A 43563-nucleotide genomic window follows, 5' to 3' on the forward strand; every position below is an offset into this window, starting at 1 on the left:
TACGCCATCGGCGGCGTGAGCGTGGGCGAGCCGAAAGAGCAGATGCTGCAGATCATGGCGCACACGCCGCACCGCCTGCCCGCGCACAAGCCGCGTTACCTCATGGGCGTGGGCACGCCCGAAGACCTGGTGCAGGGCGTGGCCGATGGTGTGGACATGTTCGACTGCGTCATGCCCACGCGCAACGCGCGCAACGGCACGCTGTTCACGCGCTTTGGCGACCTGAAGATCCGCAACGCGCGCCACAAGACCGACCACCAGCCGCTGGACACCACCTGCACCTGCCACGCCTGTGCGGGCAAAAGTGGCGTGAGCTGGGACGACGGCGGGCGCGACGGCTTCAGCCGCGCCTACCTGCACCACCTGGACCGCTGCGGCGAAATGCTCGGCCCCATGCTGTCCACCATCCACAACCTGCATTACTACCTGAACCTCATGCGCGAGGTGCGCGAGGCGCTGGACGCGGGAACATTCAGCGCGTTCCGGGCGCAGTTCAAGGCCGACCGCTCGCGCGGCGTCTAGGGACAGCCTCTAGACAACCGACACCGAGGCGCCGTCGTTGGGCAGGTGGGCGAAGGCGTCGTCCGGCGGCGCGGTCACGATGGAGTGCAGCGGCGGATGGGCCATCTGCAAGGAGGCGGCATCGGGGCGCGGGCGGCGCAGCGCGGCGTTGCCACCAAAGGCCTGCTCCATCGCGCGCGCCGCGGCGAGCACACGCCGATCGCCCCGGAACGGCCCCACCACCTGCAGCCCGAACGGCATGCCCTTCGCATCGGTGCCACAGGGCAGCGAGATCGCCGGGTGCGTGGTGAGCGTGACCACATAGGTCAGCGCGAGCCAGCGGTAGTAGTTCTCCTGCTGGCGACCATCGATCACGTCGACATGGGATTGGGTCCATGGGAACGGCGAAACGGGTGTGGTCGGCGAGAGCACCAGGTCGTAGCCGGCAAAGACGGGCTGGAAGCGGCCCACGATGCGGGTCTGCTCGGACTGCGCCCACGCGCAATCGAGCAGGCTCATGCGCGTGCCCATCTCGTAGTTGGCGCGCGGGTTGGGGCCCAGGCTGCCGGGGTCGCGCTCGTAGGTCGCCCGCATGCCGGCCACGAAGGCCTCGGCGCGCAGCACGTCGAAACAACGGTGCACGTCCCCGAGATCGAAGCTCACCTCGTCGCAGGCCGCGAACAGGTGCCGCATGGCCGCGATCTTTTCGCGGAACGCGGCGCGGATGGCCGGGTCCACGTCGCAGGCACCGAAGTCTTCGGTGTAGGCCACGCGCAGGCGCGAGAGGTCGCAGGCGCCCGGATCGAGGAAGGACAGCGCGTCCAGCGGATGGCTCAGCGGGTCGCCCGGGTGCATGCCGGCGCAGGCCGCCATCTGCAGGCAGGCGTCGTCCACGCTGCGGCCCATCGGTCCCACCACCGAGATCGGCGACCAACCCAGCGTCTTGCGCACGCTGGGAATCACCCCGGGCGAGGGCCGAAAGCCCACGACCCCGCAACAGGCGGCGGGAATGCGCAGCGAGCCCCCGGTGTCCGAGCCGGTGCAGATCGGCAGCATGTCCAGCGCCAGCGCTGCCGCGGAACCGCCCGAGGAACCGCCCGCATTCAGATCGGGGTTGAACGGGTTGCCGGTGGCGCCCCAGACGGGGTTGCGGCTGTTCGCGCCGGCGCCCATCTCGGGCACGTTGGTCTTGCCCACCACGATGGCGCCGGCGCGGCGCAGGCGCGCCACCAGCTCGATGTCTCCGGACGGCACATGGTTGCGAAGCGGCGGTGACCCTGAGGTCGACAGCAGGCCGGCGGTGGGCTCCAGATCCTTCACCCCCAACGGCAGGCCGTGCAACAGGCCCAGCGCATCGCCCCGCATGACCGCCTGCTCGGCGGCGCGTGCTTCCTCGCGTGCCCGCTCGAAGCAGGTGGCCGTGACCGCGTTGACGAACGGGTTGACGGCTTCGATGCGCGCGATGCAGGCATCGAGCAGCTCGACCGGCGAGAGCTGCCGGGTGCCGATCAGGCGCCGCAAGCCGACGGCCGAGGTTTCCAGCAAGGAAGAGGAGGACGCGGAAGAGGACATGCGGGTCGATGGGTGGTCGGGTGGGTTCAGTCGGCCTGGATGTTGGCGCGGCGGGCCACGGCGCGCATCAGCGGCAGTTCCTTCTCGATCTGCCCGATCGCAGCCGCGCGGTTCGCCACGGTCGGCTCCGCACCCTGCTCCAACAGCGACTTCTGGAACGCCGGCTCGCTGCTCACGGCGGCCAGCGCTTTTTCCAGCTGGGCCAGCACGGCGGGCGGCATACCCCTGGGACCGACCACCATGATCCAGGTGTCGGCGTTGACGTCCTTGTAGCCGGCTTCAGCGAAGGTGGGCACGTCCGGAAGCTGCGACGAACGTGCGGCCGTGGTGACGGCGATCGCCTTGACCTTGCCGGCCTTGATCTGCGGGATGGCGGCGGTGACGGTGTCCACCGAGAACGGCACCTGGCCGCCCATGAGATCCGTCATGGCCGGCGCGCTGCCCTTGTAGGGCACGTGCATCAGACGGGCACCGATGGCCTGCAGGATGATCTCGGCGGTGAAGTGCGAGGTCGTGCCGGCACCGAAGGACGCGTAGGAATATTTGTCGGGTGAGGCCTTCGCTGCAGCCACGAACTCCTTGACGTTGTTGACGGGTACGTCCTTGTTGGCCAGCAGGATCAGCGGAATGCGGCCGACGATGCCGATCGGGTCAAAGCTCTTGACCGGGTCGTAGGGCAGGTTCGGGCGGATGGCCGGGTTCACGGTGAAGGTGGAGCCCGAGCTCAGCAGCAACGTGTAGCCATCGGCCGGCGCCTTGGCCACCAGGCCTGCACCCACGACGGTGCCGGCGCCAGCGCGGTTGTCGATGACCACGGGCTGCCCGAGCTTGTCCGACAGGCGCTTGCTGACCAGGCGGCCGATCGTGTCGGCGCTGCCCCCCGGCGGGAACGGAATCACCAGCGTGATCGGGCGGCTGGGGTAGACACCCTGTGCCACCGCGGGCTTGGCGCCCAGCGTGGCGGCCAGGGCAGCGGTCGCCATCAACAGGACGGCGGCGCGGCGGTGGGCGGGTGAAGCGGTGCGGGGCGTGTAGATCATGGTGGGCTCCGGTGGTGGTGAGCTCATCGTAAAAAAAGTGTCACCGTGCAGCAATAGCAATGTTCAGAACTTTTCTTTGCGATAAACGCAACGCTGAAGTAGGCTGTCGTGATGAACACCCGTCAGCCACCGACCCGCTCAAACACCACCCGCAAGGCCACCCGCAAGCCCGTCAACCAGCGCGTGCTGCAGGAGGTGGCGCTGCGCTACTTCGTGGAGGTGGTCCGCGCGGGCTCGGTGACCGAGGCGGCCAGCCGCCTCGACGTGGCGCCGTCGGCCGTGAGCCGGCAGATCGGCCGCCTGGAACGGGAACTCGACACACTGCTCTTCGAACGCAAGGCGCGCGGCATGACGCCCAACGCCGCTGGTGAATTGCTCGCCGCCCATGCGCGCCGGGCCTGGCAGGACGTCGAGCGCGTGACCGAAGAAATCCTCGCACTGCGCGGGCTGCGCACCGGCGAGGTCCGCATCGCGGCAACGGAAGGCTTCGCCTACGAGTTCCTGCCCTCGATGGTCCTGGAGTTCCAGAAGACATGGCCCGGCATCCATTTCGCGCTCGACATGGTCGCGCAGGCCGAGGTGGCCCGCCGCGTGCGGGACGGCGAGGTGGACATCGGCGTCACCGTCAGCCTGTCGTCCGAACGCGGCCTGACCGTGGAACACCGTCACCCTTCGCCCATCATGGCCGTGATGGCCATCGACCACCCCATGGCCGCGCGGCGCCTGCTCTCACTTGCTCAGGTGACGGCCTACCCGCTGGCGCTGCCATCCAGGACATCGACGCTGCGGCAACTGCTGGACATCAGCTGCAGCCGCCAGGGGCTGCAGTGCGACGCGGTCATCACCAGCAACCAGCTCTACCCTCTCATCAACTACGTGTCGGAGTGTCAGGCCATCACCTTCTGTGGCGAGGCGGCCCTGCGCCGGCGGCTGGTGGAAGGCCGCATCACCGCGGTGCCGCTGCGCGACCGCGAGATGAACGAACGGCACTTTGAAGTGCAGACCCTGGCCGGCCGGCATCTCCCCGAGGCGGTGCGCACCTTCGTGGCGTTCCTGCGTGAACAGATCGTGGAAGAGGAACGGCTCGGGCACCGCTCCCCACCCAGGTAAAGATTGCGTTTTCGCAACCGACCTTTCAGATGGCGGCGATGACTGAAACGGTGATGCTTCCGACAATCCAGCTTTCGGAACCACCACCATGACGCAAACCATCTCTGATCAGCCGAACTGCAGGCAGCGCATGCTCAGCGTGCCGCTGTGGAACGCCTCGAAGACGTGCTTGGGCATCTGGCCCGCATCGGCGGCACCCAGCGCATAGAGGAATGGCCAGTAGTGATCGGGCGTGGGCACCGCCATGCGCGCGGACATGTCCAGTCCGATGTAGTCCTGCAATGCCTTGTCTTCTCGCTGGTCCAGCGCGCGCTTGACGCGGTCGTCGAACGCCTGCGCCCACGGGCGGCTGGCCAGCGCCTGCTCGGGCGTGCCACGGTCGGTGGCGCTCAGGTTGTGCACGATGTTGCCGCTGCCGATGATCAGCACGCCCTGCTCGCGCAAGGCCTGCAGTTCGCGGCCCAGCGCGTAGTGGAAGGCGGCCGGTTTGTCGTAGTCGATCGAGACCTGGAACACCGGCACGTTCGCCTTGGGGAACATGTGGTGCAGCACCGTCCAGGTGCCGTGATCCAGTCCCCACTCGGTGGTCGGCACGCTGGGGTTGCTGCGAATCAACCTGGCGGCGGCACGCGCCAGGTCGGGGTGGCCCTTGGCCGGGTACTGCATCTCGTGCAGCTGGCGCGGGAAGCCGCCGAAGTCGTGGATCGTCGGCGGCGTCTCGTTCACCGTCACGCCCGTGGCACCGCTGGTGAGCCAGTGGGCCGACACCACCAGGATCGCGCGCGGCGCGGGCAGGCGCTTGCCCCAGGCCGCGAGTTCGCGCGTGAACCGGTTGTCCGAGATCGCGTTCATCGGGCTGCCGTGGCCGATGAACAGCACCGGCTGGCGCTGCGGCTTGCCGGTGGCGTGGGCGGCGGGCACCGTGGTGCTCAGCGAGAGCAGCGCGGCGGACACCGCGCTCAGGGACGTGGATTCGAGGAAGAGGCGGCGGGAAAACATGGGGGTGGCGGCAGGTGGGAAATGGTCTGCCTTCTCTGCGGAAGGCAGATCGTAGAGCGGGGCATCCCCGGCTTGGTTCCCGCCCGCCGCGGAGAAAGTGGCGCTCAGACCGCTGGCGCTCCGGTAGCGTCCGTTCGTGCCGCTGGCTCGCCGCACGCGTAGCAGTAACGGGCAAACGCGCTCTTGCGCGCCTGGCAGGCGCCGCAGTGGTTGTGCAGGCCCATGCCGCAGTGCGGGCAGAAGTCGTTCTTCGGGTCCTTCAGGTCGACCGCGCGCTCGCAGCCCGGGCACACGCCCTTGGCCAGGCGGGTCTGCGCCAGGTCATAGTCCAGTTCCTGGCGGCGTTGCCGGTCGGGCAAGGCCTCGGCCTGCTGCTGCCGCTCCAGGTAGCGCTGCAGCGCCTGGATCGCATAGCGCCCGCCGATCACCGTGAGCACGATGCCCACGATGTAGCGCACGTAGCCACCGTAGCTCGGCAGGTAGGGCACGAGCTCGACGAAGAACGCGAACAGCGCGAAGAAGATGAAGCCCCACACGAAGGGCCAGTACGTGCTCTTGCGCTGCTTCGCGAACAGCCAGCCCGCCGCCACCAGCAAAGGCAGCGTGAGCGCCAGGCGGTAGAGGAACACGCGCAGTTCCTGCGCGCGCCGGGCCGACTCGTAGGACTGGCGCGCGGCCTCCTGCATCTGCTGCAGTTCAGCCTGGGCACGTTGCTGTGCCTGCCGCGCGTCGAGCGCCGCCTGCTGCTGCGCCTCCACCGCCGCAAGCGCGTCGCGCTCGGTCTGGCGGTAGCCATCGAGCTGGCGTGTGCGTTCGATCAGCTCCGGGTCCTGTTCGGGCCTCTGCGTGGCGTTGCGCGTGTTCAGCCAGTTGCCGAAGGTGTCGCGCGCCGCGCGGTGGTTGGCCTGCGCGGCCTGGTGCCTCAGCTGCGCCTGGTCGAGCGCGCCCTGCGCGTCGCGCGCCGCGCGCTCGGCAGTCTCGATGGCCTGCCGCACCTGCGGCGCGCGCTGCGGGTCCAGGAAATCGTCCAGCGTGCGCTGCTGCTCCACCTGCGGCAGATCGCCCACGACGGTGCTGCCCAGCCCCACCAGGAACCAGGCAAACACGAACGCCACCAACCAGAGGCCACGGTGAAACCATTTTTCCGACCAACGCAACGCCTTGCTCATCGCCCTCTCCTCCACATGAAAGCCGAGGGGGAGTGGTCCGGCGGGCCACCCATCCATCGCCCGCGCATTCTGCCGTACAGTCCCAGCGAGCCCGACCACCCTATGACGCACGCCATCCCGCGCCACATCCTGCCGATCCTGGTGCTGGCCCAGTTCATGGGCACCTCGCTGTGGTTCGCGGTCAACGCCGTCATGCCCGACCTGCAGCGCGAACTGGGCTGGCCCACGAGCGCGGTGGGCACGCTCACCTCGGCACTGCAGTTCGGCTTCATCGCCGGCACGCTGGTGTTCGCGCTGCTGGCCATTGCCGACCGCTTTGCGCCGCGTCGCGTGTTCCTGGTGTGCGCGCTGGCCGGCGCGGCCTGCACCGTGGGCGCCTGGTGGATGGTGCGCGACTACACCGCCCTGCTGGGTTGGCGTTTTGCCACCGGCTTCTTTCTCGCGGGCATCTATCCCGTGGGCATGAAGATCGCCGCGCAGTGGTACACGCGCGGCCTCGGTGGCGCGCTCGGCTTGCTCATTGGTGCGCTGGTGCTGGGCTCGGCCAGCGCGCACGCGCTGCGCGCGCTCAGCGGCGCACTGCCCTGGCCCACCCTCATGCTGGGCGTGGCCGCGCTGGCCGCGGCCGGTGGCCTGCTGCTGTTCTTCGGCACCGGCGATCCACCGGGCGCACACGCTCGCGTGACGGTGCTGCAGTGGCGCGCGCTGGCCACGCTGTGGACCGATGCGCGCGTGCGCAGCTCGGTGCTGGGTTACTTCGGCCACATGTGGGAGCTCTACACCATGTGGGTGATGGTGCCGCTGGTGCTGGCCACGCGGCTGCAGGGCACCGCGCTGTCGTGGGCAGCGTTCTTTGTGCTGGGTGCTGGCGTGATCGGCTGCGCCGGGGGCGGTTGGGTGGCGCAGCGCTGGGGCAGCGCGCGCGTGGCGGGCAGCCAGCTCGCCACCAGTGGCCTGTGTTGCCTGGCCGCGCCATGGGTGATCGGCGCGCCCACCGCGCTGTTCTTTGCGTGGCTGGTGCTGTGGGGCATCACCGTCTCGGGCGACTCGCCGCAGTTCTCCACCCTCACCGCGCGCAACGCGCCACCCCAAGCCGTGGGCAGCGTGCTCACGCTGACCAACAGCATCGGCTTTGCGATCTCCATCGTGAGCATCCTGCTGTTCGTCTCGCTGGCCGAGCGCGTGGCGCTGGGCACGTTGCTCCCCTGGCTGGCGCTCGGCCCGGCGCTGGGACTGTGGGCGCTGCTGCCGCTGTTGCGCGAAGAACGCAACTAGGGTGTCAGCCGCTGCTGCGGGCCAGCGAGCCCCGCGCGCTCCAGCCACGCAAAAGCCGAGTCCACCGTCACGGTCTCGATGCGGTCGGCAAAACGCTTGTCGTTGGGGTGGTCGTCAAACGCGATGTGGGCCGAACTCACGCGCGCGCCCAGGCGGGTGAGCGCGCCCAGCTGCAAGGTGGTGGGCTGGTAGCCCTTGAAGCGCAACCAGGCCTGGGCCTGTTCACGGGTGCCCACAGCCGGTTCAGCGGCCGAGGCCAGGGTTTCCAGTGCCCACTGGTTGGACTGCTGGTAGCGCGTGGCCCACGGGTAACTCAGCATGTTGTAGGCCCGGGTGTGCAGGGCGGCGCTGCGCACCGGGTCGGTGAGCAGGGCGTGCAGCGGCGCCTGCAGCGTGGGCGCGGGCACCATCCACGCGGCTTCGTGTCGCCAGAGATCGTCCAGAAAGAACTCGCCCAGTCCTTGGCGGTACAGCGCGCCCTCGGCCGAGCCGCAACTGTTGAGCTTGTGCAGCACGCGCCAGGGGCCCTCGGCGGTCTTGTAGGCCCAGCCCAGGTGCGAATATCGCAACCGGTATTTGCTCAGGTCCTGCCCGGCGCGGGCCAGCACCACCACCCTCGCGCCGCTGCGCGCGTGTTCAGCGTCCAGCGCCTGCGAGGTGCGCAACGCCAGGTTCATGCCCAGCTCGATGGAGTGCGCCGCCAGGGGTTTGGCTTCGCAGGAGCGGCCGGCGTGCGCGGCGGGTGTCGTCATCAAGGCCATGGTGACGGCGAACCCCGCCAGCCAGCGCCAGGCAAAAGAATGCGCCATGGTGGGTTCCTCAGTGGGTGATGCGTTCGTTGTGCAACAGGGCGCGACCCAGCTCGTTCGGAATGAAGGCCAGCACCTCGCCAGCGGCCGAGAGCAGCACGCCGGTGCCGATCACACTGACCACCACCACCGCGCCCACACCCGTGGAAACCGCCGAGACCGCGCGGCCCGAGACCTCGACGCTCGCGCGTGCGCCGTCCGACACCCGCTCCAGCACATACACGGTGCCGCTGGCCGTGACTTCCACCGCCTTGACCACCAGCGTGGCACCGGCCACCGAGAACGCCACCGGCACAACGCTCACCGCCGCCGCGCCGACCGAGGCGGCGCCCACCACCGAAGCCACCGGCAAGGCCGACAGCGCCACCGACACCTCGCTCTGTGCGCGGGCAGGACTCGCCAACAGGGCGAAGGCCATCGCGGTCATTGCAGCGATCGAGCGCCAGGAAAAATGCACTGGGTTCATGTTCAAGCTCCTCAAAAAAGGTTGTGACAGTGATTCATTCGCCGACGCTGGCACGCTCGCCCAGCGCCTGCTGACGACCCGCCATCTCGCCGCGCACACGGGCTTCGGCCAGGTCGGCCTCGTGGCGGTCGCGCAGCGTCTTGGCCAGCGTGAAGGCCGAGGTCACGAGGTACAGCCAGCTCACGCCCAGGTAGGCGCGGTAGGTGTCGTTGATCTCCATGCGCAAGAGGCCCCAACCGGTCAGGCCCATGGCCACCGCAAAGCCGCCCCACACCACCAGGCGCCACATCGGCGTCTCGGCCTCGCCGGCTTGCGCGGCCTGCTGGCTGTCGCGCACCGCCTTGGACAGCACGAACACGGTGGACAGACAGAACACATAACCCATCACCATGAACGCCCGGTCCAGCGCCTGACCCGGCAAATACGCCAGACCGGTGGCGCAGAGGAACACCGCCACGCCGAACGAAACCCAGACCTGGAGCTGCCAGGCCCGGGTGTCACGCATCACGATGAGGGGAGATCGGTTCGAAGCCATGAAAAACCTTTGTGGTGGTTGAAGGTGGCGCGATGGTGGTGTGAGGCCTCTCAAAAGGATGCAACATCCTGACCCGGTAGACAAAATTCTGACAATCGGCATCGAATACCGATACTTTCCAAGCCTTGTGAAGTTGCTCCCAGCTTTGGTCTACTCACCAGACACAACTTTTGCCGTCCGCCGTGCATCTCACCTCTCTATGAAAAACATCCTGCTCTGCGTCATCTGGTTGCTGGTCTGCGGGGGCGCATCGGCGCAGACGCTGTGGCAAGGTGTGCCGGCGGGCGCCACGCCGGCCGAGGTGCAGGCCTTGATGCCCGAGGCACGGGTCGCGCCAGGCGATCCGCTGTCCAACGATGAGAGCGTGCGGCTGGAGATCCCGGTCCACGAGCTCGCGGGCGCTCGCTTCAAGGTCTCGTTCGTGTTCAAGGCCGACCAGCTGCAACGCATCACGCTGCTGGCCGACGCAGGTTCTGCGGACGAAGCACGCGCGCTGGGCCAGCGCCTCACCACCTCGCTGCGCGCGCGCTACGGTCTCGAGATGAGCACCCGAAGCCGCGGCGCCACCTCGTCGCTGACCATCGACCGCCAATGGTCCTTCCGGCGCACCAGCGTGCATCTGCAAGTGGTGGATGAGACCTTCGTCCGCCTGGAGTACAGCGGCCAGGCACCGCCCCGCACCAACCGGCTGTGAGTCCGCACGGATGTCCCGGGCATGTAACCGGTTTCACAGATAATTGAAACCAAATTACACCCAGGCACATTCAAGCCCGGCCATTCATCGACAGGAGACACCCCCAATGCCCATGCGCGCCACCAAGATCGTTGCCACCCTCGGCCCTGCTTCCAGCGACCCGGCTTTGCTCGAAGCCATGATCCGCGCGGGCGTGAACGTGGTCCGTCTCAACTTCTCGCACGGCACCGCGCAGGACCACATCGACCGCGCCACGCTGGTGCGCGCAGCGGCCCAGCGCGCCGGGCGCGAGGTCGGCATCATGGCCGACCTGCAGGGTCCCAAGATCCGCGTGGGCAAGTTTGCCGAGGGCAAGGTGATGCTGGTGCCGGGTGAAAAATTCGTGCTCGATGCCTCACGCACCGAGCCGGGCAACCTGGAAGGCGTGGGCCTGGACTACAAGGAACTCCCCCGCGATGTGAAGGCCGGCGACACGCTGCTGCTCAATGACGGCCTGATCGTGCTGATCATCGACAAGGTGGTGGGGCCAGCGGTGCACACCACGGTGTATCTCGGCGGCGAGTTGTCGAACAACAAGGGCATCAACAAGCAGGGTGGCGGCCTGACCGCGCCGGCGCTCACCGCCAAGGACATGGACGATATCAAGACCGCCATGGGCCTGAAGGCCGACTACGTGGCGGTGAGCTTTCCCAAGAACGCGACCGACATGGAGCTGGCACGCCAGCTGTGCAACGTGGCCGGCGCGGCCGAGGGCCACAAACCGGCCTTGATTGCGAAGATCGAGCGCGCCGAGGCGATCCCCGAGCTGGTCAACATCCTGAAGGTGTCCGACGGCATCATGGTCGCGCGCGGCGATCTGGCGGTGGAGGTGGGCAACGCGGCCGTGCCCGGTCTGCAGAAACACATGATCCGCCTGGCCCGCGAGATGGACAAGGTCGTGATCACCGCCACCCAGATGATGGAGTCGATGATCGTCAACCCGGTGCCCACACGCGCCGAGGTGAGCGACGTGGCCAACGCGGTGCTCGACGGCACCGACGCCGTGATGCTGAGCGCCGAAACGGCCGCCGGCCGGTACCCGCTGGAGACCGTGAAGGAGATGGCCAACATCTGCTCGGAGGCCGAGAAGGCCGAGTACAGCGAGCTCTCGGCCGACTTCAAGGGCAAGACTTTCAAGCGCATCGACCAGTCGATCGCCATGGGCGCGCTGTTCACCGCGCACCACCTGGGCGCCAAGGCCATCGTGGCACTGACCGACTCGGGTTCGACCGCCCTGTGGATGAGCCGGCACAACGTGCGCATGCCGATCTACGCCATGACGCCCAACCTCTCGACCCAGCGCCGCATGACGCTCTACCGCAACGTGCGTCCACTGCTGATGGACAACAGCGCCGACCGCGACGCCGCATTGGCCGACGCCGAGGCGCACCTGAAGAAGCGCGGCATCGTGCAGACCGGCGACGTGTACGCCATCACCGTGGGCGAGCCCATGGGCCAGGCCGGCGGCACCAACACGCTCAAGATCTGCCGGGCTGGATAAGGAAGCACCCCCCTGCGCCGCTGCGCGGCTTCCCCCCTCTCTTGCGCGCCTTCGGCGCTTGGAGGGGGGACGGCATCTTGGGCCGGCGTAGCCGGACCCTTGATGCCCCTGGATGGGAACCTCCGCGGACCTCGCGCAGCGGGGGAGCGTGGGGGCCCGTCAATCGAACCGCATCGACACCCCCGTCACGAACGTCGCGTCGCCCTTTTCCAGGTTGGTTCCCGGGTCGCTGTCATACCGGTAGCTCAGGCCTGCCGACAGGTTGATCGTCGGCGTCATCGCGACGGTGAGTCCCGTGTCCAGCGCCGCGCGGTACTTGCCTGAATCGCGAAGATTCGGATACAGCGTGAACTTCTGACGCAGACTGGTGGTGGCGGTCAACCGGTGGCTGGACTCCTCCGCCAGCACCAACTCGACGCGGCCATATTTGTCTCGCATCGTGCCCGCGACGTCGGTGGGCTCGACGAAGCGGTCGTGCGAATAGCCCACACCGGCGGACAGGTCGAAAAACCCACCGCCTTCACGCCACATGTGGCGCCCGACGCCGCTGGCCACCGAATACCGGGCCGCGATGTTGGCCAGCTTGTCGCGCAGCGTCTCGCCCGAACCGAAGCCGAACCAGTCGGGCGAGATGTCGCGGTTGTATTGGGTGCGCAGGCCGTAGCGATCGGTGGTGGCCACGCCAGCGCTGCGCGCATGGTCGGCCTTGGCACCCCAGGTCCATTTGTCGTAGGGGGTCTGTTGTGCGCCCTCGACCGCCAGATTCAGCGAGCCGGCGTCGTTGTTGCCCGACGACACGTTGGCGCCGGCCGTCAGCAGGTAGCGCCACCGGCCGTCGGGCTCGAGTGTCACCTGCGCCTGCGAGAGCGCTGGCGCGAACAAGGCAGCGGCGGAGGTCAGCGTCACGATCAGGGAGCGACAAGGCATGGCAGTTCCGTTCTTTTTCAGATCAGGAGGTGTTCTTCACCCCGGGGAGCTTTTGCAAAGCGTTCCTGAAGGGTGCCATGTTGCAGCGCCGCAGTTCCCCACGGTTGTGTGACGATTGGTATCCGGACGTGCGTTCCCGCGTCCGTCATTTCCCACCCACCGCAATCCAGCGGCCGATGGCCCACTACAGCTGGCTCACCCTGCCGGGCCTGGCTCCCCTGTTGCCGGTGGAAGTGGAACTGTTCAACTGCGTCAACCACGTCACGCTGATCGGCGCCATGGCCCCGCCGCGGCGCGGCCTGGCGCCTGTGCTGGACCGCTTCAGCGCATTCCTGCGGCAGCGCCCGACCTGACGCCTTTGCGCTGGGCCCGGCACGCGCCGTAAAATCGCGGGTTACCGACCGGTTACCAACAGACTTAGGGGATTCTCATGGCGCTCGTTTCCATGCGCGAACTGCTCGACCACGCGGCCGTCCACGGCTACGGCATTCCAGCGTTCAACGTCAACAACCTCGAACAGGTGCAGGCCGTCATGGCCGCCGCCCACGAAGCCGGCGCACCGGTGATCCTGCAGGCCAGCGCGGGTGCCCGCAAATACGCCGGCGAACCCTTCATCAAGCACCTGATCCAGGCCGCCGTGGAGTCCTACCCGCACATCCCGCTGGTGATGCACCAGGACCATGGCCAGAACCCGGACGTGTGCCGCGGCGCGATCGACCTGGGCTTCAGCTCGGTGATGATGGACGGCAGCCTGGAAGGCGACGGCAAGACGATCGCCAGCTACGAATACAACGTGGACGTCACCCGCAAGGTGGTGGACATGGCCCACAAGCTGGGTGTGACCGTCGAGGGTGAACTGGGCTGCCTGGGCAGCCTGGAAACCATGCAGGGCGACAAGGAAGACGGCCACGGCACCGACGCGACCATGACGCGCGAACAGCTGCTGACCGACCCCGAGCAGGCGGCCGACTTCGTCAAGCGCACCCAGCTCGACGCGCTGGCCATTGCCATCGGCACCAGCCACGGCGCCTACAAGTTCACCCGCAAGCCCACCGGCGACATTCTGGCGATCGACCGCATCCAGGAAATCAACCGCCGCCTGCCCAACACCCACCTGGTGATGCACGGCTCCAGCTCCGTGCCGCAAGACCTGCTGGCCGTGATCAACCAGTACGGCGGCAAGATCAAGGAAACCTACGGCGTGCCGGTCGAGGAAATCCAGAAGGCCATCCAGTTCGGTGTGCGCAAGATCAACATCGACACCGACATCCGACTGGCCATGACCGCCGCGGTGCGCAAGTTCCTGGCCGAGAACCCCGAGAAGTTCGACGCCCGCGAATGGCTCAAACCCGCACGCGAAGCCGCCAAAGCGATCTGCAAGCAGCGCTACATCGAGTTCGGCTGCGAAGGCCAGGCCAGCAAGATCAAGGGTGAAACGCTCCAGGTGGTGGCAGCCAAGTACGCCAACGGCGAACTGGCCCAAGTCGTGCACTGACCGGCTTCCGGCTCAAACGCCCTTCAAAACGCCACCCTCGCGGTGGCGTTTTTCATTCAATCTTCCCAACCCGCCGCCTGGATCGCCGCCACGATCTCGCGGCCGGTTTTCACCAGTGCCGGGCCAAAGTCTTCATGCAACAAGGCGCCCTGAAGCCGCGAGGCCGGACCGCCCACGGTGAGCGCCAGCGGTTCACGACCATCACCCAGATCCAGCCCCACGCCGATGGCTGCGATCTCGCTCTCCCACTCCGACTCGGACACCGCGTAGCCACGCTCGGCCCAGTCGATTTCGGCGCGCTTGAGCCCGGCCTCGCGCAGGGACCAGCGCTCAGGGTCTTGCGCCTGCAGCCGCCGCGCCACCAAGGCCTGCATGCCGGCCGAGGCGGAACACCAGATCGCGCGGCCCATGGCCGTTTCAGCGAACGGCAGGCGCGTGCCCACGTCCAGCCCCAGGATGAGGCGCGCCGTGCTGCGGCAGTGCGCCACATAGACCACCGAGGTGTCGTGCCGCACCCCGAGTGAAATGGCGGCCTGGGTGTGCTCGGCCAGCGTTTCCATGAAAGGCCGCGCAATGCGCCCGACCTGGAAGTTGGACAACACGCTGAAGCCCAACGACAACACCGCCGGGCTCAGCGCGTACTCGCCGGTGGCCGCGCGATGGCGCAGGTAGCCCAGGCTGGTGAGCGTGAACGTGAGGCGCGAGACGGTGGCTTGCGGCAGGCCGGTGCGGCGCGCCAGCTCCTGGTGCGCCAGCCAGCGGTCGGCCGGGCTGAAACAGCGCAGCACGGTGAGCCCGCGCGCCAGCGCGGTGACAAACCGGCGGTCGTCGGCCGGGTCCGCTTCGGCGAGCGGCGTGGGTGGCGTGTGGCGATGACGGCCCATGGTCGGTTTCCTTGTTTTCTGCAGATCGGAATATGAAATGGCTTGCACACTTCGTATTCCGCAGAACGGAATTCTCACGCAGCTTTTGTCACCGGCCCATGCTCGGTTTCCCTGAGTTGCATTTACAGCGGCAGAGGGTCCTCGTATATTGGATCGTGATTCATTCATTTTCCGCTTAGCGGAATGATCTTCCCACACTGTTTGCCTGCATGACGTCTCCCGAACCGGCCCACTGGCCACCCGGCCTGCCGCGGCACCTCGCGCTGCCGCAGACGCACGTCTTCTTCAACCTGGAGGTGTCGGCCCGGCGCTATCCGGACAAGCCCTTCATCGTGTTCTACGACACGCCGCTCACCTACGCGGCGTTTCTGCGCGAGACCGAGCACATTGCCGGTCACCTGCAGCAGGTCTGCGGCGTGCAGCCGGGGGACCGCGTGCTGCTGTGCATGCAGAACAGCCCGCAGTGGGCGCTGGCTTTCTACGGCATCTTGCGGGCGGGCGCGGTGGTGGTCCCGGTGAACCCGATGAACCGCGTGGAAGAGTTGCGCCACTGTCTCACCGACAGCGGCGCGCAGGTGGCCTTCGTGGCGCAGGACCTGCTGCCGCAGGTGCGCCCGCTGCTTGCGCCGGATGGCGAAGGACTGCGCCACGTGGTCGTGGCCACCTACAGCGACCACCTGCGCGTGCCCACCGATCTGCGGATACCCGACTTCGTGGCCGCCCCGCGCGAGCCACTGGTCGGGCCGGGCCTGGTGGCCTGGGCCGACGTGGTGGCCAGCGCCCTGGCGCCCGGCCCGCTGACCACCGGCCCCGACGACCTCTGCGCCATGCCCTACACCTCGGGCACCACCGGCCTGCCCAAGGGCTGCATGCACACCCACCGGGGCGTGATGAGCACGCTGGTGGGCGGGGTGCGCTGGTTCGGCACGTCGCAAGACGCGGTCTGCCTCTCGGTGCTGCCCTTCTTTCACGTCACTGGCCTCACGGGCAGCCTGAACGGGCCGCTCTACATGGGCGCGACCATCGTGGTGCTCGCGCGCTGGGACCGCGAAGTCGCCGCGGTGTGCATGCAGCGCTACCGCGTCACCATGTGGCAGGCCATCTCCACCATGGTGATCGACTTCCTCGCGCACCCTCAGCTCGACCGCTTCGACCTCTCCAGCCTGAGCTGCGTGCGCGGTGGCGGCGCTGCCATGCCCGAGGCCCTGGCTGCGCGCCTCAAGGCGCTCACCGGGCAGGACTACATCGAGGGCTACGGCATGTCCGAGACCATGGCCGCCACCCACATCAACCCCACGCACCGACCCAAGCGCCAGTGCCTGGGCCTGCCGGTGTTCGACGTGGACGCGCGCGTGGTCGACCCCGACACCCTGGCCCGGCTGCCCCCTGGCGAGACCGGCGAGATCGTGGTGCACGGGCCGCAGGTCATGCAGGGCTACTGGCGCAATCCGCAGGCCACGCAGGAGGCCTTCGTCGACATCGACGGCCGGCGCTTCCTGCGCACCGGCGACCTCGGCCACGTGGACGAGGACGGTTACTTCTTCATGACCGACCGCTTGAAACGCATGATCAATGCGAGCGGCTTCAAGGTCTGGCCGGCCGAGGTGGAAGCGCTGATGTACCACCACCCCGCCATCCAGGAAGCCTGCGTGATCGGCGTGCGCGACGCCAAACGCGGCGAGTCGGTCAAGGCCCTGGTGGTGCTGCGGCCCGAACACCGCGGGCAGGTCAGCGAGCAGGACGTGATCGACTGGGCGCACGGCCACATGGCCGCCTACAAAAGCCCGCGCACCGTGGAATTCGTGGAGGCGCTGCCCCGCTCGGGCAGCGGCAAGGTGATGTGGCGCGAACTGCAGGAACAGCAGGCCGCGCGCGACGCCACCGCCCCTCCCCCTTGAGCACCCGCGCGGCGCACAGCGCGCCGCAACCACCGCCAGACCGGCACTTCCCCCAGAAGGAGACAAGCATGAAGAACACATCCCCATCGCAGCGCCGCCGCGCGCTGCTGCTGGCCGTCGCCACGGCCACCGCCGGCGTGGCCCCCTGGAGCGTGGCCCAGGCGCAAACCCAGGCCTACCCGAGCCGCCCGGTCACACTCATCATTCCGTGGCCCGCTGGTGGTTCGACCGACCGACACCTGCGCACCCTGGCCGAGCTTGCCAGCAAGCACCTGGGCCAGCCCATCGTGATCGAAAACCGCCCGGGCGCCGGCGGTACCCTGGGCCCCAGCACCATGGCGCAGATGGCCAAGCCCGACGGCTACACCATCTCGCAGTTCCCGCTGGGCATGTTGCGCCTGCCGCACATGCAGAAGAGCAACTGGAATCCGCTGACCGACTTCAGCTACATCATCGGCGTGTCGGGCTACACCTTCGGCCTGACCGTCAAGGCCGACTCGCCCTACAAGAGCTTCAAGGACTACATCGAAGCCGCACGCAAGCAACCCAAGCAGATCAACTACGGCTCCACCGGCACCGGCAGCAGCCCGCACCTGATCATGGAAGAGCTGGCCGGCAACGCCAAGGTGGAACTCACGCATGTGCCGTTCAAGGGCAATGCCGATCTGGTGTCGGCCCTGCTCGGTGGCCACGTGATGGCGCAGAGCGACGCCAGCGGTTGGGACAAGTTCGTCGACAGCGGCCAGATGCGCTTGCTGGTGACCTTCGGCGAACAACGCACCAAGCGTTGGCCCGACGTGCCCACCGCGCAGGAACTGGGCTATGGCGTGGTGTCGAGCTCGCCTTACGGCCTGGCCGGCCCCAAGGGCATGGACCCGGCCATCATGAAAACGCTGCACGACGCCTTCAAGAAGGCCATGGACGACCCCAAGCACCTCGAGGTGCTGGCCCAGCTCAACCAGGACATGTGGTACCGCAGCGGTGACGACTACCGCCAGTGGGCCGCCGACACCTACGCCAAGGACAAGGCCCTGATCGAGCGGCTGGGTTTGGCCGCGAAATAAGGGATAGTCCGGGGGCTCGCCAACTTGCGATAATCGCCCGGAATGGTTCAAAGCCCGTTGGCTGTTCAACGGGCTTTTTTCTTGTCCCGCTTTTCCCCGATCCGAACATGACCTCTGCCCTGCACACCTCGGCCCTCACCTCCCTGCCCCTGCTGGCGCGCGGCAAGGTGCGCGACAACTACGCCGTGGGCGACGACCGCATCCTGATGGTGGCCAGCGACCGCATCAGCGCCTTTGACGTGATCATGGGCGAGCCGATTCCCGGCAAGGGTGAGCTGCTCACCAGGCTCTCGCTGTTCTGGTTCGACAAGCTCGGCCCCAACGGCCTGAACATCTGTCCCATCCACCTCACCGGCGACGCGCCCGAGAGCGTGGTCTCCGCGGCCGAGGCGCCGCAGGTCACCGGTCGCTCGATGCTGGTCCAACGCCTGAAGCCGATCCCCGTGGAAGCCGTGGTGCGTGGGTATCTCGCCGGCAGCGGCTGGAAGGAATACCAGGACAACCAGGCCGTGTGCGGCGTGAAGTTGCCCGCGGGTTTGCAGAACGCCTCCAAGCTGCCCGAGCCGATCTACACGCCCGCGGCCAAGGCCGAGATGGGCGAGCACGACGAGAACATCACCTTCGAACAGACCGTGGCCATGATCGGCCCCGAACTCGCCGCGCAGATCCGCGACGTGTCGATCGCGCTCTACAAGGCCGCGGCCGAGATGGCGCTTCAGAAGGGCATCATCATTGCCGACACCAAGTTCGAGTTCGGCCTGGACAAGGCCGGCAAACTGGTGCTCATGGACGAGGTGCTCACGCCCGACAGCTCGCGCTACTGGCCGGCCGAGAGTTATGTGGTGGGCCAGAACCCGCCGAGCTACGACAAGCAGTTCCTGCGCGACTGGCTGGAGACCGCGCAGGTGGGCGGCAAGCCCTGGGACAAGACACCGCCGGCGCCGCGTTTGCCCAAGGACGTGATCGAGAAGACCGCTGCCAAATACCAGGAAGCGCTGACGCGCCTCATGGGCTGAACGTCGCCGCTGCGCGGGTCGCTGCCCCCCAAGGGGGCTGGGTCTGCCTTGCTCCGGATTCAGCTCAGCACAACGCTGGACAACCGGCGCCGGTACGTCGCCACCGTCGGGTCTTCCGGCGGCACCTGGCCTTCGGCCACCTTGGGCTTGGGTGGCTCGATGATGTCGAGGATGGCAATGAAGGTCTTGCGCGCAAGGTCTTCGTTCCAGGCCTTGTCGCGCATCAGGATCTCCAGCAGCTCGTCCATGGCGGGCACCCACTGGCCGTGCGCCATGAGCAATCTGGCGAGCGCGAAGCGCGATTCAAAGTCACGCTTGTTGGTCGCAATGGCGGCCTGCAACTCGGCAGCGCGCGCTTGCGGGTCGGCCACCCCGGCCTGTGCGTCGCGCGCGGCCATCCAGCGCTGCAGCGAATCGAGCCGGCGCACACCGGCGGCCTTGGCGATCACGGGCGCAAACGCCACCTTGGCGTCGTCGTCCAGACCCAGCTCCAGCTGCAGCTTCACCAGATCGAAGCGTGCATCGTCGTTGTTCGGGTCGGTCTTCACCGCTTCCTGCAGCTTCTCCAACGCGCCTTCGAGGTCGCCTTCTTCAATGGCGTCCAGCGCCTCTTCTTCCACCGCCACGGCTTCGAGCTCGTTGGCCGCAGGCAGGTGCTTGTCGAGGAACTCCTTGATCTGGCCTTCGGGCAGCGCGCCCATGAAACCGTCGACCGGCTGGCCGTTCATGAGCAGCACGCAGGTGGGAATGCTGCGGATACCGAAGGCCGCGGCGAGTTGCTGCTCCTGGTCGGAGTCGATCTTGACCAGCTTGAAGCGCCCGGCGTAGGCGGCTTCGACTTTTTCCAGCAGCGGGCCGATCACCTTGCACGGGCCGCACCACGGAGCCCAGAAGTCGACCAGCACGGGCGTGTGGTGCGAAGCCTCGATGACCTCGGCTTCAAAATTGGCGATGGTGACGTTGATCATGGGGGGAGACCTGAAGAGGGAGCGGTGCAGGACGGCCGACGCCGAAGGGGCGAACCGTAAAATCGACACTTTACCGGAGAGCGCCATGCCTGTTCATGCGCCACCGGGCTTCGCCCCCGCCGGGGGCGCATCGGCCAGAGGCAACACATGAACCCCATCCAAGTGGGCGTGGTCATGGGCTCCAGCAGCGACTGGGACACCATGCAGCACGCCGTGCAGATCCTGCAGGATTTCGGCATTTCGTTCGACGCCCGCGTGGTCTCGGCGCACCGCATGCCCGACGACATGTTCACCTATGCCGAGAGCGCGGCCGGGCTGGGCATGAAATGCATCATCGCCGGCGCAGGCGGCGCGGCCCACCTGCCGGGCATGCTGGCGGCCAAGACGGTGGTACCGGTGCTCGGCGTGCCGGTGGCCAGCAAGCACCTCAGCGGTGTGGATTCGCTGCACAGCATCGTGCAGATGCCCAAGGGTGTGCCGGTGGCCACCTTCGCCATCGGCGCCGCCGGTGCCGCCAACGCGGCGCTGTTCGCCGTGGCCATGCTGGCCAACGAAGATCCTTCCCTGCGCGAGAAGCTCGAGGCCTTCCGCGCACAGCAGACCGCCGCCGCGCGCGGCATGACCCTTCCCCTGTGACACCACGCCCATGAGCCTCAAGACCATCCTCCCTGGCAGCACCTCGCCCACCGGCCAGCAGATGACGCTCGGCGTCATGGGCGGCGGCCAGCTCGGGCGCATGTTCGTTCAGGCGGCGCAGGCCATGGGCTATTTCACGGCGGTGCTGGATCCCGATCCGGCCAGCCCCGCCGGCCTGATCAGCCATTTCCACATCCAGACGCCGTTCGATGACGAGCAAGGCCTGGCTCAGTTGATGCAGCGCTGCGAAGCCATCACCACCGAATTCGAGAACGTGCCGGCGCCGGCGCTGGTCACGCTCGGCGCCCACCGCCCGGTGGCGCCCTCGGCGAGTTGCGTGGCGGTGGCGCAGGACCGCATCAAGGAGAAAGCACATTTCGTGCAGTGCGCCCCGGTCAGCGGCGTGTTCCCCGCGCCCTATGCGGCCATCACGACCGACGCGCTGCTGGCCGCCGTGCCGGCGGATCTGCTGCCCGGCATCCTGAAGACCGCGCGCCTGGGCTACGACGGCAAGGGCCAGGTGCGCGTGAGCACGCGCGAAGAACTGGCCTCCGCGTGGGAAGACCTGAACAAGGTGCCCTGCGTGCTGGAGAAGCTCATGCCGCTGCGCGGCGAGTGCTCGGTGATCGTGGCGCGCGGCGCCGATGGCCAGACGGTGAGCTTCCCGGTGCAGAAGAACACGCACCACGACGGCGTCCTGGCCATCACCGAGGTGTTCGAGGGCGCGCTGGACCCGACGCTGGCCGCGCGCGCGCAGGCCAGCACGGCAGCGCTCGCCCAGCACCTCAACTACGTGGGCGTGTTGTGCGTGGAGTACTTCCTGGTCGACACGCCCGACGGTGGCGTGGACCTGATCGTCAACGAGATGGCGCCCCGCCCGCACAACAGCGGCCACTACACACAGAACGCTTGCGACATCTCGCAGTTTGAAGCGCAGGTGCGCGCGCTGGCCGGCCTGCCCCTGACCACGCCGCGCCAGCACAGCCCCGCCATCATGGTCAACCTGCTGGGCGACCTCTGGTTCGCGCCCAATGCCGTGCGCGAAAAGGCGAGCGAGCGCGGGGTGTCACCGCCCTGGGCCCAGGTGCTCGCGCTGCCGGGCACCCACCTGCACCTCTACGGCAAGTTGAGCGCACGCCCAGGTCGCAAGATGGGCCACCTCAACATCACCGCGCCCACGGTGGCGCAGGTGCGCGAAACCACAGTGCAGGTGCTCGCGCTGCTGGGTCTGCCCCCGCTCGACGCCTGATCACCCATGCCACTGCTGCTGAACGCCGCCGATGCGTCTGCCGTGGAGCAGGCGGCACAGCGATTGGCCGCGGGTTCGCTGGTCGGCATACCGACCGAAACGGTGTATGGCCTGGCCGCCGACGCCGACAACGCCACAGCGGTGCACCGCATCTTCGCGGCCAAGGGCCGACCGGCCGACCATCCGTTGATCGTGCACCTGGCCCCGGGCACCGGTGCGCAGGGTTGGCGCGGCGGGGTCGACCACTACGCGCGTGACGTGCCGGCCTTTGCCACCGAGCTCATGAATGCCTTCTGGCCCGGCCCGCTCACACTCATCCTGCCCCGTCGCGAAGGCGTGGCGGCGGTGGCCGCGGGCGGGCAGGACTCGGTGGGCCTGCGCTGCCCGGCCCATCCGGTGGCGCAAGCGCTGCTCACGGCCGCCGCCGCGCACGGTGTGAGCGGCGTGGCCGCGCCCAGCGCCAACCGCTTCGGCCGCGTGAGCCCGACCACCGCCGTCCATGTGGCCGACGAATTCGCCGCGCTGTCGGATGCAGACCTGCTCATCCTCGACGGGGGAGCCTGCCCGGTGGGCATCGAGTCCACCATCGTCGATGCCACGCGTGCCTGGCCGGTGCTGCTGCGCCCCGGCATGGTTACCTCGGCGCAGATCGAGGCGGTGTGCCAACAGCCGCTGCGCGAGCGCGATGAGGCCACGCCACGCGCCTCGGGCACGCTCGAATCGCACTACGCACCGCGCGCCAAGGTGCGGCTGATGGACGCCCAACCCTTGCAGACCGCGCTGGACTTGCTGGGGCCCGATGCGCGCCACATCGCGGTGTATGCCCGCACACCCATCAAGGCCGCGCGCGGCGTGAGCGTGCGCCGCATGCCCCTGGATGCCGCGCGCAGCGCTCAGGAACTGTTTGCGGTGCTGCGCGAACTCGACGCCACGGGCGTGCGCCTGATCTGGGTGGAAACACCGCCCCCCGACGTGGCCTGGGACGGTGTGCGAGACCGGCTGACGCGCGCGGCAGCCTGAGAACAAACGTCAGCGCTGCGGCCCGCGTCCGTAACGCAGCTTCATCAACAGGATCGACAGGGCGAGGGCCAGCGTGATGGTGTTGGCCACCACCACCGGCCAGGCCCCCAGGGTCAGGCCATAGACCAGCCACAAGGCCACGCCCAGCGTGAACGCGCTGTACATGCCAAGCGAGATGCCCCTCACGTCGCGGCTCTTGAACGTGAGCCAGGCCTGCGGAATGAAGCTGGCCGTGGTGAGGAAAGCGGCACAGAAGCCGATGATGTCGCCGGATTGCATGGTCTGGATGATACGGACCTCGCCGTCGCTGCGCGCCTCAGTCGGGCTGCGCAGCGGTCCACTCCACCAGCGCTTCCAGCGCCGGCCGCGCCGCGGGCGCATTGGGGTGGTTCACGAAACCGACCACCACGTAACGCGCGCCATTGACCGCGTTCACATAACCGGCAATTCCCGTCACGTCCTTGAGCGTGCCGGTCTTGAGCTGGGCGTTGCCGCGCGCCGCGCTGCCGGGCGCACGGGCCATGCGGGCGGCGGTGCCGTTCACGCCGGCGATCGACAGGGAACCGGCGAACCGCTCGCCCTGCGGGTGGCGGCTGGCGTGACGCAACAGGTTGGCCAGGGCTTCGGGCGTGATGCGCTCTTCGCGCGACAAACCCGAACCGTTGTGCATCACGGGCATGGCACTGCGGATGCCGAAGGTGCGCTTCCACCAGTTTTCAATCACTTCGCGCGAGCGCTCGAATCGGGCCGGACGCATGGGCACGAGCCGATCGGTCACGGAGCCTTGGGACATCACCGGTTGAGGTGCCGGCGCGGGCACCAGGCGGCCGAGCGTGAGGAACACCTGCTGCGCCATCACGTTGTTGCTCCACTGGTTCACGTCGGTGATGATGTCCGAGAGCGGCAGCGACGCGGCTTCGTGCAACAGCGTCGCATCCGGCGGCGTGAGGCCGGTCCGGGCATGGCCGGTGATGGCGCCGCCGCTGGCGCGCCACAACCCTTCCATGGCGCGGGTGGCGTAGCTGGCCGGGTCCTGGTAGGCCACGGGCCATTTGAGTTCACCGCAGCTCTGCGGGTAGCGACCTTCGAACCGAATGGTGTTGGCGTCATCGAAGCGCGCCTGCAGGCCCCCGCGCCAATCGCCGCAGCCCGCGCCCACGCGCGCCAGCGGCACGGTGGCGTCGATCGAGAGCCCGGCCATCGGGGGCTCGCTGATCACGCGCGCCACGCCGCTGGCGCCGTCGGGCTGGAAGGTCAGCACGACCGACTTGAAGTTGACCAGCAGCGCATCGGGCGTGGTGTTGTAGGGCCGCAAGGCTTCGCCGTCAAAAGCGCCGGGATCGGTGGCGGCGAGTTCGAAGGCGCTGTGATCGAGCACGATGTCGCCCAGCACCACGCGCACACCCTTGTCCTGCAGGGCGAAAAACGCGCTCTGGATGCGCTCGAGCACGAACTTCGGATCGCCATCACCACGCACGTACAGGTTGCCGCGCAGCACGCCCTGGTCGATCGTGCCGTCGGTGTAGAAGCGGGTGTTCCAGGTGTAGTCGGCGCCCAGCAGGTCGATGGCGGCATAGGTGGTCACCAGCTTCATCACCGAGGCCGGGTTCACCGGCACGCTGGCGCGAAAACGCAGCCGCTCTTCGGCCCGTTTGTCCACCGACACCACCAGCGCCGACAGCGCACTGGGTGGCACCTGCGCGCGCTTGAGCGCCGCCACCACGGTGGGGGGCAAGGCGCCGTATTCGCCCGGCAGCTGGGCGCAGGCGGGCAGCGCCAGCATGGCCGGGATCAGCAGGACGAACAGGGAGCGGGCCAGAGACATGTGTTTCATTATGAAACGCGTTCCATCTCCCCAGCGTGCGGCCCCTCGCCAATGGGCCGCACGCCTGACAGCCGGCACCCTGGCCGATAATCCTCCGATGCCCATTGCAACCCCGCCATCCCAGCGCCTGTTGGCCATCGAAACCAGCACCGATGCGCTCTCGGTGGCCTTGGGTTCGGGCGAACCCGGCGGCACGCTGTGGCAACGCAGCGGTCCCGGCGGCGCCCAGGCCTCCGGCTCGCTGCTGCCCATGGTGCGCAGCGTGCTGAACGAAGCGAACTGGTCGCTGGACACGCTCGCCGCGGTGGTGTTCGGGCGCGGGCCCGGCTCGTTCACCGGCTTGCGCACCGCCTGCTCGGTGGCCCAGGGCCTGGCCTATGGCGCACAGGGCCTCAGCCGCGCTGGTGGCCTGCCGGTGCTGCCCGTGGACACCTTGCTGGCCCTGGCCGAGGAAGCGCGGCAGGCGCTGGTGGACGCGGGGCAGGCGCTGCCGGGCGTGATCGTGGCGCTGCTCGACGCCCGCATGGGCGAGGTCTACGTGGCGCCCTACGCCTGCCATGCCGCCGGCCCTGCGGGTCTCGTGCCGCTGGCGCCGCCCCGCCTGTGCGCGCCCGCCGACCTGGAGGCCTACTTGAAAGACCTGGCCCCGGGCGAACGCCTGCTCACCGGCAACGTGTTCGAATCCTGCGCCGCTGCGCTCACCGACCTCGCGGGCCAGCGCCATTCCGCCCTGCCCTCGGCCACCGCGCTGCTGCGCCTGGCACCGGGCCTGATCGCGGCGGGCCACACCGTGCCCGCGCAAGACGCCCTGCCCCTGTATGTGCGCGACAAGGTGGCTCAGACCACGGCGGAGCGCGAACGCATCCGCCAGGCCGCCGAGGCGGGCGCATGACCACACCGATGCATGCCGACGCAGCGGTGAAAGCTGCCTTGCCCGCCTGGACCAGCGGGCTGTGGCCCGCGCCCACCGGGCCGCTGGTGCAACCGAGCACGGCGTCGCGCCCTGAACGCCGGATCGTGTTCGAACCGATGCTCGAGTCCGACCTGGACGCGGTGCAGGCCGTGGAGTCGCAGGCCTACGCGCACCCGTGGTCGCGCCGGCACTTTCACGACTCGCTCAAAGCCGGCTACCCGGCCATGCTGCTGCTGTCCGAGGCGTTGCCCGGCGAAGTGGCGCACCCACTGCGCGCCGACGGCCGCGTGCTGCTGGGCTACCTGGTGGCCATGCCGGGTGTGGACGAGGTGCACCTGCTCAACATCACCGTGGCCACCGCGCACCAGCGCCAGGGCTGGGCGCGCTTCATGCTTGATGCGCTGGCTCTGTGGTCACGCGGACAGGGCGCGCAATGGCTGTGGCTGGAGGTGCGCCAAAGCAACGCGCCCGCACGCGGCCTCTACGAACGCTACGGCTTTGCGCAGGTGGGCTTGCGCAAGGGCTACTACCCGGCGGGCCAGTTCCAGCGCGAAGACGCCGTGGTGATGAGCCTCAACCTGGTGGCATCCGCCGCCGTGGAGACCAACCGGTGAGCGACGCCCCCGACACCTCCTTCGTGCCCGAACTCGATGCGCGCCAGCGCGCCATGCTGGCCGAAATGGGCGTGCGGGTGTGGGCGCCCAGGACGCAAGCGCCAGCCCTGTCGAGCGCGGCCATGCCGGTTGCTCCACCGGCTGCTGCGGCATCTGTGGCGGCGCCTGCGCCTGTCGCACGGCCCGCCGCCACACATCCCCCCGCGCCGGAACCCGCGCCACAGGCCGCACAGGCCAGCCCCGTGGCCACCCTGGACTGGCCCGCGCTGCGCGAAGCCGTGGCCAGTTGCCAGGCCTGCGGGCTGTGCCAGGGCCGCACCCGGACCGTGTTCGGCGTGGGCGACGAGCAGGCCGACTGGATGGTGGTGGGCGAAGCCCCGGGCGAGAACGAGGACCTGCAGGGCGAACCCTTCGTGGGCGCGGCCGGCCAGCTGCTCGACAACATGCTCAAGGCCGTGGGCCGCAGCCGCACCGGCACCGGCGCGCAAGGCGCCTTCATTGCCAACGTGCTCAAGTGCCGCCCCCCTGCCAACCGCAACCCGCAACCCGACGAAGTGGCCCGTTGCGAGCCGTATCTGGCGCGGCAGGTGGCTCTGGTGAAGCCCAAGGTGATCGTGGCCATGGGTCGCTTTGCGGTGCAGGCGCTGCTCAAGACCAACGAACCCATCGGACGCTTGCGCGGGCAGGTGCACCACTACGAAGGCGTGCCCGTGATCGTGACCTACCACCCGGCCTACCTGCTGCGCACCCCCACCGACAAGGGCAAGGCCTGGGCCGACCTGTGCCTGGCGATGGCGCAGCTGCCGAACTGACCAGGGCCACAGCGATCCGGCGCCGGGCCGCCCCAAGCCGGATCAGCCCCCTCGGGGGGCAGTGACCCGCGCAGCGGCGGAGCGTGGGGGCAACAACACACTTGCAATAGCCACCATGATCAGTGCCACCGCAGCCCAGTCCTGCCAGTGCAGCACCTCACCCAGCCACCAGGCGCCGCTGAACACGCCCAGCACCGGGATGAACATCACCGACAGGGTGGACGCCACGGGGGGCAGGTCGCGCGCCATCATGAGCCAGGCCACCTGCGCGAAGGCGAACACGCCCAGCGCGTTGTAGATGATCGCGCCCCAGATGGCCGGCGTGGGCGCCACCCAGGCCGAGCGCTCGAACAGCATGGCGGCCGCGGTCATCCACAGCGTGGTGAAGAAGGTCATCCAGAACGAGATGGCCAGCGTGGGCTGGGGCAAGGTGGTTCGGCGCAGCATCTGCGTGCCCAATGCCCAGGCGGCGGCGGCGATCAGCATCATGGTCACGCCCAACGGCTTGCCCGAGAGCTGGGTGACCTCGTGCCACAGCAGCAGCATCACCCCCAGCGCCGCCGCGCCCACGCCGCCCCAGGCCCGCGCGCCCAGCCGCTGCCCGAACCACCAGGCCCCGACGATGGCCGAGAACACCGGCATGGTGTAGCCCAGGATCGCCGCCCGGCCGCTGGACAGGGTCTGGATCGCCAGCACCGCCAGCGTGTGCCAGACCAGCATGTTGAAGACGGTGAGCACGAACAGCTCGCGCCAGTGCTCGCGCCCGATGCGAAACGGCACGCGCCGCCACGCCAGCACCAGGCCCAGCACCGGCAGCCCGATCCACATGCTGATGGCGCGGAACGTGAGGGCGGGAAAACCGGTCACGCCGAACTTCATGATGGGCCAGTTGATGCCCCACACCAGGGTGAGAAGAACCAGAAGGACGAGCTGTTGGCGCGAGAGTGCTTGCATGGGTGACGATCTTAGGGCCCGCCCACCAGGCGCCCACCTAAAATCCCCGCATGACTTTTCTCGACATGCTGCGCGGCGCCGAGCGCCAGAACCGCTCCCTGCTCTGCGTCGGCCTCGATCCGGACCCGGCGCGCTTTCCTTCGAAGCTCAAGGGCGATGCCAGCCGCATCTACGATTTCTGTGCCGCCATCGTCGAGGCCACGGCCGACACCGCCATCGCTTTCAAGCCACAGATCGCCTACTTCGCCGCGCACCGCGCCGAAGAGCAGCTCGAGCGCCTCATGGAGCACATGCGCCGCACCGCGCCGCAGGTGCCGGTGATCCTGGACGCCAAGCGCGGCGACATCGGCAGCACGGCGCAGCAGTACGCCATCGAGGCCTTCGAGCGCTACGGCGCCGACGCGGTGACGCTCTCGCCGTTCATGGGCTTCGACTCGGTGCAGCCCTACCTGCAATACCACGGCAAGGGCGCCTTCCTGTTGTGCCGAACCTCGAACCCCGGGGGCGACGATCTGCAGAACCAGCGCCTGGCGTCGGTGGAAGGTGCGCCGCTGCTGTACGAACACGTGGCCAGGCTCGCACAAGGGCCGTGGAACCTCAACGGCCAGCTCGGCCTGGTGGTGGGCGCCACCTACCCGGCCGAGATCGAGCGGGTGCGTGAGATCGCGCCCACCTTGCCGTTGCTGATCCCCGGTGTGGGTGCACAAGGGGGCGACGCCGTGGCCACGGTGCGCGCGGGCTTGCGGATGCAGGGCGACACGACCACCGGCCCGATCATCGTGAACTCGTCGCGTGCCATCCTGTATGCGTCCGATGGCGACGACTTCGCCGCAGCGGCGCGCCGGGTGGCCCTCAAAACCCGTGACGAACTGCAGGCCGCCGGTGCAGCGGGGCCCGCATGATCGACCTCTACACGGCGGCAACGCCCAACGGACACAAAGTGTCCATCGCGCTGGAAGAACTCGGGCTGCCCTACACGCTGAAGGTGCTTGACCTCTCCCAGGGTGAGCAGAAGACGCCGGCCTTCCTGGCGATCAATCCCAACGGTCGCATCCCGGCCATCGTCGACCATGGGCTGGACGGTTTCGCGGTGTTCGAGTCGGGCGCCTGTCTGGTGTACCTGGCCGAGAAGACCGGCCAGCTGATGCCCACCGATGTGAAAGGCCGCTCGCTGGTGATGCAGTGGCTGATGTTCCAGATGGGCGGCATCGGTCCGATGATGGGCCAGGCCAATGTGTTCTTTCGGTACTTCCCCGAGAAGATCCCGTCGGTCATCGACCGCTACCAAGGCGAGAGCAAGCGCCTGTTCCGTGTGCTCGACGAGCGCCTGAAAGACCACGAGTTCCTGGCCGGCGACTACTCCATCGCCGACATCGCGAACTGGGCCTGGGTGCGCACGCACCGGTGGTCGGGCGTGGAGGTGGACGACCTGCCGCACCTGGTGCGCTGGCGCGACGCGATCCGCGCGCGCCCGGCGGTGCAGCGAGGCATCGAGCGGCCCGGGTCCAAGGTCGACCTCACACGCGACGGCGATGCCGGTGCCCAGCGCTTTGCCGAAGAAGCCCGCCGCATGGTGGAGATGGGCCAGAGCCTGAAGGGCTCTGCGCCATGAAGCTGTATGTCTCGCCCCGCGCGCCCAACCCTCGCCGGGTCCAGATGTTCCTGGTCGAGAAGGCCATCGAGGGCCTGGCGCTCGTCAACATCGACCTGAACGCACAAGAGCACAAGCAAGCCGCCTACCTGGCCAAGAGCCCGCTGGCCCGCGTGCCCGCGCTGGAGCTGGACGACGGCCGTGTGCTCACCGAAACGCGCGCGATCTGCACGTACCTGGAGGGCCTGCACCCCGAGCCCAACCTGATGGGGCGCGACGCGCAGGAACGCGCCTTCATCGAAATGGCGGACCGGCGCATGGAGTGGTACCTGATGCTGCCGCTGGCCAACGCCATCCGCCACACCCATCCCGGGCTGGCGCCGCTGGAGCAGCCGCAGTTCCCCGACTTCGGTCTGTCGCAACTGGCCAAGGCCAAGGAAACCGCGGTCTGGCTCGACGCGGAGTTGCAGCGCCAAGCCTGGGTGGCCGGAGACCGCTTCACCATCGCCGACATCACCGCGTTCTGCACCGTGGAGTTCGGCAAGCTGATGCGGTTCAAACCCGCCGATGCGGGCCTGCATGCGCTGCAGGCCTGGCGCGACACTGTGGCCGCACGGCCCAGTGCCGCGGCCTGACCACGCACCCTCTCAACCCCAGGGGGTCGGAGCTTTTTCCAGCGAACGCTCCATCGCGGGCAACCCGCTCAGCCCGGCTTCCAGTCGGGCGTGCAGGGCCTGCTGCCAGCCGACCACCCGGGGTGAGGCCGGGCCTGGCGGGGCCGAGGCCAGCAGAGCGTGCGCGGTCGTGAGGTCGTTGAGCTGACCCAGCAGTTGCTGCGCGTCGGCCAGCGCGGCGGTGCTGCGCGCCACACGCTTGGGCGGCAACACGCTGGCCAGAAACTCCTGTGCGTAGCGCAGCTTCTTCAGCGAAATGCGCAAGGCATGCCGCCCCTCGGGCCCCATGCGACGCGCCGCCCTGGCCTGCTGCCGCAGGGCGGCATGGCGTTCGCGCAAGTTGGCCTGAGCCCACGTCGCCAGACCTTGCCCGCCGGCGGTCTCGGCCTCCGGCCTGTCTGCGGGCTCCAGGCACAGCACCGCGCGGGTGAAGGCCAGCAGGCGCAGCGCGTGTTCGCGGCTGCCCAGCGCATCCGCTGCGCGCTGCCAGGCCGCTCGCCGCTGGTCCTGCACCCAGCCCAGCAGCACCTGCGCCGAGGTGTCGGCCGCTCCCACCGGGCTTGGGTCGTCGGCCACCAGTTCGGGTAACCACTCGGTGGCGAACACGTCCCAGTTGCGCGCGTCTCCGAGCTGGTTGGTCAGCGCCTTCCACTCGGCCGACCAGTGCGCGGCAAAGCGGGCCGGCAGGTGCGCGCGAAAGATGCGCAGGCCGGTGCGCATCCGCCGCAGTGCCACGCGCGCCTGGTGCACGAACTCAGGGTCGGGCAGCGCGCCCTCGGCGCTCGGCAGCAGCACCCCGGCCTCGTTGGCCTGCAGGTGGGTCAGGCAGCTCAGGGCCGCCGCGCGAAAAGCCTGCACCGGGTGCATGCCTGCGTGCAACTGCAGCACCGTCGCCTTCACCGGCTGCATCCGCTCGCCCATGAAAAGCGCGTAGCCACGTTCGGCCTTGCTTCGGTTGGCCGGCAACAGGCGCAGCGCACTGGAAGCCTGCCCCCGTGGGCCCAGCGCCAGGGTATGGGCCAGATCGAGCAGGGCGTCCACCGGGCCTTCGAGCAACTCGAGTTCCAGTTCAAGTATGGGCTGGCGGTGGTTGCCCTGCGCGGTGCCGGTGCCGATGAAACCCTGGTCCAGCGCCACCTCCACCCGGGCCGCGCCGTGTTGCAGCACCCAGCTGCGGCGGGTGAAGTCGGTGCGAAACACCGGCACCAGTTGCCAGGCCACGCTGGCCAGTTGCGCGGCCAGCGTCGGCTCGCTCACCAGCGCAGCGAAGTCGAATGTGCCCGGCTGGGTGGGCGCCTCCCACTCACCGCGCTGCGACAAGCCGCCCACCGATTGCCCGGCGGTCTTCACCGTGAGCAGCGTCTGGCGCCCCACGCGGCGTTCGCGCACGGCCATGCGCTGCTCGCGCAGCGCGAGGGTGGAGGTGTCGAAATAGGTGTTGAACAGGCGCTCGCGCCGCGCGGGCTGCGCCTTCAGAAAAGGATGCCTCAACAGATCCGCCAGGTCTTGCGGATGCACTTCGAGCTTGAGTTCGGTTTCTTGAGACAAGGAGACACCCGATGAAGAAGCATGTGCTTGGAAGTACGAGTCTGCCAGACTGTGGTCGTTCGATGATCGGCACCCCCACCGCGACGGCCGCGCAGATGTAACTGCTCGTGCAGCAAGGCAACGAAGTAGACTGTTCTCGACCCCACAACACCGGAGACCTGCACCATGAATGCACCGCCCAGAACTTTTTGGGCTTTCGCCGGCCTGAGCCTGGCGATGGCCCTCTCGGCCTCCCCCGCGCTGGCCGAAAAACCTGACCATGCCGGCGGCGGCAAGCCCGACAAATGGGAAAAATCCGACCGTGGCGGCAAGAGCAGCAAGGGCGCTCGCGACGACCAACCACGCCACACCCAACAAGGCTCGGGCGATCGCTCGTCGACCAACGTCGCGGTGCAGATCAACATTGGCGGCTACTTTCAGGACAGTCAGCGTGTGGCGGTGCGCGAGTACTACGAGCCGCGTTTTCGCGCCGGCAACTGCCCGCCGGGTCTGGCCAAGAAAAACAACGGCTGCATGCCTCCTGGCCAGGCCAAGAAGTGGCGCAAGGGCTACCGCCTGCCGTCCGACGTGGTCTATTACGCCGTGCCCAACGAGATCTCGATCCGCCTGGGTGCGCCTCCGGCCGGCCACAAATACGTGCGCGTGGCGGCCGACATCCTGCTGATTGCCGTGGGCACCAGCATGGTGGTCGATGCGATCGAAGACCTGAGCCGCCTCTGAGCGCAACACCATGACGCGAACGACCGTGCTTCCCCTGGCGCTGGTCGCAGCGTCATGGGCCGTGGCGGGCCATGCCCAGGTGGCCGAGCCGTTGGCGCTCGAAGCCAGTCGCGACTACCTGCTCGGCGCCTCGCTCTCCAGCGCACGCGACCCCTTCGGCACCAGCGAGCAGCGCCTGGGTCTGCGCCCGATCTGGGCCTTCCAGCTCGGGCGTTTCCGCTTCGCCACCTCGGGCGCCAGCGCCTTGCTCGCGCAGGGTCGTGAATCGGTGGACAGCGGCGTGAGCACCGTGCTCTCCCGCAGCGACCGTGTTTCGCTCAGCACGTCCCTGTCGATCGACGAGGGACGCTCGTGGAAGGATGACCCGGTGTATGGCGGCCTGCCCCGCGTTCGCGACACGGTGCGCGGGCGCGTGACGGCCGGCGTCACGCTGAGCCCACGCTGGAGCGCATCGCTGCGCGCCTCGCAAGACCTGCTGGGTCGCGACGGTGGCTTTCGGCTCGACTCGGGCCTGAACTACCGCCACCCCATCTCGCCGCAGACCCACTGGGATCTGTCCATTGGCGCAGGCTGGGCCAATGGCACCTACCGCCAGACCCACTACGGCATCGCACCTGATGCGGCCGCCGCCACCGGCTTGCAGGCCTACGCATTGGGTTCGGGCTTCGACGGCGTCTCGCTGGGCTGGCGCATCACCTCGGCGCTGAGCAAGCGCTGGGTGGCCTATGGCGGCCTGAGCGTGTACCAGTTGCAAGGCGCGGTGGCCCGCAGTCCCCTGGCCACCCGCACCACCACCTTGGGTGCCACGGTGGGACTGGCCTACCGCAACAACTGAGGCGTCACGTCACGCGGACTGGGGCAGCGTCAGCAGCCGCTTGAGGTAATGCCCGGTGTGGCTGTCGGCGTGCGCAGCAATGGTTTCGGGCGTGCCCTGCGCCACCACCGTCCCACCGCCCGAACCGCCCTCGGGGCCCATGTCGATCACCCAGTCCGCGGTCTTGATGACGTCCAGGTTGTGCTCGATCACCACGATGGTGTTGCCCGCGTCGCGCAGCTGGTGCAACACCTGCAGCAGCAGTTCGATGTCGGCGAAGTGCAGGCCGGTGGTGGGTTCGTCCAGGATGTAGAGCGTGCGGCCGGTGTCGCGCTTGGAGAGCTCCAGCGCGAGCTTGACGCGTTGCGCCTCGCCGCCCGAGAGCGTGGTCGCGCTCTGGCCGAGCTGGATGTACGACAGACCCACATCCAGCAGCGTCTGCAGCTTGCGGTGCAGCGTGGGCACGGCGGTGAAGAAGGCGTGCGCCTGCTCCACCGTCATGTCCAGGATCTGCGCGATGTTGCGGCCCTTGTACTGCACGTCCAGCGTCTCGCGGTTGTAGCGCTGGCCGCCGCACACTTCACAAGGCACGTACACGTCGGGCAGGAAGTGCATCTCCACCTTCACCACGCCGTCGCCCTGGCAGGCCTCGCAGCGACCCCCGGCCACGTTGAAGCTGAAGCGGCCCGGGCCGTAGCCTCGCTCGCGCGACGTGGGCACCTCGGCCATGAGTTCGCGGATGCCGGTGAACAGGCCCGTGTAGGTGGCCGGGTTGCTGCGCGGCGTGCGGCCGATCGGCGACTGATCGACGTTGATGACCTTGTCGAAATGTTCGATGCCTTCGATGGCTTCGTGCGCGGCGGGCTCGTCGTGCGAGCGGTAGAGCGTGCGCGCCACGGCGGCGTAGAGCGTGTCGTTGACCAGCGTCGACTTGCCTGAACCGGACACACCCGTGACACAGGTGAGCAAGCCGACCGGGAAAGCCGCGCTCACGCCTTTGAGGTTGTGACCGGTGGCATTGACCACGCGAATCTCCTGCAGCTCGCCCAGCGTGGCCTGGTGCGCGGCCTCGCGCGCGGCGCGGCGCTCCGCCGCCGGGCTGGGGGCGAAGCGCGGTTTGAAAGCCGCGGCCTTGGCTGCGGCGGCGCCCTTGACCACCGGCAGCCACGGCGTGCGCCGCGCCGGCACGGCGATGCTGCGCGCGCCGCTGAGGTACTGGCCAGTGAGCGAACCCGGCGTGGCCATGACGGCCGCGCAGGTGCCCTGCGCCATCACCCGCCCGCCATGCACGCCGGCGCCGGGGCCCATGTCGATCACGTGGTCGGCGGTGCGGATCATGTCCTCGTCGTGCTCGACCACCAGCACCGTGTTGCCCAGGTCGCGCAGGTGCTGCAGCGTGGCAATCAGGCGGTCGTTGTCGCGCTGGTGCAGGCCGATGCTGGGCTCATCCAGCACGTACATCACACCGGTCAGGCCGCTGCCGATCTGGCTGGCCAGGCGGATGCGCTGGGCCTCGCCGCCGCTGAGCGTGTCCGCGCTGCGGTCCAGGCTGAGGTAATTCAGGCCCACGTCGTTCAAGAACTTCAGGCGTTGGCGGATTTCGTTGATCACACGCGCGGCGATGTCACCCTTGGTGCCACGCAACTCCAGCTTCTGGAAATAAGCCAGGGCTTCGCCGAGCGTGACGTGGCTGATCCTGTAGATGGGCTGCTTCTGCTCGCCTTCGCCCACGAACACGTGGCGCGCCTCGCGCCGCAGTCGCGAACCACCGCAGTCGGGGCAGGGCTGCACCGCGCGGTAGCGGGCCAATTCCTCGCGCACGGCCGCGCTGTCGGTCTCGCGGTAGCGGCGTTCGAAGTTGCGGATGATGCCTTCGAAGGGGTGCTTCTTATTGATCTTCTTGCCCGCGCGCTCGCCCGATTCGAGCGCGTAGCTGAACTTGATCTCCTCTTCGCCCGAGCCATAGAGCAGGGCCTGCTGAACAGACTCCTTCAAAGAATCCCAGGGCGCTTCGGCGTCGAACTTGTAGTGCGCGGCCAGGCTCTCGATCATGGCGAAGTAGTAGCCGTTGCGACGGTCCCAGCCCTTGATGGCGCCGCTGGCCAGGCTCAGCGTGGGAAACGCGACCACGCGCGCCGGGTCGAAGAACTCGGTGTGGCCCAGGCCGTCGCAGGTAGGGCAGGCGCCCATGGGCGAGTTGAAGGAGAACAGGCGCGGCTCCAGCTCACCGACGGTGTAGCTGCAGAGGGGGCAGGCGAACTTGGCCGAAAAAGCCGTTTCCACACCGGTGTCCATGTCCACGGCGAGCGCACGGCCGTCGGCCAGGCGCAGCGCCGCTTCGAAGCTCTCCGCCAGCCGCTGCCGAAGCGGGTTCACACCCTCCTCTTCACCATCGGTGCGCACCTTGATGCGGTCGATCACCACATCGATGTTGTGCTTTTCGGTCTTCTTCAGCGCCGGGAGGGCGTCGAAGTCGAGCACGGTCTGGTTGATGCGAAAGCGCACATAGCCTTGCGCCTGCATGTCGGCAAACAGCTCGGTGAACTCGCCCTTCTTCTCGCGCGCCACCGGCGCCACGATCATCAGGCGTGTGCCCTCGGGCAGGGCCAGCACAGCGTCCACCATCTGCGCCACGCTCTGCGAGGCCAGCGGCAGATCGTGATCGGGGCAATGCGGCGTGCCGGCACGGGCGAACAGCAGGCGCAGGTAGTCGTGGATCTCGGTGACCGTGCCCACGGTGGAGCGCGGGTTGTGGCTGGTGGCCTTTTGTTCGATGGCGATGGCTGGCGACAGGCCTTCGATCAGGTCCACGTCGGGCTTGTCCATGAGCTGAAGGAACTGCCGCGCATAGGCCGACAGGCTCTCCACATAGCGGCGCTGGCCCTCGGCGTACAGCGTGTCGAACGCCAGGCTCGACTTGCCTGAGCCCGACAGACCCGTGATCACCACCAGCGAATGCTTGGGGATGTCGAGGTCGATGTTCTTGAGGTTGTGCGTGCGCGCGCCCCGCACCGAAAGATAGGGGCTGGCGTGGCGCAGGTGGGCGCCGGCGATGCGGTTCAACAGCGCTTGTTCGTCGGGCTCCACCGGCGCATCGGCGCCGGTCAAACTCGGCAGATTCAGGTCCGGGGGCAGGTTCTGGTTCAAGGCGCGGCGAGGGTGTTCAGGGCAACCCGACATGATAAGCCGCCCCGGGTTTTCGCGCCGGGCCGACCGGCCCCGGCAGACCTTTCGCGCACAATACCGTTTTTGCCTGCCCAGCCTTGTCCACTCTCAGCACCGCCCCCTCCGACACCCCCGCTCCCCAGGCGGCGGCTGCACGCATGACACCGACCGAGCGGCGCACCAGCGGTGCCCTGGCGTGCATCTACGCGCTGCGCATGCTGGGACTGTTCCTGGTGCTGCCGGTGTTCGTGCTGCAGGCCCACACCTACCCCGGCGGCGACGACCCCGCGCTCGTCGGTCTGGCCATGGGCATCTACGGCCTCACCCAGGCCCTGCTGCAGGTGCCGTTCGGCGTCGCCTCCGACCGCCTCGGCCGCAAACCCGTCATCCAGGCCGGCCTGGCACTGTTCGTGCTGGGCAGCTTGATCGCGGCCTGGGCGCCCACCATGGTCTGGCTGGTGATCGGCCGCGCCCTGCAAGGCTCCGGCGCCATCTCGGCCGCCATCACCGCCCTGCTGGCCGACCTCACCCGCGACGAGGTGCGCACCAAGTCCATGGCCCTGGTCGGCATCAGCATTGCGCTCATGTTCGCGCTGTCGCTGGTGCTGGCGCCGCTGCTCGTGCCCCTCATCGGCCTGTCGGGCCTGTTCGCGCTTACCGCGGTGCTGGCCACCATCGGCATGGCGGTGGTGGCCTGGGTGGTACCTCCCGAGCCGCCGCAGCAGCACGTGCAGAACCGCGGCGGCTTGCGCGAGGTGCTCGCCAACGTGGAACTGCTTCGCGTGGACCTCGGCGTGTTCGTGCTGCACGCGGTGCAGATCGCCATGTGGATGTCGGTGCCTGCCTTGCTGATCGAGTCGGGCCTGGCCACCCCGGAGCACTGGAAGGTCTACCTGCCTGCGGTGCTGGTGTCGCTGCTGATCATGGGCGGGCTGCTGTTCCGCCTGGAGCGCATGGGCTACTTCCGTCAGGTTTACCTGGGCTCCATCGCGCTCATCGTGCTGGCGCAGCTCGGTTTCTGGCTCAACCTGCAATCGCCCTCGCTGTGGATGGTGGGCGCGCTGCTGTGCGTTTACTTCGTGGGATTCAACACCCAGGAAGCGAGCCAGCCCAGCCTGGTGTCGCGTCTGGCCGCGCCACGCCAGCGCGGGGCGGCGCTGGGTGTCTACAACACACTGATGTCGCTGGGCATCTTTGCGGGCGGCAGCCTGGGCGGCCTGGTCATCAAGACCTGGGGCAGCACCGGCATCTTTTTCGTCAGCACCGGCTTGATGCTGCTGTGGATGGCGCTGGCCTGGCCGATGCGTGCAGCAAGCAAAAACTGAGGAGCGTGGGGGCCACACCTGTCCGGCGCAGGGCCGCCCCAAGCCGGATCAGCCCCCCCTGGGGGGCAGCGACCCGCGCAGCGGCGGAGCGTGGGGGCCACACCTAACGCCCGATCGGCTCGGGCCTTGAGCCCACATCTGAGCGATCGCGCAGGGATCGCATCATCAGCAGCGACATGGTGCTGTAAAGCGGGCGGCTGATCATGCGCGACACCAGGCTGGCCAACAGCGCGCAAGCCATGAGGCTGAGCACCATGTTGTGGCCATCGGTCATCTCCATCACGATGATCATGGCCGTGATGGGCGTTTGCGTGACTGCGGCCAGAAAGCCGCACATGCCCAGGGCGATCAGCGCCGCACCGTGAGGTGAGTTGAGCAACCAGGCCACGTCGGCTCCCACGCCGGCGCCCAGCGACAGGCTCGGTCCAAAAACGCCGCCAGGCACGCCCGCCCATGCGGACAGCCACGACGCCACGAACTTCAGACCTGTGAACACCAGCGGCTGGTGGGCGGCACCGGAATCTGCAATCTGGTCCAGGAGCAGCTTCGTGTGCGCGTGGCCCACGCCCACGGCCGCACCGTCGCTGACCACGGCGATCACCGCCACCGCAAAGCCGCACATCGCCGCGAACGAAACCGGGCGCTTGCGCCGGTAGGCGCAGAAGCGGTCGGGCAGACCCGTGAACGAGGCCAGCATCAAGCGCGAGAGCAGGCCACCCAGCAAACCGCAAGCCAGGGCCACCAGCGCTCCCGGCGCCAGCAGACCCCACCACGAGACGGCGTCTGCCCGCACGCGGCCGAAATAGGACAGGTTGCCAAACGCCGAAACCGACACCAGGCCGGCCACCACGATGGCCGCCAACATCAGGCCGCTGCTGCGGTCCTGCAGGCGGCGAGAGAGTTCCTCGATGGCAAACACGATGCCCCCCAGCGGCGTGTTGAAGGCCGCGGCGATGCCGGCGGCGCCCCCGGCAACGAGCAATTCACGGTCGCTGATGCCCGAGGCGGGCGACAGCCAGCGCCGCGCGTGCAGCATGACGCCCGCAGCCACCTGCACCGACGGGCCTTGCCGCCCGATCGACAGGCCGGCCAGCAGCCCGCCCGACACCCCGAACAGCTTGGCCACGCTCAGCCTGAGTGAGACAAAGCGCGAGCGCTCACTCACCGGGGTTTCAGGCGCCAGCGCCGTGAGCACCTGGGGCACGCCCGATCCCACCGCGCCGGGCGCCCAGCGCCGGATGGTCCAGACGATCAATGCCGTCAGGGCCGGCGTCCAGACCAGCGGCGCCCACCACCAGCCGCTGCGCATGCGACCGTACAGATCAATGGCCGCGTCTGCCAGCAACGTGAAGCCCACCACCGCCAGGCCGGCCAGCACGGCGTACACGATCACCACGGCCCGATCGAGCCATTGCCGGCCGCCGCCCATTTCATCGCGCAGGTTCTGCAGGAAATCCGGTTCACCTTTCATGGGTTCGCAGTGTAGGCCCTGGGGTATTGCAGCCCACGCGAGCGAACGCAACCGGCCCGCCAGCGATCAGTTGCGGCACAATGACTGACCGTTTTTCGGGCCGGCCCGCGGGGGCCTGCCCCTCTCTCTACAGGACATCACCATGGCATCCGTCAACAAAGTCATCCTCGTCGGCAACTGCGGCCGCGATCCCGAGATCCGCTACTTGCCTTCGGGCGGTGCCGTGGCGAACATCAGCATCGCCACCACCAGCCGCCGCAAGGACCGCAACTCCGGCGAGTTCATCGAAGAAACCCAGTGGCACCGCGTCACCTTCTTCGAACGCTTGGCTGAAATCGTGGGCGAATATGTAAAAAAGGGCACCCCCGTCTACGTCGAAGGCCGCCTGACCTATCGCAAGTACACCGACAAGGACGGCATCGAGAAAAGCGCCACGGACATCATCGCCAGCGAAATGCAGCTGCTGGGTAGCCGCCAGGGCATGGGCGGCCCCAGCGGTGACGAAGCCGGTGGTGGCGGTGGTGGCAGCTACTCGCGCCCCGCGGCGGCCCCGCGCGCGGCCGCGCCCGCCGCGCCCCGCCAGGCTCCGGCAGCCGCGTCTGCACGCCAGTCCAGCGGTTTCGACGACATGGACGATGACATTCCTTTCTGACGCAGGCCAGGCCCGCGCCGTGGCACACAGCGCGGCGTGTTCTCCCTCTAACTGATGCCCACTATGGTCAAAGTTGTTGTTGCAGAAGATCATGCGCTGGTCCGCCAAGGCATCAACATGCTGTTGACGGCCACAGGTGGTTTCGAACTGGTGGCCGAAACCGCGCTGGGCAGCGATGTCGAGATGCTGGTGGCCTTCCACAAGCCCGACCTGCTCCTGCTGGACCTCGCGCTGAGCGACAGCTCAGGCATCGAGGTGGCTCGCAAGGTGAAGAAGGTGGCGCCCAAGACCAAGGTGCTGATCGTCACCGGCAACGTCTACCCAGGCTCGGTAGCCAATGCGTTTGCGGCGGGTGCCGATGGCTTTGTGCTCAAGCACGAGCAGGGGTCGGAGTTGCTTGACGCGATCCAGGCGGTGCTCTCGGGTCGTCAATATGTCAGCCAGCAAGTGGCGAAGGGCCTGGACAACACCCCCAACGGGCGTCCCGGCGGATATGGTCTCTCGCAGACATTGACGCAGCGCGAACAACAGATCGTTCGCATGATCGCCAAGGGCGGCAGCAACCAGGAGATTGCCGATGCCCTGCACATCAGCGTGCTCACCGCACGCAAGCACCGGCAGAACGTGATGCTCAAACTCGGCCTGCACAACGGTGCGGAGATTGCCGCCTACGCCATGCAATCGGGACTGGCGGAAGCGCCCGACCTCGACAGCAATCTCTGAGTTCACAGCGTACACACCCCCGTACCCACCGCGCTTCGCAACGAAGGCGGAAGTCGTGCATCTCGATGGGAAATTGCCCCTCTTTCGCAAAATAGTGCTCATGCATTATTGGGGGTAGGGGTATCCGGGCCAGATACTTCGCCCCATGGTGAACGCATCTTCGGACACCAACCCAACACCAGACAAGCGAGGTACATCATGGGGATTCATGCACTGACGCAAGGGGTCATCAAACACCTGGGCCTGAAGAACGAGGTGAAGCTGCCGGCAGCCGACGACATCGACTCCGAGATCACGCCCACTTCGATCTCGGACGACTACCAGGACATGATCAAGGACTGCTTCCAGATGCTGGGACTGGGTCCCGATCAGATCCGCATCATGGTGCGATCGGTCGGGCTGAGTCCAGCCGGTCTGGAAATTTATGCCGCGTTCGTCAAGGTGGTCCGATGGGATGCCAGCGTCGTGGACATGCTCGGCAAGATGCCCGTGATCGAAAAGAAGATCGACCGGCGCGTGCGGCAGAGTTCGATGCTGCGCTACAGCGCCTTTGCCGGTCTGTGGTTCAGGTCTCCCGCCGACGTGAACGCGCCGCTCGTCGCGATGCACTGAGCAGATTGCGCGCACCGAACGCAAGAGGGCCTTGCTGCGACGCAGCAAGGCCCTCTTGCTTGATGCAAGCGGCCAGGGGCTCAATACCCCGCTGCTGGATCGATCAATCCGAATTGCCTGGGCAGCAGACCCGCGAGCGCATACAGGTGGTAGCCGGTTGCCTGCCGCTGCGACTGGCACCTGAGCACCGCATGGTTGCGCCGGCTCTCTTCCAGAACGGCATCGGCGAAGTCGGGAGCACTGCGGGTATTCAAGCGGAAACCTGTTTCGGCGGTGCGCCGAAGGGAGCGCGCCCGCACCAAACAGGCATGCTCACGGTCGAAATCCAGAACCGCTTGCAGATATGCCTCTCGGGCGCTCGAAAAATCGGCTGCCGCTTGCGCTCTGGAGCTCTGCAGGTTCGACAACCACGCACCAAAGTCCTCTGGCCCAAAACCACCTTCACACGCAGGATCTGTTCGCCGTGCGGCCCATGCCCGCGCTCGTTGGTTCAAGCTGAACTGCACGTCGGCGTGGGTGGACAAGCAGGCGTGCGCAAGGCGATCCATTTCATCTGTCAGAACGAGCCCCAAGGTCTCGAAGCAGGTTTCCAGCTGGGCCGGCAGCAACCGGGTGCGTTGTGTGAAGTGACGACCGATGCGGTTCCACTCACCCACAGCCTGCGTCACCGTCTCACGCGCGGAGGCCAGACGGGCGATGACCTTGCGATGATCCACCTGATCGGCCTGGCCCGCCTCAAGCCGTGCCGCCAGCATCTCCAGCACGATCTCCAGTTCCCGTTGAGTGGCAATGGCGTTCTGAAGCTGCTGGCGCGCGCTATCGAGTTGCAGACACGTCTCGAGCGCCGTGTCGAGAATGCGGTTCACGCGGCGCAAGGCGGGCTCCTCGGCAGGGGCAAGCTCACGCGCCGCGCAAGCCATCGCGGGTCTTTCCAGCTGCAAGACATGATGCAGCACCGCGGCCAGTGTCAAGGGCTTGTGGGTTTGACCGGGGTTGCAGGCACGAGCCTGAGGATCAGGCTGACTGGCCTCGGCAGCAGGCTGCAAGGGAACTGCAAGGCGCTCTGTCATGCTCGATTCTTTCGGGATGGGTGGAGTGAGCTTCGAGTCTCTTGGCAGGCAATTCGGGCCTCAATAATGCGCGCGCAGTATTTTCCGGACTTGGTTGTTCCGGACTTCACGGACACAACATCCCGGTCAATGCGGGCACCTGTTCGATGGATTTATTTCGATCCAAAGGCTACGATGAACCACCGTCGCCCAGCCACCCGAGGACAAGCCCGAAGCCCATGCGAAATCCTTCCATGATTCCGTGGGAACTCCTCCCAGGTCTGGGGGCGGCCCTGGGGCCCGAGGCCGCGCTGCTGGAAGCGTCACCGACCTTCAAAGCGCTGCATGCATCCAGAGGGCGCACCGAAGACTGGACGGCCTTGTTGTCCGAGTCGTCTCGCCTTGAATTGATCTCGAACCTCCATCGCCAGGAAGACTTTCAAGCCACACTGCATTTGATCGAGACGTCCAGGCCGGATGGGTCGATGCCACCCATGTGGTTGACGTGCAAGGGCCACTGGATGCCGGCGTTTGGTCACCACGCGTGCTACTTTGCAGACACGACGGGCATTGAACTGGATCGGATGAAAGCGCTGACACTCGTCGAGCGCATCCACCTGATTTTCAAGCACTTGCCGGTGATGGTGGCCCACTTTGGCCCACGTCCGCTGAACCAGTGCGCGTTTGCCAATCAGCGGTTTGCGGAGTTGTTCGGGTTTGACGAGCAGACAATCGTTGGAGTCCCGGCGCTCGATCTTATTGGCGAGAGCCTGCGCGAAGTGGTGGTGCCGTTTCTGCGTCGCGCACTCAAGGGGCAGGTTCCGGTGACATTCCCCTGTGAAATCAACTCGGCGACGGGTGATCTCCTGCGGCTGGAGGTCACCGTCACCCCTGCAGCGGATCCGCAGAGCAAGGGCACCGACCAGGGATTCTTCTACCTGATCACAAACATCACCGAGAGACACAAGACGGAATTCGCCCTGCGCGAATCCGAAGACCGGTTGTCCCGCTTCATGAATGCCAGCGAAGAGGGCGTGGTCTTCCACCGCGATGGTCTGATGACCGATGCGAACCCAGCCGCCAGCCGCCTGTTCGAAACGCCATTGCACATGCTGCTGGGCAGGTCTGTGCTGGAGCTGGTGCCACCGGAGTACCGGGCCCGAGCGGCCTCCGTCATTGCCTCCGGGGCGGACGCCTCCTACGAGAGCGAAGTCTTCAACGTGCACGGCGAGCG

General features: G+C 67.7%; 43 protein-coding genes. 26 read left to right on the forward strand and 17 right to left on the reverse strand.

Annotated features, from left to right (window positions below):
- A partial coding sequence (locus V6M63_RS00040; protein ID WP_332738250.1) for a tRNA guanosine(34) transglycosylase Tgt occupies positions 1–522 on the forward strand: 522 nt, incomplete at its 5' end.
- 9 nt (positions 523–531) lie between these two features.
- Here V6M63_RS00040 and V6M63_RS00045 read toward each other — a convergent pair.
- The gene (locus V6M63_RS00045) at positions 532–2073 is read right to left on the reverse strand and encodes an amidase (RefSeq protein WP_332738251.1); all 1542 of its coding nucleotides are present in this window, start codon (positions 2071–2073) and stop codon (positions 532–534) included.
- 26 nt (positions 2074–2099) lie between these two features.
- Positions 2100–3113, reverse strand: coding sequence for a Bug family tripartite tricarboxylate transporter substrate binding protein (locus V6M63_RS00050; RefSeq protein ID WP_442909509.1), 1014 nt, complete (start codon positions 3111–3113; stop codon positions 2100–2102).
- 111 nt (positions 3114–3224) lie between these two features.
- On the opposite strand from V6M63_RS00050, the gene V6M63_RS00055 reads away from it, so the two are divergent.
- The gene (locus V6M63_RS00055) at positions 3225–4223 is read left to right on the forward strand and encodes a LysR family transcriptional regulator (protein ID WP_332738252.1); all 999 of its coding nucleotides are present in this window, start codon (positions 3225–3227) and stop codon (positions 4221–4223) included.
- Positions 4224–4331: 108 nt separating this feature from the next.
- Here V6M63_RS00055 and ygiD read toward each other — a convergent pair whose 3' ends face one another.
- Together ygiD and V6M63_RS00065 are read right to left on the reverse strand one after the other, a co-directional pair.
- Positions 4332–5222 carry a 4,5-DOPA dioxygenase extradiol gene (ygiD, locus tag V6M63_RS00060; protein ID WP_332738253.1) on the reverse strand — a complete coding sequence of 297 codons (891 nt, stop codon included), beginning with the start codon at positions 5220–5222 and terminating at the stop codon, positions 4332–4334.
- A 104-nt stretch (positions 5223–5326) separates the two neighbouring features.
- Positions 5327–6391, reverse strand: coding sequence for a zinc ribbon domain-containing protein (locus V6M63_RS00065; RefSeq protein WP_332738254.1), 1065 nt, complete (start codon positions 6389–6391; stop codon positions 5327–5329).
- 102 nt (positions 6392–6493) lie between these two features.
- Here V6M63_RS00065 and V6M63_RS00070 point away from each other — a divergent pair, with 102 nt between their 5' ends.
- Positions 6494–7666: an MFS transporter gene (locus V6M63_RS00070; RefSeq protein WP_332738256.1), complete on the forward strand. Its 1173-nt coding sequence runs from the start codon at positions 6494–6496 to the stop codon at positions 7664–7666.
- On the opposite strand, the gene V6M63_RS00075 is transcribed toward V6M63_RS00070, so the two are convergent.
- From V6M63_RS00075 to V6M63_RS00085, 3 genes are read right to left on the reverse strand one after another with little or no spacing between them, the layout of a single operon-like run.
- The gene (locus V6M63_RS00075; protein WP_442909510.1) at positions 7663–8475 is read right to left on the reverse strand and encodes a DUF2145 domain-containing protein; all 813 of its coding nucleotides are present in this window, start codon (positions 8473–8475) and stop codon (positions 7663–7665) included. The two genes, V6M63_RS00070 and V6M63_RS00075, sit on opposite strands and share 4 nt — an antisense overlap.
- A gap of 10 nt (positions 8476–8485) precedes the next feature.
- A complete protein-coding gene (locus V6M63_RS00080; RefSeq protein WP_332738258.1) occupies positions 8486–8941 on the reverse strand; it encodes a hypothetical protein in 456 nt (151 codons plus the stop codon).
- Between the two features lie 34 nt (positions 8942–8975).
- A complete protein-coding gene (locus V6M63_RS00085) occupies positions 8976–9476 on the reverse strand; it encodes a YiaA/YiaB family inner membrane protein (protein WP_332738260.1) in 501 nt (166 codons plus the stop codon).
- A 199-nt stretch (positions 9477–9675) separates the two neighbouring features.
- Between V6M63_RS00085 and V6M63_RS00090 the strand changes: the two genes are divergently transcribed.
- Both V6M63_RS00090 and pyk read left to right on the forward strand, forming a co-directional pair.
- Positions 9676–10170 (forward strand): hypothetical protein, encoded by a 495-nt coding sequence (locus V6M63_RS00090; protein ID WP_332738262.1) that lies wholly within the window; start codon positions 9676–9678, stop codon positions 10168–10170.
- Positions 10171–10276: 106 nt separating this feature from the next.
- Positions 10277–11710, forward strand: a complete 1434-nt coding sequence (gene pyk, locus V6M63_RS00095; RefSeq protein ID WP_332738264.1) for a pyruvate kinase — start codon at positions 10277–10279, stop codon at positions 11708–11710.
- A 159-nt stretch (positions 11711–11869) separates the two neighbouring features.
- Here pyk and V6M63_RS00100 read toward each other — a convergent pair whose 3' ends face one another.
- Complete coding sequence (locus tag V6M63_RS00100) at positions 11870–12637, reverse strand: DUF481 domain-containing protein (protein WP_332738266.1); 768 nt, start codon at positions 12635–12637, stop codon at positions 11870–11872.
- 176 nt (positions 12638–12813) lie between these two features.
- Here V6M63_RS00100 and V6M63_RS00105 point away from each other — a divergent pair, with 176 nt between their 5' ends.
- Positions 12814–12990 carry a hypothetical protein gene (locus tag V6M63_RS00105; RefSeq protein WP_332738268.1) on the forward strand — a complete coding sequence of 59 codons (177 nt, stop codon included), beginning with the start codon at positions 12814–12816 and terminating at the stop codon, positions 12988–12990.
- A 77-nt stretch (positions 12991–13067) separates the two neighbouring features.
- On the forward strand, positions 13068–14132 hold the full coding sequence (gene fba / locus V6M63_RS00110; protein WP_332738270.1) for a class II fructose-bisphosphate aldolase: 1065 nt from the start codon (positions 13068–13070) through the stop codon (positions 14130–14132).
- A 56-nt stretch (positions 14133–14188) separates the two neighbouring features.
- Here fba and V6M63_RS00115 read toward each other — a convergent pair whose 3' ends face one another.
- Complete coding sequence (locus V6M63_RS00115; RefSeq protein ID WP_332738271.1) at positions 14189–15016, reverse strand: IclR family transcriptional regulator; 828 nt, start codon at positions 15014–15016, stop codon at positions 14189–14191.
- 209 nt (positions 15017–15225) lie between these two features.
- Here V6M63_RS00115 and V6M63_RS00120 point away from each other — a divergent pair, with 209 nt between their 5' ends.
- From V6M63_RS00120 to V6M63_RS00130, 3 genes are all read left to right on the forward strand, one after another.
- Positions 15226–16914, forward strand: coding sequence for a long-chain fatty acid--CoA ligase (locus V6M63_RS00120; RefSeq protein ID WP_332738272.1), 1689 nt, complete (start codon positions 15226–15228; stop codon positions 16912–16914).
- Positions 16915–16982: 68 nt separating this feature from the next.
- Complete coding sequence (locus V6M63_RS00125) at positions 16983–17978, forward strand: tripartite tricarboxylate transporter substrate binding protein (RefSeq protein WP_332738273.1); 996 nt, start codon at positions 16983–16985, stop codon at positions 17976–17978.
- 107 nt (positions 17979–18085) lie between these two features.
- Positions 18086–18994 carry a phosphoribosylaminoimidazolesuccinocarboxamide synthase gene (locus tag V6M63_RS00130; protein WP_332738274.1) on the forward strand — a complete coding sequence of 303 codons (909 nt, stop codon included), beginning with the start codon at positions 18086–18088 and terminating at the stop codon, positions 18992–18994.
- Positions 18995–19053: 59 nt separating this feature from the next.
- Here the strand turns inward: V6M63_RS00130 and trxA are convergent, their stop codons facing one another.
- Complete coding sequence (trxA, locus tag V6M63_RS00135; RefSeq protein ID WP_332738275.1) at positions 19054–19962, reverse strand: thioredoxin; 909 nt, start codon at positions 19960–19962, stop codon at positions 19054–19056.
- 147 nt (positions 19963–20109) lie between these two features.
- Here trxA and purE point away from each other — a divergent pair, with 147 nt between their 5' ends.
- From purE to V6M63_RS00150, 3 genes are read left to right on the forward strand one after another with little or no spacing between them, the layout of a single operon-like run.
- Entirely contained in the window at positions 20110–20598 is a 489-nt protein-coding gene (purE, locus tag V6M63_RS00140; RefSeq protein WP_332738277.1) for a 5-(carboxyamino)imidazole ribonucleotide mutase, read from the forward strand.
- Between the two features lie 10 nt (positions 20599–20608).
- Complete coding sequence (locus V6M63_RS00145) at positions 20609–21847, forward strand: 5-(carboxyamino)imidazole ribonucleotide synthase (protein ID WP_332738279.1); 1239 nt, start codon at positions 20609–20611, stop codon at positions 21845–21847.
- Positions 21848–21859: 12 nt separating this feature from the next.
- Positions 21860–22867 (forward strand): L-threonylcarbamoyladenylate synthase, encoded by a 1008-nt coding sequence (locus V6M63_RS00150; protein ID WP_442909512.1) that lies wholly within the window; start codon positions 21860–21862, stop codon positions 22865–22867.
- A 9-nt stretch (positions 22868–22876) separates the two neighbouring features.
- On the opposite strand, the gene V6M63_RS00155 is transcribed toward V6M63_RS00150, so the two are convergent.
- Positions 22877–23146 (reverse strand): SemiSWEET transporter, encoded by a 270-nt coding sequence (locus tag V6M63_RS00155; protein ID WP_332738282.1) that lies wholly within the window; start codon positions 23144–23146, stop codon positions 22877–22879.
- 37 nt (positions 23147–23183) lie between these two features.
- The gene (gene dacB, locus V6M63_RS00160; protein ID WP_332738284.1) at positions 23184–24692 is read right to left on the reverse strand and encodes a D-alanyl-D-alanine carboxypeptidase/D-alanyl-D-alanine endopeptidase; all 1509 of its coding nucleotides are present in this window, start codon (positions 24690–24692) and stop codon (positions 23184–23186) included.
- Between the two features lie 97 nt (positions 24693–24789).
- On the opposite strand from dacB, the gene tsaB reads away from it, so the two are divergent.
- From tsaB to V6M63_RS00175, 3 genes are all read left to right on the forward strand, one after another.
- Positions 24790–25584 carry a tRNA (adenosine(37)-N6)-threonylcarbamoyltransferase complex dimerization subunit type 1 TsaB gene (gene tsaB, locus V6M63_RS00165; RefSeq protein WP_332738286.1) on the forward strand — a complete coding sequence of 265 codons (795 nt, stop codon included), beginning with the start codon at positions 24790–24792 and terminating at the stop codon, positions 25582–25584.
- 137 nt (positions 25585–25721) lie between these two features.
- Positions 25722–26219 (forward strand): ribosomal protein S18-alanine N-acetyltransferase, encoded by a 498-nt coding sequence (rimI, locus tag V6M63_RS00170; RefSeq protein ID WP_332738311.1) that lies wholly within the window; start codon positions 25722–25724, stop codon positions 26217–26219.
- A gap of 53 nt (positions 26220–26272) precedes the next feature.
- Complete coding sequence (locus V6M63_RS00175) at positions 26273–27031, forward strand: uracil-DNA glycosylase (RefSeq protein ID WP_332738313.1); 759 nt, start codon at positions 26273–26275, stop codon at positions 27029–27031.
- A gap of 42 nt (positions 27032–27073) precedes the next feature.
- Here the strand turns inward: V6M63_RS00175 and V6M63_RS00180 are convergent, their stop codons facing one another.
- Positions 27074–27985, reverse strand: a complete 912-nt coding sequence (locus tag V6M63_RS00180; protein WP_332738288.1) for a DMT family transporter — start codon at positions 27983–27985, stop codon at positions 27074–27076.
- A gap of 50 nt (positions 27986–28035) precedes the next feature.
- On the opposite strand from V6M63_RS00180, the gene pyrF reads away from it, so the two are divergent.
- The 3 genes from pyrF to V6M63_RS00195 are packed head-to-tail and all read left to right on the forward strand — an operon-like array spanning position 28036 to position 30211.
- On the forward strand, positions 28036–28887 hold the full coding sequence (gene pyrF / locus V6M63_RS00185; RefSeq protein ID WP_332738289.1) for an orotidine-5'-phosphate decarboxylase: 852 nt from the start codon (positions 28036–28038) through the stop codon (positions 28885–28887).
- Positions 28884–29597 (forward strand): glutathione S-transferase family protein, encoded by a 714-nt coding sequence (locus V6M63_RS00190; protein WP_332738290.1) that lies wholly within the window; start codon positions 28884–28886, stop codon positions 29595–29597. The genes pyrF and V6M63_RS00190 overlap by 4 nt, the downstream gene beginning before the upstream one ends.
- On the forward strand, positions 29594–30211 hold the full coding sequence (locus V6M63_RS00195; protein WP_332738291.1) for a glutathione S-transferase family protein: 618 nt from the start codon (positions 29594–29596) through the stop codon (positions 30209–30211). The genes V6M63_RS00190 and V6M63_RS00195 overlap by 4 nt, the downstream gene beginning before the upstream one ends.
- Positions 30212–30223: 12 nt before the next feature.
- On the opposite strand, the gene V6M63_RS00200 is transcribed toward V6M63_RS00195, so the two are convergent.
- Entirely contained in the window at positions 30224–31798 is a 1575-nt protein-coding gene (locus V6M63_RS00200; protein WP_332738292.1) for a CYTH and CHAD domain-containing protein, read from the reverse strand.
- Positions 31799–31963: 165 nt separating this feature from the next.
- Between V6M63_RS00200 and V6M63_RS00205 the strand changes: the two genes are divergently transcribed.
- Both V6M63_RS00205 and V6M63_RS00210 read left to right on the forward strand, forming a co-directional pair.
- Positions 31964–32518 (forward strand): hypothetical protein, encoded by a 555-nt coding sequence (locus V6M63_RS00205; protein ID WP_332738294.1) that lies wholly within the window; start codon positions 31964–31966, stop codon positions 32516–32518.
- A 10-nt stretch (positions 32519–32528) separates the two neighbouring features.
- On the forward strand, positions 32529–33353 hold the full coding sequence (locus V6M63_RS00210) for a MipA/OmpV family protein (protein WP_332738295.1): 825 nt from the start codon (positions 32529–32531) through the stop codon (positions 33351–33353).
- Between the two features lie 9 nt (positions 33354–33362).
- Here V6M63_RS00210 and uvrA read toward each other — a convergent pair whose 3' ends face one another.
- Complete coding sequence (gene uvrA, locus V6M63_RS00215) at positions 33363–36512, reverse strand: excinuclease ABC subunit UvrA (RefSeq protein ID WP_442909511.1); 3150 nt, start codon at positions 36510–36512, stop codon at positions 33363–33365.
- A gap of 143 nt (positions 36513–36655) precedes the next feature.
- Between uvrA and V6M63_RS00220 the strand changes: the two genes are divergently transcribed.
- Entirely contained in the window at positions 36656–37822 is a 1167-nt protein-coding gene (locus tag V6M63_RS00220) for an MFS transporter (protein WP_332738317.1), read from the forward strand.
- A gap of 103 nt (positions 37823–37925) precedes the next feature.
- On the opposite strand, the gene V6M63_RS00225 is transcribed toward V6M63_RS00220, so the two are convergent.
- A complete protein-coding gene (locus tag V6M63_RS00225) occupies positions 37926–39293 on the reverse strand; it encodes a chloride channel protein (RefSeq protein WP_332738297.1) in 1368 nt (455 codons plus the stop codon).
- A gap of 142 nt (positions 39294–39435) precedes the next feature.
- Here V6M63_RS00225 and ssb point away from each other — a divergent pair, with 142 nt between their 5' ends.
- The 3 genes from ssb to V6M63_RS00240 all read left to right on the forward strand — a co-directional run bounded on the left by ssb (position 39436) and on the right by V6M63_RS00240 (position 41280).
- The gene (gene ssb / locus V6M63_RS00230) at positions 39436–39945 is read left to right on the forward strand and encodes a single-stranded DNA-binding protein (RefSeq protein ID WP_332738299.1); all 510 of its coding nucleotides are present in this window, start codon (positions 39436–39438) and stop codon (positions 39943–39945) included.
- 63 nt (positions 39946–40008) lie between these two features.
- Positions 40009–40668, forward strand: coding sequence for a response regulator transcription factor (locus V6M63_RS00235; protein ID WP_332738319.1), 660 nt, complete (start codon positions 40009–40011; stop codon positions 40666–40668).
- Between the two features lie 198 nt (positions 40669–40866).
- Positions 40867–41280, forward strand: a complete 414-nt coding sequence (locus tag V6M63_RS00240; protein WP_332738301.1) for a hypothetical protein — start codon at positions 40867–40869, stop codon at positions 41278–41280.
- Between the two features lie 80 nt (positions 41281–41360).
- Here the strand turns inward: V6M63_RS00240 and V6M63_RS00245 are convergent, their stop codons facing one another.
- Entirely contained in the window at positions 41361–42350 is a 990-nt protein-coding gene (locus V6M63_RS00245; protein ID WP_332738303.1) for a hypothetical protein, read from the reverse strand.
- Between the two features lie 233 nt (positions 42351–42583).
- On the opposite strand from V6M63_RS00245, the gene V6M63_RS00250 reads away from it, so the two are divergent.
- The coding region (locus tag V6M63_RS00250) for a PAS domain-containing protein (protein WP_332738305.1) at positions 42584–43563 on the forward strand (980 nt) is incomplete at its 3' end.

Source organism: Hydrogenophaga sp. (genome assembly GCF_036675665.1).
GTDB lineage: Bacteria > Pseudomonadota > Gammaproteobacteria > Burkholderiales > Burkholderiaceae_C > Hydrogenophaga.

Excerpts from the sequence above, each read along its gene's own strand:
- V6M63_RS00045 (WP_332738251.1), bottom strand. The coding sequence starts at position 2,073 with ATGTCCTCTTCCGCGTCCTCCTCTTCCTTGCTGGAAACCTCGGCCGTC.
- V6M63_RS00050 (WP_442909509.1), bottom strand. The coding sequence starts at position 3,113 with ATGATCTACACGCCCCGCACCGCTTCACCCGCCCACCGCCGCGCCGCC.
- V6M63_RS00055 (WP_332738252.1), top strand. The coding sequence starts at position 3,225 with ATGAACACCCGTCAGCCACCGACCCGCTCAAACACCACCCGCAAGGCC.
- ygiD (WP_332738253.1), bottom strand. The coding sequence starts at position 5,222 with ATGTTTTCCCGCCGCCTCTTCCTCGAATCCACGTCCCTGAGCGCGGTG.
- V6M63_RS00065 (WP_332738254.1), bottom strand. The coding sequence starts at position 6,391 with ATGAGCAAGGCGTTGCGTTGGTCGGAAAAATGGTTTCACCGTGGCCTC.
- V6M63_RS00070 (WP_332738256.1), top strand. The coding sequence starts at position 6,494 with ATGACGCACGCCATCCCGCGCCACATCCTGCCGATCCTGGTGCTGGCC.
- V6M63_RS00075 (WP_442909510.1), bottom strand. The coding sequence starts at position 8,475 with ATGGCGCATTCTTTTGCCTGGCGCTGGCTGGCGGGGTTCGCCGTCACC.
- V6M63_RS00080 (WP_332738258.1), bottom strand. The coding sequence starts at position 8,941 with ATGAACCCAGTGCATTTTTCCTGGCGCTCGATCGCTGCAATGACCGCG.
- V6M63_RS00085 (WP_332738260.1), bottom strand. The coding sequence starts at position 9,476 with ATGGCTTCGAACCGATCTCCCCTCATCGTGATGCGTGACACCCGGGCC.
- V6M63_RS00090 (WP_332738262.1), top strand. The coding sequence starts at position 9,676 with ATGAAAAACATCCTGCTCTGCGTCATCTGGTTGCTGGTCTGCGGGGGC.
- pyk (WP_332738264.1), top strand. The coding sequence starts at position 10,277 with ATGCCCATGCGCGCCACCAAGATCGTTGCCACCCTCGGCCCTGCTTCC.
- V6M63_RS00100 (WP_332738266.1), bottom strand. The coding sequence starts at position 12,637 with ATGCCTTGTCGCTCCCTGATCGTGACGCTGACCTCCGCCGCTGCCTTG.
- V6M63_RS00105 (WP_332738268.1), top strand. The coding sequence starts at position 12,814 with ATGGCCCACTACAGCTGGCTCACCCTGCCGGGCCTGGCTCCCCTGTTG.
- fba (WP_332738270.1), top strand. The coding sequence starts at position 13,068 with ATGGCGCTCGTTTCCATGCGCGAACTGCTCGACCACGCGGCCGTCCAC.
- V6M63_RS00115 (WP_332738271.1), bottom strand. The coding sequence starts at position 15,016 with ATGGGCCGTCATCGCCACACGCCACCCACGCCGCTCGCCGAAGCGGAC.
- V6M63_RS00120 (WP_332738272.1), top strand. The coding sequence starts at position 15,226 with ATGACGTCTCCCGAACCGGCCCACTGGCCACCCGGCCTGCCGCGGCAC.
- V6M63_RS00125 (WP_332738273.1), top strand. The coding sequence starts at position 16,983 with ATGAAGAACACATCCCCATCGCAGCGCCGCCGCGCGCTGCTGCTGGCC.
- V6M63_RS00130 (WP_332738274.1), top strand. The coding sequence starts at position 18,086 with ATGACCTCTGCCCTGCACACCTCGGCCCTCACCTCCCTGCCCCTGCTG.
- trxA (WP_332738275.1), bottom strand. The coding sequence starts at position 19,962 with ATGATCAACGTCACCATCGCCAATTTTGAAGCCGAGGTCATCGAGGCT.
- purE (WP_332738277.1), top strand. The coding sequence starts at position 20,110 with ATGAACCCCATCCAAGTGGGCGTGGTCATGGGCTCCAGCAGCGACTGG.
- V6M63_RS00145 (WP_332738279.1), top strand. The coding sequence starts at position 20,609 with ATGAGCCTCAAGACCATCCTCCCTGGCAGCACCTCGCCCACCGGCCAG.
- V6M63_RS00155 (WP_332738282.1), bottom strand. The coding sequence starts at position 23,146 with ATGCAATCCGGCGACATCATCGGCTTCTGTGCCGCTTTCCTCACCACG.
- dacB (WP_332738284.1), bottom strand. The coding sequence starts at position 24,692 with ATGTCTCTGGCCCGCTCCCTGTTCGTCCTGCTGATCCCGGCCATGCTG.
- tsaB (WP_332738286.1), top strand. The coding sequence starts at position 24,790 with ATGCCCATTGCAACCCCGCCATCCCAGCGCCTGTTGGCCATCGAAACC.
- rimI (WP_332738311.1), top strand. The coding sequence starts at position 25,722 with ATGCTCGAGTCCGACCTGGACGCGGTGCAGGCCGTGGAGTCGCAGGCC.
- V6M63_RS00175 (WP_332738313.1), top strand. The coding sequence starts at position 26,273 with ATGCTGGCCGAAATGGGCGTGCGGGTGTGGGCGCCCAGGACGCAAGCG.
- V6M63_RS00180 (WP_332738288.1), bottom strand. The coding sequence starts at position 27,985 with ATGCAAGCACTCTCGCGCCAACAGCTCGTCCTTCTGGTTCTTCTCACC.
- pyrF (WP_332738289.1), top strand. The coding sequence starts at position 28,036 with ATGACTTTTCTCGACATGCTGCGCGGCGCCGAGCGCCAGAACCGCTCC.
- V6M63_RS00190 (WP_332738290.1), top strand. The coding sequence starts at position 28,884 with ATGATCGACCTCTACACGGCGGCAACGCCCAACGGACACAAAGTGTCC.
- V6M63_RS00195 (WP_332738291.1), top strand. The coding sequence starts at position 29,594 with ATGAAGCTGTATGTCTCGCCCCGCGCGCCCAACCCTCGCCGGGTCCAG.
- V6M63_RS00205 (WP_332738294.1), top strand. The coding sequence starts at position 31,964 with ATGAATGCACCGCCCAGAACTTTTTGGGCTTTCGCCGGCCTGAGCCTG.
- V6M63_RS00210 (WP_332738295.1), top strand. The coding sequence starts at position 32,529 with ATGACGCGAACGACCGTGCTTCCCCTGGCGCTGGTCGCAGCGTCATGG.
- uvrA (WP_442909511.1), bottom strand. The coding sequence starts at position 36,512 with ATGTCGGGTTGCCCTGAACACCCTCGCCGCGCCTTGAACCAGAACCTG.
- V6M63_RS00220 (WP_332738317.1), top strand. The coding sequence starts at position 36,656 with ATGACACCGACCGAGCGGCGCACCAGCGGTGCCCTGGCGTGCATCTAC.
- V6M63_RS00225 (WP_332738297.1), bottom strand. The coding sequence starts at position 39,293 with ATGAAAGGTGAACCGGATTTCCTGCAGAACCTGCGCGATGAAATGGGC.
- ssb (WP_332738299.1), top strand. The coding sequence starts at position 39,436 with ATGGCATCCGTCAACAAAGTCATCCTCGTCGGCAACTGCGGCCGCGAT.
- V6M63_RS00235 (WP_332738319.1), top strand. The coding sequence starts at position 40,009 with ATGGTCAAAGTTGTTGTTGCAGAAGATCATGCGCTGGTCCGCCAAGGC.
- V6M63_RS00240 (WP_332738301.1), top strand. The coding sequence starts at position 40,867 with ATGGGGATTCATGCACTGACGCAAGGGGTCATCAAACACCTGGGCCTG.
- V6M63_RS00245 (WP_332738303.1), bottom strand. The coding sequence starts at position 42,350 with ATGACAGAGCGCCTTGCAGTTCCCTTGCAGCCTGCTGCCGAGGCCAGT.